General features: G+C 74.6%; 48 protein-coding genes, 1 pseudogene and 1 riboswitch (1 of these 50 running past the window's edge). Of the genes and pseudogenes, 33 read left to right on the forward strand and 16 right to left on the reverse strand.

The genetic code is table 11. The annotated features are described in order from the left end of the window. The 3 genes from IF37_RS42240 to IF37_RS0118065 all read right to left on the reverse strand — a co-directional run. Positions 1-145: FAD-dependent oxidoreductase (locus IF37_RS42240; protein WP_158727354.1), on the reverse strand; the 145-nt coding region annotated here is incomplete at its 3' end. Beyond that, positions 138-440, reverse strand: a complete 303-nt coding sequence (locus IF37_RS0118060) for a (2Fe-2S)-binding protein (RefSeq protein ID WP_030743384.1) — start codon at positions 438-440, stop codon at positions 138-140. The genes IF37_RS42240 and IF37_RS0118060, both read right to left, overlap by 8 nt. Continuing rightward, positions 428-1,597 (reverse strand): FAD-binding oxidoreductase, encoded by a 1,170-nt coding sequence (locus tag IF37_RS0118065; protein ID WP_030743387.1) that lies wholly within the window; start codon positions 1,595-1,597, stop codon positions 428-430. Before IF37_RS0118065 ends, IF37_RS0118060 begins: the two co-directional genes overlap by 13 nt. Before the next feature lie 129 nt (positions 1,598-1,726). Between IF37_RS0118065 and IF37_RS46390 the strand changes: the two genes are divergently transcribed. The 12 genes from IF37_RS46390 to IF37_RS0118120 all read left to right on the forward strand — a co-directional run bounded on the left by IF37_RS46390 (position 1,727) and on the right by IF37_RS0118120 (position 12,392). After that, positions 1,727-1,849: a putative leader peptide gene (locus IF37_RS46390; RefSeq protein ID WP_301540337.1), complete on the forward strand. Its 123-nt coding sequence runs from the start codon at positions 1,727-1,729 to the stop codon at positions 1,847-1,849. A gap of 126 nt (positions 1,850-1,975) precedes the next feature. Then, the gene (locus tag IF37_RS0118075) at positions 1,976-2,863 is read left to right on the forward strand and encodes a glutathione S-transferase C-terminal domain-containing protein (protein ID WP_030743390.1); all 888 of its coding nucleotides are present in this window, start codon (positions 1,976-1,978) and stop codon (positions 2,861-2,863) included. Positions 2,864-2,941: 78 nt separating this feature from the next. Beyond that, a riboswitch (SAM riboswitch) is annotated at positions 2,942-3,052 on the forward strand. Positions 3,053-3,084: 32 nt separating this feature from the next. Then, positions 3,085-3,234, forward strand: a complete 150-nt coding sequence (locus IF37_RS44490; protein WP_158727355.1) for a hypothetical protein — start codon at positions 3,085-3,087, stop codon at positions 3,232-3,234. A 171-nt stretch (positions 3,235-3,405) separates the two neighbouring features. After that, positions 3,406-4,389: an amino acid ABC transporter permease gene (locus tag IF37_RS0118085; RefSeq protein ID WP_030743392.1), complete on the forward strand. Its 984-nt coding sequence runs from the start codon at positions 3,406-3,408 to the stop codon at positions 4,387-4,389. Continuing rightward, a complete protein-coding gene (locus IF37_RS0118090) occupies positions 4,386-5,177 on the forward strand; it encodes an amino acid ABC transporter ATP-binding protein (RefSeq protein WP_030743395.1) in 792 nt (263 codons plus the stop codon). The genes IF37_RS0118085 and IF37_RS0118090 overlap by 4 nt, the downstream gene beginning before the upstream one ends. 121 nt (positions 5,178-5,298) lie before the next feature. Further along, positions 5,299-6,318 (forward strand): ABC transporter substrate-binding protein, encoded by a 1,020-nt coding sequence (locus tag IF37_RS0118095; RefSeq protein WP_030743398.1) that lies wholly within the window; start codon positions 5,299-5,301, stop codon positions 6,316-6,318. A gap of 53 nt (positions 6,319-6,371) precedes the next feature. After that, positions 6,372-7,202, forward strand: a complete 831-nt coding sequence (locus tag IF37_RS0118100) for a GNAT family N-acetyltransferase (protein ID WP_030743400.1) — start codon at positions 6,372-6,374, stop codon at positions 7,200-7,202. Between the two features lie 14 nt (positions 7,203-7,216). Beyond that, positions 7,217-7,330, forward strand: coding sequence for a putative leader peptide (locus IF37_RS46640; RefSeq protein WP_367647087.1), 114 nt, complete (start codon positions 7,217-7,219; stop codon positions 7,328-7,330). A gap of 129 nt (positions 7,331-7,459) precedes the next feature. Next, complete coding sequence (locus tag IF37_RS0118105) at positions 7,460-8,662, forward strand: LLM class flavin-dependent oxidoreductase (protein ID WP_030743403.1); 1,203 nt, start codon at positions 7,460-7,462, stop codon at positions 8,660-8,662. A 25-nt stretch (positions 8,663-8,687) separates the two neighbouring features. Next, complete coding sequence (locus tag IF37_RS0118110; protein WP_030743405.1) at positions 8,688-10,070, forward strand: NtaA/DmoA family FMN-dependent monooxygenase; 1,383 nt, start codon at positions 8,688-8,690, stop codon at positions 10,068-10,070. Then, entirely contained in the window at positions 10,067-11,158 is a 1,092-nt protein-coding gene (locus IF37_RS0118115; RefSeq protein WP_030743408.1) for an LLM class flavin-dependent oxidoreductase, read from the forward strand. The genes IF37_RS0118110 and IF37_RS0118115 overlap by 4 nt, the downstream gene beginning before the upstream one ends. Before the next feature lie 409 nt (positions 11,159-11,567). Then, positions 11,568-12,392 (forward strand): TauD/TfdA family dioxygenase, encoded by an 825-nt coding sequence (locus IF37_RS0118120; protein WP_030743410.1) that lies wholly within the window; start codon positions 11,568-11,570, stop codon positions 12,390-12,392. 178 nt (positions 12,393-12,570) lie between these two features. Here IF37_RS0118120 and IF37_RS0118125 read toward each other — a convergent pair whose 3' ends face one another. Next, entirely contained in the window at positions 12,571-13,656 is a 1,086-nt protein-coding gene (locus IF37_RS0118125; RefSeq protein WP_030743413.1) for a M12 family metallopeptidase, read from the reverse strand. Between the two features lie 95 nt (positions 13,657-13,751). Between IF37_RS0118125 and IF37_RS0118130 the strand changes: the two genes are divergently transcribed. After that, positions 13,752-15,494 carry a LuxR C-terminal-related transcriptional regulator gene (locus tag IF37_RS0118130; RefSeq protein WP_030743415.1) on the forward strand — a complete coding sequence of 581 codons (1,743 nt, stop codon included), beginning with the start codon at positions 13,752-13,754 and terminating at the stop codon, positions 15,492-15,494. Positions 15,495-15,589: 95 nt separating this feature from the next. Here IF37_RS0118130 and IF37_RS0118135 read toward each other — a convergent pair whose 3' ends face one another. Further along, positions 15,590-18,202: a CHAT domain-containing protein gene (locus IF37_RS0118135; protein WP_173456894.1), complete on the reverse strand. Its 2,613-nt coding sequence runs from the start codon at positions 18,200-18,202 to the stop codon at positions 15,590-15,592. 76 nt (positions 18,203-18,278) lie between these two features. On the opposite strand from IF37_RS0118135, the gene IF37_RS0118140 reads away from it, so the two are divergent. The 3 genes from IF37_RS0118140 to IF37_RS0118150 are packed head-to-tail and all read left to right on the forward strand — an operon-like array spanning position 18,279 to position 20,826. Beyond that, positions 18,279-19,712 (forward strand): S8/S53 family peptidase, encoded by a 1,434-nt coding sequence (locus IF37_RS0118140; RefSeq protein WP_030743420.1) that lies wholly within the window; start codon positions 18,279-18,281, stop codon positions 19,710-19,712. After that, positions 19,709-20,347 carry an RNA polymerase sigma factor gene (locus IF37_RS0118145; RefSeq protein ID WP_173456896.1) on the forward strand — a complete coding sequence of 213 codons (639 nt, stop codon included), beginning with the start codon at positions 19,709-19,711 and terminating at the stop codon, positions 20,345-20,347. Before IF37_RS0118140 ends, IF37_RS0118145 begins: the two co-directional genes overlap by 4 nt. 17 nt (positions 20,348-20,364) lie before the next feature. Further along, positions 20,365-20,826 (forward strand): hypothetical protein, encoded by a 462-nt coding sequence (locus IF37_RS0118150; RefSeq protein ID WP_030743424.1) that lies wholly within the window; start codon positions 20,365-20,367, stop codon positions 20,824-20,826. Between the two features lie 40 nt (positions 20,827-20,866). Here IF37_RS0118150 and IF37_RS0118155 read toward each other — a convergent pair whose 3' ends face one another. The 9 genes from IF37_RS0118155 to IF37_RS0118195 form a co-directional block, all read right to left on the reverse strand. Continuing rightward, a complete protein-coding gene (locus IF37_RS0118155; RefSeq protein WP_030743427.1) occupies positions 20,867-21,658 on the reverse strand; it encodes an N-formylglutamate amidohydrolase in 792 nt (263 codons plus the stop codon). Positions 21,659-21,764: 106 nt separating this feature from the next. Next, the gene (locus IF37_RS0118160; RefSeq protein WP_079165789.1) at positions 21,765-22,880 is read right to left on the reverse strand and encodes a homoserine O-acetyltransferase; all 1,116 of its coding nucleotides are present in this window, start codon (positions 22,878-22,880) and stop codon (positions 21,765-21,767) included. Next, a complete protein-coding gene (locus tag IF37_RS0118165; protein ID WP_030743431.1) occupies positions 22,881-24,200 on the reverse strand; it encodes a bifunctional o-acetylhomoserine/o-acetylserine sulfhydrylase in 1,320 nt (439 codons plus the stop codon). 198 nt (positions 24,201-24,398) lie between these two features. Beyond that, positions 24,399-26,618 carry an NADP-dependent isocitrate dehydrogenase gene (locus IF37_RS0118170; protein ID WP_030743434.1) on the reverse strand — a complete coding sequence of 740 codons (2,220 nt, stop codon included), beginning with the start codon at positions 26,616-26,618 and terminating at the stop codon, positions 24,399-24,401. 37 nt (positions 26,619-26,655) lie between these two features. After that, positions 26,656-27,144, reverse strand: a complete 489-nt coding sequence (locus IF37_RS0118175; protein ID WP_079165790.1) for a DUF4186 domain-containing protein — start codon at positions 27,142-27,144, stop codon at positions 26,656-26,658. A 43-nt stretch (positions 27,145-27,187) separates the two neighbouring features. Next, a complete protein-coding gene (locus IF37_RS0118180) occupies positions 27,188-28,030 on the reverse strand; it encodes a restriction endonuclease (RefSeq protein WP_030743439.1) in 843 nt (280 codons plus the stop codon). A gap of 121 nt (positions 28,031-28,151) precedes the next feature. Next, positions 28,152-29,228 carry a mechanosensitive ion channel family protein gene (locus IF37_RS0118185; RefSeq protein WP_030743445.1) on the reverse strand — a complete coding sequence of 359 codons (1,077 nt, stop codon included), beginning with the start codon at positions 29,226-29,228 and terminating at the stop codon, positions 28,152-28,154. A gap of 188 nt (positions 29,229-29,416) precedes the next feature. After that, positions 29,417-30,949 (reverse strand): amino acid permease, encoded by a 1,533-nt coding sequence (locus IF37_RS0118190; RefSeq protein WP_052845235.1) that lies wholly within the window; start codon positions 30,947-30,949, stop codon positions 29,417-29,419. A 263-nt stretch (positions 30,950-31,212) separates the two neighbouring features. Then, a complete protein-coding gene (locus tag IF37_RS0118195) occupies positions 31,213-32,199 on the reverse strand; it encodes a hypothetical protein (protein WP_030743451.1) in 987 nt (328 codons plus the stop codon). A gap of 251 nt (positions 32,200-32,450) precedes the next feature. Between IF37_RS0118195 and IF37_RS0118200 the strand changes: the two genes are divergently transcribed. The 3 genes from IF37_RS0118200 to IF37_RS0118210 are packed head-to-tail and all read left to right on the forward strand — an operon-like array spanning position 32,451 to position 36,516. After that, positions 32,451-33,881: an FGGY family carbohydrate kinase gene (locus tag IF37_RS0118200; RefSeq protein ID WP_030743454.1), complete on the forward strand. Its 1,431-nt coding sequence runs from the start codon at positions 32,451-32,453 to the stop codon at positions 33,879-33,881. Continuing rightward, the gene (locus IF37_RS0118205) at positions 33,878-35,287 is read left to right on the forward strand and encodes an FAD-dependent oxidoreductase (RefSeq protein WP_030743456.1); all 1,410 of its coding nucleotides are present in this window, start codon (positions 33,878-33,880) and stop codon (positions 35,285-35,287) included. The genes IF37_RS0118200 and IF37_RS0118205 overlap by 4 nt, the downstream gene beginning before the upstream one ends. Then, positions 35,284-36,516 carry an FAD/NAD(P)-binding oxidoreductase gene (locus IF37_RS0118210; RefSeq protein ID WP_030743459.1) on the forward strand — a complete coding sequence of 411 codons (1,233 nt, stop codon included), beginning with the start codon at positions 35,284-35,286 and terminating at the stop codon, positions 36,514-36,516. The genes IF37_RS0118205 and IF37_RS0118210 overlap by 4 nt, the downstream gene beginning before the upstream one ends. Before the next feature lie 7 nt (positions 36,517-36,523). Here IF37_RS0118210 and IF37_RS0118215 read toward each other — a convergent pair whose 3' ends face one another. Then, a complete protein-coding gene (locus IF37_RS0118215; protein WP_030743461.1) occupies positions 36,524-37,288 on the reverse strand; it encodes a crotonase/enoyl-CoA hydratase family protein in 765 nt (254 codons plus the stop codon). Between the two features lie 46 nt (positions 37,289-37,334). Then, positions 37,335-37,433 (reverse strand): annotated as a pseudogene (locus IF37_RS43645) (TIGR00374 family protein); the annotation flags it as partial. Between the two features lie 97 nt (positions 37,434-37,530). On the opposite strand from IF37_RS43645, the gene IF37_RS0118225 reads away from it, so the two are divergent. The 14 genes from IF37_RS0118225 to IF37_RS0118290 all read left to right on the forward strand — a co-directional run. After that, a complete protein-coding gene (locus IF37_RS0118225; RefSeq protein WP_037856713.1) occupies positions 37,531-39,429 on the forward strand; it encodes an ABC transporter ATP-binding protein in 1,899 nt (632 codons plus the stop codon). Between the two features lie 321 nt (positions 39,430-39,750). Then, positions 39,751-41,949: an RICIN domain-containing protein gene (locus IF37_RS0118230; protein WP_030743463.1), complete on the forward strand. Its 2,199-nt coding sequence runs from the start codon at positions 39,751-39,753 to the stop codon at positions 41,947-41,949. Positions 41,950-42,044: 95 nt separating this feature from the next. After that, the gene (locus IF37_RS0118235) at positions 42,045-42,584 is read left to right on the forward strand and encodes a 2Fe-2S iron-sulfur cluster-binding protein (RefSeq protein WP_030743465.1); all 540 of its coding nucleotides are present in this window, start codon (positions 42,045-42,047) and stop codon (positions 42,582-42,584) included. Next, positions 42,581-43,576, forward strand: coding sequence for a xanthine dehydrogenase family protein subunit M (locus IF37_RS0118240; RefSeq protein WP_030743467.1), 996 nt, complete (start codon positions 42,581-42,583; stop codon positions 43,574-43,576). The genes IF37_RS0118235 and IF37_RS0118240 overlap by 4 nt, the downstream gene beginning before the upstream one ends. A 26-nt stretch (positions 43,577-43,602) precedes the next feature. Further along, positions 43,603-45,675 carry a xanthine dehydrogenase family protein molybdopterin-binding subunit gene (locus IF37_RS0118245; protein ID WP_030743470.1) on the forward strand — a complete coding sequence of 691 codons (2,073 nt, stop codon included), beginning with the start codon at positions 43,603-43,605 and terminating at the stop codon, positions 45,673-45,675. A gap of 2 nt (positions 45,676-45,677) precedes the next feature. After that, complete coding sequence (locus IF37_RS0118250; RefSeq protein ID WP_173456898.1) at positions 45,678-48,044, forward strand: glycoside hydrolase family 65 protein; 2,367 nt, start codon at positions 45,678-45,680, stop codon at positions 48,042-48,044. A gap of 90 nt (positions 48,045-48,134) precedes the next feature. Then, the gene (locus IF37_RS0118255; RefSeq protein WP_030743474.1) at positions 48,135-48,368 is read left to right on the forward strand and encodes a hypothetical protein; all 234 of its coding nucleotides are present in this window, start codon (positions 48,135-48,137) and stop codon (positions 48,366-48,368) included. Positions 48,369-48,534: 166 nt separating this feature from the next. Then, a complete protein-coding gene (locus IF37_RS0118260; RefSeq protein WP_052845236.1) occupies positions 48,535-49,515 on the forward strand; it encodes an N-acetyltransferase in 981 nt (326 codons plus the stop codon). After that, a complete protein-coding gene (locus tag IF37_RS0118265; protein WP_253915799.1) occupies positions 49,512-50,867 on the forward strand; it encodes an extracellular solute-binding protein in 1,356 nt (451 codons plus the stop codon). Before IF37_RS0118260 ends, IF37_RS0118265 begins: the two co-directional genes overlap by 4 nt. Beyond that, entirely contained in the window at positions 50,861-51,820 is a 960-nt protein-coding gene (locus tag IF37_RS0118270) for a carbohydrate ABC transporter permease (protein ID WP_030743480.1), read from the forward strand. The genes IF37_RS0118265 and IF37_RS0118270 overlap by 7 nt, the downstream gene beginning before the upstream one ends. Beyond that, entirely contained in the window at positions 51,817-52,689 is an 873-nt protein-coding gene (locus IF37_RS0118275) for a carbohydrate ABC transporter permease (protein ID WP_030743483.1), read from the forward strand. Before IF37_RS0118270 ends, IF37_RS0118275 begins: the two co-directional genes overlap by 4 nt. 184 nt (positions 52,690-52,873) lie before the next feature. Further along, positions 52,874-53,683, forward strand: coding sequence for a LytTR family DNA-binding domain-containing protein (locus IF37_RS0118280; protein ID WP_030743485.1), 810 nt, complete (start codon positions 52,874-52,876; stop codon positions 53,681-53,683). 47 nt (positions 53,684-53,730) lie between these two features. Continuing rightward, positions 53,731-54,282, forward strand: coding sequence for an SRPBCC domain-containing protein (locus IF37_RS0118285; RefSeq protein ID WP_052845237.1), 552 nt, complete (start codon positions 53,731-53,733; stop codon positions 54,280-54,282). A gap of 518 nt (positions 54,283-54,800) precedes the next feature. Then, positions 54,801-57,671, forward strand: the 5' portion of a protein-coding gene (locus tag IF37_RS0118290; protein WP_030743489.1) for a discoidin domain-containing protein. Its footprint extends 1,218 nt past the window's final position; only the first 2,871 of its 4,089 coding nucleotides appear in the window; the start codon lies at positions 54,801-54,803; its stop codon lies off the right edge, out of view.

The raw sequence follows: 57,671 nt of genomic DNA on the forward strand, positions 1-57,671 counted from the left end.
CCCCGGGCTGCCGGTGGAACTGGCCGCCGGCCCGGGGGGCGTCGTCGACCAGGACCACCCGGACGCCCCGCGCGGCGGCCGCCAGCGCCGCGGCGAGCCCGGCGGGGCCCGCCCCGACGACGGCGAGACACGGTCGCTCACTCATCGTCCAGGCCCGTCCCCCGCTGGGTGCGGATCACATCGCCCGGCCGTACCGGGACTAGACAGGCCCGTTGGTTCGGACGGCCGTTGACGGTCACCAGGCAGTCGAAGCACACGCCGATCCCGCAGAACACCCCGCGCGGCCGGCCGGTCCGCCGGGTGCCGCGCCAGGCCGTCACGCCCGCCGCCCACAGTGCCGCCGCCACCGTCCGGCCCGGCAGCGCCTCCAGCGGCCGGCCGTCGAAGGTGACGGTGAAGGCGGGGCCCGGCCGGGCCCGGTCCGGTCTCATCGGACGCATGCGCTCCCGCCTCCCTCGGTGTCGAACCGCTCCGGCCGGAACGGCGTGGTGTCCAGTCCGGGAGCCTCCCCGGTGAGCGCCCGCGCGATCAGCAGGCCGGTGCCGGGGGCGAGCCCGATGCCCGCGCCCTCGTGCCCGCAGGCGTGGAACAGCCCGGGCGCCCGCGGATCGGGGCCGATCGCCGGCAGGTGGTCGGGCAGGTACGGCCGGAAGCCGGCGTACGCGCGCAGCGCCCGGACCCGCTCCAGGAACGGGAACAGCCCGATCGCCCCGGTGGCCAGCGCCCGCACCGCGCGCAGCGACAGCGACCGGTCGAACCCCACCCGTTCCCGGGTGGCGCCGATCAGCACCGGCCCGGCGGCCGTGCCCTCCACGACCGGCGAGGAGCGCAGCCCGGCCGTGTCGCTGGCCACGTCGGCCACGTAGTCGGCCGCGTAGACCTTGTGCCGGACCAGCCGCGGCAGCGGCTCGGTGACCAGCACGAAGCCGCGGCGCGGCAGCACCGGCAGCCGGACCCCGGCGAGCGCGGCCAGGTCACCGCCCCAGGTGCCGGCCGCGTTCACCACCGCGGGCGCGTGCAGGTCGCCCCGGTCGGTGCGGACGCCGTACACCGTGCCGTCGGCCGCGCGCAGCACGCCGGTCACGGTGTGGCTGGTGCGCAGCCGGGCGCCGGAGGCGCGGAGCAGCCGGGCGGCGGCGAGCGCGGGCATGACCTGGGCGTCCTGCGGATAGTGCACCCCGCCCGCCATGCCGGGTGCCAAGTGCGGCTCCATCGCGGCGAGTTCGCCGCCGTCGACCGGTACGGCCGTGACGCCCGCGGCCCGTTGGCGCGCGGCGAGGTCCCGCAGCGCGGCCAGGGTGCCGGGCGCCTGGGCGACGACGAGGCCGCCCTTGGGCTCGTACTCGATCGCGCTGCCCGCCTCCTCGGCCAGCCCGGCCCACAACCGGGCCGAGAACAGGGCGAGTTCCAGCTCCGGGCCCGGTTCCTTGTCGGAGACGAGCAGGTTGCCCTCGCCCGCCCCGGTGGTGCCGCCGGCCACCGCGCCCCGGTCCACCACCGTTACCCCGAGTCCGGCCCGGGCGGCGTACAGCGCGCAGGCCGCGCCCACCATCCCGGCGCCGACGACCACGACGTCGCAGGTCAGTAGCTTCGCCACGGCAGTACTATGTCACATGTTCCCGTTGCTGAGGAGACCCCGAATCCCAGGCGTGGACGCCCCCTTGACGTCGTACGGAGCCCGATCGACACTCCAGGGAGAGGAATCCTAGTGAACGGGTAGGGAATCATGACGCGCCTCGAGACGGAGCCCGGCCGTACGGACCGGACCCCGCCCCGCGCGCCCCTGCTCACCTCCCGCCGCCACATCGACCTCCAGCGCGTCTGCAGCGCCATCGGCGGCCATCGCTAGCACCGGGCCCCGCCGCCCGTCCGTCCGCCGCACCGCGCGCCCCCGCGCCCCTCGCCCGCCGGTCCCTGCCCGTCCGCCGGCGCCCGCGCCGAGACCCGTAGCCACGCCCACGACCCGGGGAGACCCATGTCCATCACTCCGCTCGCCGCCGTCCCGTCCGTCCACCGCACCGCTCCCGTCTTCCGCGGCCGGATCGGACGGGACGCGCGCAGCGGCCACTACGCCGTGCCGCACCGCTACCGGCTCCACCTCTCCACCGCCTGCCCCGACGGACTGCGCCTCGCCGTCGGCCACAGCCTGCTCGGCCTGGACACCAGGTGTCCCGTCACCCTGCTGCCGGCCGTCCCGGACTGTCCCGGCGGCGGCCATGCGGCGCTGCGCCCGCTGTACGAGGCGAGCGCCCACCACTACACCGGCCCCGCGCTCGCGCCCGTCCTCAGCGACGACTGGTCCGGACGCATCGTCAGCACCCACACCCCCGACATCCTGCGCGACCTGGACCGCTTCCGGCCGGACGGCGGCGACCGCCTGTACCCCGCCGGCCTGGAGTCCGTGATCGAGGCGGTCGAGCGGATGTGCGCCGAGGGCATCGAGGAGGCCGCCCAGCGCGCCGGCCGGGCCGGCGTCACGCAGCGGGAGCGGGCCGCCGCGCTCGACGTCCTGCTGGACACCCTGGGCCGGCTGGAGCGGCGGCTGGACGGCGAGGAGTACCTGGTCGGCGAACGGCTCACCGCCGCCGACATCGAGCTGTGGGTCTCCCTGGTGCAGCTCGACACCGTGCACCGCTGCCATCTCGACGCCTCCGCCGTGCACCGCGTCGCCGGCCACCGCGCACTCTGGGCCTACGCCCGCCGGCTGGCCGCCCACCCCGCCTTCGGCCGCCATCTCGACCTCGACGGCATCGCCCGCCGCCACCACGGCCGCTGCCAGGGCCTCGAAGCCGCCGGAGCGGCGGTCCAGATCCTGGACTGGGCGAGCCACGCCGCGGACGCCCCGGGAGCTTGCCGCAGGTGAGAGCGGTCCGCCCCCGTCCACTGTGCGGACGGGCGTTGACATTCGAACGGGCAACTGCCTTACTTACGCCTCAAGAACGGTCATGAGCGTCAGCACCAAGCCCTGGCTGGCTGACCGGCAACCCTCGCACCGCGGTGGGGTGCCCCAGGTGACGACCGGACCGGACGACGTTTTCGGTAAGCGCGCGGCCCCCCGGGGCCCGGACAGTGACAGGTGACGCCATGTACGCAGCCTCCCGGACGGCCGTGAGCCGCCCCCAGGGCTGCGTACCGTCGTACGCCGGTCTCCTCGTCGCCGACCGCGCCGTCGACCTGCTCCGCGTGAACAGCGCACTGTGTACCGCACCGGGCCCTGCCCGCCGCCGGGGCTGACCTCTCCTCCCAGCCCCCGCGTTCCGCCGCACACCCCCTCGCCCGGTGTGCCGTTGTCCGCCCAGTCCCCGGTCTCCGCGCCAGCCCGTGCGCCGCCCCGTGCCCCCGTGCCGCCGCGGCCCACCGCGCTTCGACGCGGCCCCGGGGTGTCCGACTCCGCCGGAGCCCCTCATGAGTGAACCCCCAGGCGCCGCCGTCTCCCTCGCCGAGGCGCCGATACCCACCGAGACACCGCCGAAAGAGCTGTCCGCGCAGCGCGTCCAGCCGCTGCGCCGGCCCGGCCGGTGGATCGTCACCGCCGTCGTCCTCGTGCTCGTCGCGCAGATCCTGCACGGACTGGTCACGAACCCCTTCTACCAGTGGGACCGCTTCCGCTACTGGTTCCTGCGCCCCACCGTCCTCGACGGCCTGCTCGTCACCCTCGAAGTCACCGCGCTCAGCGCCCTGCTGGGGCTCCTCGGCGGCATCCTGCTCGCGCTCGGCCGGCTCTCCGGGAGCCCGGTGCTGCGCGCGGTCAGCTGGACGTACACCTGGCTGTTCCGCTCCGTCCCGCTGATCGTCGTACTGATCTTCCTCTACAACTTCAGCGCCCTCTACAAGACGTTGAGCCTCGGTGTGCCCTTCGGACCGGCCTTCGTCACCTTCGACGAGTCGAAGCTGGCCACCGACATGGCGATCGCCGTCATCGGCCTCAGCCTCAACGAAGCGGCGTACGCGGCCGAGGTGGTCCGCGGCGGCATCCTCTCCGTCGACCAGGGACAGCACGAGGCCGCCGCCGCGCTCGGCCTGCCCAAGGGTTACCAGTTCCGCAGGATCGTCCTCCCGCAGGCGTTCCGGTCCATCACCCCGAACTACGTCAACCAGCTGATCGGCCTGATCAAGAGCACCTCCCTGGTGTTCTACGTGTCGCTGCTCGACCTGTTCGGCTCGGTGCAGTCGATGGGCAGCACCTACCCCGGTGACATCGTCCCGCTGCTGGTGGTCGCCACCGTCTGGTACCTGATCCTGACCAGCGCCGTCTCCGTCGTCCAGTTCTACGTCGAGCGGTACTTCGCCCGGGGTGCCACGCGCACCCTGCCGCCGACCCCGTTGCGAAGAGCCCTGACCGGCCTCGCCGACCTCAGGGCCCGGCTGCGCAGGGAGGCCGCCGTATGACCACCGCACCGCCCCTGGAGCCGACCACCCCCGTCGCGCTCGAAGTGCACGACGTCCACAAGTGGTACGGCGCCCACCGCGTGCTCGACGGCATCGACCTGACCGTCCGCCCCGGCGAGGTCACGGTGGTCCTCGGACCCTCCGGCTCCGGCAAGTCGACGCTGCTCAGGGTGATCAACCACCTGGAGAAGCCGGAGATCGGACACGTCAGCGTGGGCGGCGAGCTGATCGGCGTGAAGCGGCACGGCAACCGGCTCAAGGAGCTGAGCGAGCGCGCCATCCTCGCCCAGCGCGGCCGGATCGGCTTCGTCTTCCAGAACTTCAACCTCTTCCCGCACCTGACCGTCCTGGACAACGTCGCCGCCGCCCCCGTCGCCACCGGCAGGCTGACCAGGCCCGCGGCCCGGGAACTCGCCCGCGAACTCCTCGGACGCGTCGGCCTCGGAGACCGGACCGACGCCTACCCGCGGCAGTTGTCCGGCGGCCAGCAGCAGCGCGTCGCCATCGCCCGTGCCCTCGCCCTGCGGCCCGGGATCATCCTCTTCGACGAGCCGACCTCGGCGCTCGACCCCGAACTCGTCGGCGAGGTGCTCGCCGTCATCAAGGACCTGGCGACCAGCGGCACCACCCTGCTCATCGTCACCCACGAGATCGGCTTCGCCCGCGAGGTCGCCGACCGGATCGTCTTCATCGACGGTGGCCGGATCGTCGAACAGGGCCCGCCCGCACAGGTGTTGGACAACCCCCGGCACGAACGGACCCGGGACTTCCTCAAGCGGGTCCTCTGACCCGCCCGCCGCTCCGTCGCGCGGGGTCCCCCGGCCGCACGCGCTTCCCCGACACCACCGCTCCTTCGTCACCACCGACTTCACCACAGCTTCCCGCCACCACCGAACGACAAGGACAGCCATGCCCAGCCAGTTCTCCCGACGCAGACTGATACGCGGCCTCACCGCGGCGACCGCGACCCTCTCCCTCGCCGGCGGGCTCGCCGCGTGCGGGGGAGACAGCGACGCCGCCACCACCACCGGTTCGGCCGGCACGGTGACCGTGGGGCAGGTGTCCAACGGAGCGGCCCAGGAGACCGCGCTGAAGGTCTCCGAGGTGAAGTCGATCAGCGCCGAACTGCCCGCCGCCATCCGCAAGAGCGGCAAGCTCGTCATCGGCGTCGGGGCCCTGCCCTCGGGCTCCGCGCCGCTCAACTTCGTCGGCAGCGACCAGAAGACCCTCACCGGCTCCGAACCCGACCTCGGCCGCCTGGTGGCCGCGGTGCTCGGCCTCAAGCCCGAACTGCGGAACTCCACCTGGGAGAACCTCTTCGTCGGCATCGACAGCGGCAAGGTCGACGTGGCCTTCTCCAACGTCACCGACACCGAGGAGCGCAAGAAGAAGTACGAGTTCGCCTCCTACCGCCAGGACAACCTGGCCTTCGAGGTGCTGAAGAAGAGCACCTGGAACTTCGACGGCGACTACCGCAACCTCGCCGGCAAGACGGTCACCGTGGGCGCCGGCACCAACCAGGAGAAGATCCTCCTGGAGTGGAAGGCGAAGCTGGCCAAGGAGGGCAAGCAGCTCACGATCAAGTACTTCCCGGACCAGAACGCCATCAACCTGGCGCTGCGCAGCGGGAAGGTCGACGCCTTCCTCGGGCCCAACCCCGCCGTCGCCTACCGCGCCCGGCAGACCGCGAAGACGCCCGACCCGACCCGCAACGCGGGCACCTTCTCCGGCGCCGGGGAGACGGTGCAGGGCCTGATCGCCGCCACCGCCAAGAAGGACAGCGGACTGGCCAAGCCGCTCGCCGACGCCCTCAACCACCTCATCGAGAACGGGCAGTACGCCAAGTGGCTCGCCGCCTACAACCTGTCCAACGAGGCCGTGGCGAAGTCGGAGGTCAACCCGCCCGGACTGCCGCTGGACAACTCCTGACCGCCTCCCCGCCCCCGCCCGCCCGGCCGAGCCGAGAGAGGACTCCGTCCGTCATGGCACACCCCACCGCCGCCCAGGCGGGCGGAGTTCCGCTCCTCCTGCCCAGGGCCCCGTTCCCGCCCGGCGCGCCCGCACTCGACAACGCCGTCTGGGCCGCCCTCACCGGCCCGCACGCACACCTCGCCGAACGCGTGGGCCGCGCGGCCCGCTACCGGGCGGAGACCTACGACTTCGCCGCCGTGGCGGACCCGGCGGACCCCGCGGCCTGGGCCGACCTGCACACGCTGCTCGGGCCCGCGGCCCACGCGCGGGTCAAGCCCGTCGAGCGGGTGCCCGAGGGCTGGACGGTCCTCGGCGGCGGCGAGGGCGTCCAGCTCGTCGACACCGCGCTGCGCGCCGAGCCGGCGCCGGAGGCGGTACGCCTGGGGCCCGACGACGTCCCGGAGATCCTCGGCCTGGTCGCCCGCACCCGGCCCGGCCCGTTCCTGAGGCGGACCGTGGAGATGGGCACCTACCTGGGCATCCGGCACCGGGGCAGGCTCGTCGCCATGGCGGGCGAGCGGCTGCGGCTGCCCGGCTGGACCGAGATCAGCGCCGTCTGCACCGACCCCGCCCACCGCGGCCGGGGACTGGCGACCCGGCTGGTGCGCGCGGTCGCCGCGGGCATCCGGGAGCGCGGGGACACACCGTTCCTGCACGTCGCCGCCGACAACGCGCCCGCGATCCGGCTGTACGAGGCGATCGGGTTCACATCGCGCCGCCGCTCCCCGTTCGTCCGACTCCGCAGCCCGGGAACATCCGGCGCCGGCCGGGCGTTGGACGTCATGACGAGATCCACCCGGCGGGCGCCGACCCGGCCCGCCGCGCCCAACGGAGCGAGGTGACGGCCGTGACCCGAGTGCCGCCGCCGTCACGCCCGCCGCGCGCCCCGCATCCCTACCGCTCCGTCCGGCTGCACTCCCGGCCGCACATAGACCTCCAGCGCGTGTCCGCCGCGCTCTGTCGCCACTGACGCACGCCCGGCCTCCGGCCCGGCTCCTCCCCTCCCGCGCGCTCGCCCGGTCCCGCGCCGCCCACCCCGGCCGGCCCCTGCCCGCGAGCCGGCGCCGCCTCTCGTACGGACGTCAAGGAAGGCACCGACGTGTCCGCAACCTCCCCCGCCCACCTGCATCTCGCCGTCGCCCTGGAGGGCACCGGCTGGCACCCCGCGTCCTGGCGCGAGCCGGTCGCCCGCCCCCGGGACCTGCTCACCGCCGGCTACTGGGCCGACCTGATCACCGAGGCCGAACGCGGTCTGCTCGACTTCGTCACCATCGAGGACGGCCTCGGCCCGCAGTCCTCCCGGCTCCTCACCCCCGACGACCGCACCGACCAGGTCCGCGGCCGGCTCGACGCGGTCCTCATCGCCTCCCGCGTCGCCCCGCTCACCCGGCACATAGGACTGGTCCCGACCGTGGTGACCACGCACACCGAGCCGTTCCACATCTCCAAGGCGATCGCCACCCTCGACTACGTCAGCGCCGGACGGGCCGGACTGCGCGTCCGGGTCAGCGCCCGCCCCGACGAGGCCGCGCACTTCGGCCGGCGCACCATCCGCCGGATCGACTCCTTCGACGCCCCCTCCGCGGGGGCGTTGCTCACCGAACTCTTCGACGAGGCCGCCGACTACGTCGAGGTCGTGCGCCGGCTCTGGGACAGCTGGGAGGACGACGCGGAGATACGGGACGCGGCGACCGGCCGCTTCATCGACCGGGACAAGCTGCACTACATCGACTTCGAGGGCCGTCACTTCAGCGTCAAGGGCCCCTCCATCACCCCGCGACCCCCGCAGGGCCAGCCCCTGGTCACCGCCCTCGCGCACCAGACCATCCCGTACCGGCTCGTGGCCCGCCAGGCCGACGTGGGCTACATCACCCCGCACGACGCGGCCGAGGCCCGCGCCACCGTCGCCGAGATCCGCGCCGAGCAGGAGGCGGCGGGCCGCGCCGGCGAGCCCCTGCACGTCTTCGGCGACCTCGTCGTCCTCCTCGACGACAGCCGGGCCGAGGCCGAGGCCCGCCGGGACCGCCTCGACACCCTCGCGGGCGAGCCGTACACCGGCGACGCCCGGATCTTCACCGGTACGGCGGCCGGACTGGCGGACCTGCTGGAGGAACTGGCCGAGGGCGGACTGACCGGCTTCCGGCTGCGCCCGGCGGTCGCCGGTCACGACCTGCCCCGGATCACCCGGGACCTGGTCCCCGAACTCCAGCGCCGCCGCCGCTTCCGGGACGCCTATGAAGCCGGCACCCTGCGCGGCCTCCTCGGCCTCACCCGCCCCGCCAACCGCTACGCAGCCGTCTGAACGCCGGAGAGGACGACCCCACGCCATGAGCAAGCCCCTGAAGCAGATCCACCTGGCCGCCCACTTCCCCGGCGTCAACAACACCACCGTGTGGAGCGACCCGGCCGCCGGCAGCCACATCGAGTTCGACTCCTTCGTCCGCTTCGCGCAGACCGCCGAACGCGCCAAGTTCGACTTCCTGTTCCTCGCCGAGGGACTGCGGCTGCGCGAACAGGGCGGCAAGATCTACGACCTGGACGTGGTGGGCCGCCCCGACACCTTCACCGTGCTCGCCGCCCTGGCCGCCGTCACCGACCGGCTCGGCCTGACCGGCACCATCAACTCCACGTTCAACGAGCCGTACGAGGTGGCCCGCCAGTTCGCCAGCCTCGACCACCTCTCCGGCGGCCGGTCCGCGTGGAACGTCGTCACCTCCTGGGACGCCTTCACCGGTGAGAACTTCCGGCGCGGCGGCTTCCTGCCGCAGGAGGAGCGCTACTCCCGCGCCAAGGAGTTCCTCGCCACCGCGCACGAGCTGTTCGACTCCTGGCGCGGCGACGAGATCATCGCCGACCAGGCCACCGGCACCTTCCTGGGCGACGCCAAGGCCGGCGCCTTCGTGCACCAGGGACAGCACTTCGACATCCACGGCCGGTTCAACGTCCCGCGCTCCCCGCAGGGCCGCCCCGTCATCTTCCAGGCCGGGGACTCCGACGAGGGCCGCGAGTTCGCCGCCTCCGAGGCGGACGCCATCTTCAGCAGGTACTCCACGCTGAAGGAGGGCCGGGCCTTCTACACGGACGTCAAGTCCCGCCTCGCCAAGTACGGCCGCCGCCCCGACCAGCTGCTCATCCTGCCCTCCGCGACCTTCGTGCTCGGCGACACCGACGAGGAGGCCGCCGAACTCGCCCACGAGATCCGCCGCCAGCAGGTCAGCGGCGCCACCGCCCTCAAGCACCTGGAGTTCGTCTGGAACCGGGACCTGTCCGGGTACGACCCGGAGGGCCCGTTGCCCGAGGCCGACCCGGTCGTCGCCGAGGAGCACATCTCCCGGGGCCGCGCCCAGGTGCGGATGTATCGCGACCCGGTCGCCATCGCCCGCGAGTGGCGGCAGCTCGCCGAGGCCAACAAGTGGTCCATCCGCGACCTCGTCATCAACACCGGCAACCGGCAGTCCTTCATCGGCACCCCGGCCACCGTCGCCCGGACCATCAACGACTTCGTGCAGGCCGACGCCTCCGACGGCTTCATCCTCGTCCCGCACATCACCCCCGGGGGACTGGACACGTTCGCCGACACGGTCGTCCCGCTCCTCCAGGAACAGGGCGTCTTCCGCACCGAGTACGAGGGCACGACCCTGCGCGACCACCTGGGCCTCGCCCACCCCGACGCCGGCACCGACGCCCCCGCCGAGCGGGCCGCGTCGTGAAGTTCCTCGCCATCACCCTGATCGTGCACCGGCCCGACCCCGCCACCGGCGTGCCGGGGCCGACGCACGACCGGTTCCGCGAGGTGCTGGACAACGCGGTGCTGGCCGAGGAACTGGGCTTCGACGGATTCGGCGTGGGGGAGCGGCACGAGCGGCCGTTCCTCTCCTCCGCGCCCACGGTCGTGCTCAGCCACATCGCCGCGCTCACCCGCCGCATCCGGCTCTTCACCGCCGTCACCACGCTGAGTCTGCTCGACCCGGTCCGCGCCTACGAGGACTACGCGACCCTCGACCACCTCTCCGAGGGCCGGCTCGACCTGATCATCGGCAAGGGCAACGGCACCGCGCAGCGCGAGCTGTTCGACGTCACCCCCGAGGACCAGTGGGACCGCAACGCCGAGAGCTACGAGGTGTTCCGGCGGATCTGGCGGCAGGACCGGGTCACCGCGGACACCCGCTTCCGGCCGCCGCTGACGGACGCCGAGGTCTGGCCGCGGCCCTACCAGCGGCCGGTGCGCGTCTGGCACGGCAGCGCCACCAGCAAGGAGTCCGTGGAACTCGCCGCGCGCTACGGCGACCCGCTGTTCTCGGCGAACGTCACCCATCCGATCGAGCCGTACGCCGAGCTGATCCGCCACTACCGCGAACGCTGGGAGCACCACGGCCACGACCCGGCGGACATCGCGGTGGGCGCGGGCTCGGCCGGGCTGTACGTGGCCCGCACCTCCCAGGAGGCGCTGGCCGCGTACCGCCCGGTGTTCGAGAGCAACCTCGCCTTCCAGCGCACGGCCGGGCTGCCCGTGGTCTTCGAGACCCTGGAGGACTTCGTGGCGCGCAGCTCGGCGCTGATCGGCAGCCCCGAGCAGGTCCTCGACAAGGTGCACCGCTACCACGAGCGGTTCGGCCACACCGTGCTGCACGTGAGCGCGGACGCGGGCGGGCTGCCCGCCGCCCGGCACCGCGACTCGCTGGAGCTGTTCCAGTCCGAGGTCGCCCCGGTACTGCGCCGGGACATCCCGGATCCGCCGTTCCCCTGGGCACCCGTCCGGCCCCGGACGGCACCCGAGGCCGTGCCCGCCGATCGCTGAGGAGCCCCCGTGTCCTCCGGCACACCGCTCGGCGTCCTCGACCTCGTGCCCATCGCCCCCGGTTCCGGCGCGTCCGAGGCGCCGCCCGACCCGGGAGACCCCCGAGGGCGATGAGCATGCCGTCGGCGTGCCCGCGTCCGGCCCGGGCGCCGGGCACGCCGTGGAATGTTCACGCGAGTGCAATGGTGGGGCCTGGCCCGCGGCGGTGCCCGCTGCCTACCGTGGTGGCGTGACCATCCCGGCGTTGTCCCGCAGACCGCACCCGGACCCGGCGCGCACCGGCGCGCCGTCCTGTCGACACGCCTGACTTCTCCCCACTGTCCCGGGCCCGCGCGGAGTTCCGAGCAGCCGCTCCTTCGCGCGTGCCCCGGCACGTCCCGTCCGTACGGCGTCTTCCAAGGAGAACGGCATGACCACCGTCACCCACCCCGACACACACCTCGTCATCCACCGGGCCGGCCCGCGCATCGGCGCGGAGGTGAGCGGCGTCGACCTGACCCGCCCCGTCGACGAGGCCACCGCCGACGCGCTCCGCCGGGCCTTCCGCGACCACAAGGTCCTGGTCTTCCGGGACCAGCACCTCGATCCCGGACAACACGTCGAGGCGGTACGCCTGTTCGCCGAACCCTTCGACCACCCCACCGCCCGCCGCCACCCGGACCACGAGCTGGTCTACCCCTACAACGTGCGGCACACCGGCAAGGCCAGCACCTGGCACATCGGCGGCCTGTGGCGCTCCCCGGTCTTCGCCATCGAGTCGCTGACCTACGACGAGGTGCCCGAACTCGGCGGGCACACCCTGTGGGCCGATCTCCAGGCCGCCTACGACGACCTGTCCGAACCCTTCAAGAGGCTGCTGGCCGACGTCCGCGCCGTCTACGACGGCAACCCCGAGAACTACGCGCAGGGCAGCAGGAAGACCGCGCTCGGCGAGACGACGGTCGAGCACCCCGTCGTCCGCGAGCACCCCCTCACCGGGCGCAAGGGCCTCTTCCTCAGCTCCTCGGCCCTCGGGCTCACCGGGGTCACCCCGCAGGAGGGCCGGATACTGCTGGAGCACCTCCTGCGGCACGCCTCCTCGCCCGACTACACCATCCGCTTCGGCTGGCGGCCCGGTGACTTCGTCCTCTGGGACAACGAGGCGACCTGGCACTACGCCGTCGACGACTACGGCGACGGCGCCCGCGTCTACCGCAAGGTCATCGGTGTGGAGCCGCTGCGCACCACTGCCTGAGCCCGGCCCGCCGGCCCGGCCGCCGTGCGCTGCCGGACCGGGCGGCCGACGGCGCCGCACCCGGGCACCGTTCGCGCACCCGAACACCGGCGTGGGCGCGGGCGTCACCTCCCCCGTTGGTGACGCCCGCGCCGCTTCCCCCGGTGCCGGACTGTGGCTCGGCGCCGTCCGTGTGCCGTCACCAGCACATGACGGCCGTCTCCCCCGCACCCCACGTGGAGTACAGACGGACCCGGACGGCGTAGCGGCGGCCCTTGACGAGCCGCACGCGGACGACGGCGTTGTCCGGCGTGCCGCCGTCGTCCCGCCCCGCGAGGAAACGCGCCTCCCCGTCGCGCTCCTCGAAGACCACCAGCACCGTGTCCGCCTCACCGAAGGTGCCCACGGCGTACTCGCGGGTCTGGGGCGGCTCCACCGTGAAGTCGGCCTGCTCGCCCGCCCCGAGACCGAGCGGCGCCGACCGGAACGGCACCAGCGCGGCCGGCCCCGAGGGATCGGCGGGCGGGTACCAGCGGAGCACGAACTCCTTGTCGGCCGGGGACGGGGCGCCGGGCGGACGCAGCCCCCCGCGGTACTGCTCCGGCTCCAGCACCAGACCCGGCCCGAACGGCAGCGTCATGACCGACTGCGGATCCCACACCGAGGCCCCCGCCTCGCAGGCGTCCAGCCGGTCCAGCACGTTCGTGTACGTCGTCTCCCGGCTCCAGAAGTTCGGCGGCCCGGCCAGTTCGGCGTAGACCGCCTCGTCGTCCCAGTGCAGCCCGGCGAACGGGCTCTGGTGCTCGTGCACCATGCCGAGCGCGTGCCCGATCTGGTGCAGGACGGTCCCGCGCTCCCCCGGCGCGGTCACGTCCCAGCCGAGGTTCATGGTGCGCTCGCCCCGGCCGGCCGACAGCGCGTCCCGGCCCACCGCCGACCAGGACCCGGCGCCGGGCTGGAACCCGATCCGCAGCTCCGCCTCGTGCCGGTCGCCGACCTCGGCGAAGGTGACGCCGATGCCGAGGTCCTGCCACTCGCGGAAGCAGTCGCGGACCACGTCCCGCTGCTCCTCGCCGCCCGCCCACGGCGCCCGGCGCAGCTCCCCGGTCCCGGGGACCGGGATGACGGAGGCGTCGGTGCGGGCGTCCAGGAAGCAGTAGTGCAGCACGGTGCCGTTGAGCCACATCCGCCGCCCGGCGAGCAGCGCGCCCAGCCGCCCGGCGGTCAGCCCCGCCGCGAACGGCGGGGCCGGCTGCCGTGGAAGCGAGCAGAGGCGTCGGGTCATGTCGCAAGAGTGCCGCCCCGCACCGGCCGGACGCCTGAGTCGGGGGCTACTCAAGTCACCCTGTATCAAACCCGGGTACCCGCGCTCAGGATGAGGTGAGGACTTACGAGCAGGACGCGGGCAGCGGGACGTACGGCGGCGCCGGGACCCTGGAGCTGCCCTGGCCGTTCACCGGCCGGACGGACGAACTGGAGCTGGTGCGCGGGGCGTCGGCGGCGGGCCGGCCCGGCATCGTGGTGACCGGTCCGGCGGGCCAGGGCAAGACCCGGCTGATCACGGAGGCGGTCCGGGGCACCGACCACCAGCGGGTCACCGGCACGCCCGAGGCCCGCGACCTGCCCCTCGCGGCGTTCGCGCACCTGCTCCCCGACACCGTCTCGCTGCACCGCGCGCTCCGGGCGCTGTCCGGGGTGCGGGTCCTGGTCGTGGACGACGCCCAGTTGCTGGACGAGACCTCCGCGGCCCTGGTCCACCAGCTGGCCGTGCAGGGCCGTACCCGCCTGGTGGTGGCCGCGGCGGACGGGGTGCCCGCACCCGGCGCGGTGTCCCGGCTGTGGACCGGGGAGCTGCTGCCCCGGCTCGCCCTCGGCCCGCTGCCCCGCGAGGACACCGCCCGGCTGCTCGCCGGCGCCGCCCTGGAACCGCTCACCGTACGCCGGCTGCACCAGGCGTGCCGGGGCGATCTGCGGCTGCTGCGCGACCTGGTCACCGCGCTCGCCGGGTCCGGCCGGCTGACCCCGGTGCCCGGCACCCGGGAGCGGGCCTGGCGCGGCGCCCTGCCGGTCACCCCGGCCGTCCGGGACCGGCTCGCCCCCGCCCTGGAGCGGTCCGGCCCCGCCGAACGCGAGATCCTGGACCGCCTCGCCTTCGCCGAGCCGCTGCCGCTGGACCCGGACGGGCTGGAGCCGGAGGCCCTCGAACGCCTGGAGTCGGACGGCCTGGTGCACGTCGACGACCAGGGCGCGGTCAGCCTCGCCCACCCCCTGCACGGCACCGCGCTGCGCGCCACCGCCGGCCGGCTCAGGGCCCGCCGGCTGGCCCCCGCCGCGGACGCGCACGCCCCCGCGCTCGCCGCCGAACAGCGCACCCTGGCGGAGCGCGTCGAGCGGCTCGACGTGACGCCGGTGCCGACGCCGGTGGGGGAGTGGCTGGTCGCGGAGGGCGCCCCGCTGCCGCCCGGGTACGCCGGGCTCCGCGCCCGGTTCGCGCGCCTGCGCGGCGAGCTGCGGGAGGCCGCGGCCTGGGCCCGGGAGGGGCTGCGGGCGGCCCCGTCCGACGCCGGGTGCCGGAGGGAACTCGCGCTGGCCGACGGCGAGCCGGGCACCGGCGCCGAGCCCGACGGCGTCCACGCCGCCTACGACGCCGTACGCCGGGGCGACCCCGGGCGGGCGGCCGGCCGGCTGCCCGCCGGGAGCGTGTTCGCCCGGCACGCGGAGGCGCTGGCCCGCGGCGACGGGGCCGCGCTGGACCGGGCCGCTCAGGCCCTGGCGGAGCGGGGGTTCCTGCTGTACGCGGCGGAGGCGCACGCACAGGCCGTACGGGCGCACCGTGATCCGCGGGCCGCGCGCCGCTCCCGTACCCGCGCCCTGGCGCTCGCCCGCCGCTGCGAGGGAGCGCGCACCCCGGCCCTGACCGGACTCGTCCTCGGTGAACTCACCGCCCGCCAGCGGCAGATCGTCTCGCTCGCGGCGGCCGGGCTGAGCAACCGCGAGATCGCCGACCGGCTGACGCTGTCCGTGCGGACGGTGGGCAATCACCTGTACGGCGCCTACACCCGGCTCGGTACCGGCGACCGGGGGGCGCTGCCCTGGCTGGTGGAGGTGCCCGAGACGGCGTAGGGCCTGTCGCCGGACTCCCGCCGTCCGCCGGGCGGGCGGGAGTCCGACGACAGGCCCCGGCGGCAGCCGCCGCCGGGTACGGCGGGCGGCGGCCGCTACGCCGCGCCGAACGCGGCGAACGCCCAGCCCGTCGCCTGGTGGACCGCGTCGCCGGGCAGGGCCGCGCGGGCGTCGCGGAGGGCCTCGGCCAGACACAGCCCCGCGTCGAGGCCCTTGTGCAGGGCGAGCATCAGCGGCACCACGGCCGCGTCGTTGACCGGGGCGCTGCTGGCCACCACCCCGGCCGTGCCCAGCGGCAGCAACGCCGTGACCAGACCGAGGAGTTCGTCCGCGCCGACCGAGGCGAGCCGCGCGGTGTCGCAGCTGGACAGGATGATCCGGTACGGGCTGCGGGCCAGGCGCTCGAAGTCGTGGACGATCAGCGGGCCGTCGGCCATCCGCAGCGCGGAGAACAGGGGGCTGTCGGCCCGGAACGTGCCGTGCGCGGCGAGGTGCGCGAGGTCCGCCCCGTCGAGTTCCGCCAGCACCCGGGGCACCTGCGCGTCGTCCCCCTCCAGGACCGTCGCCGTGGCGTACCGGCCGGCCAGCTCGGGCACCTCCGCGCCGCCGGTCGCGAGACCGGGACCGCGCACCAGCACCGGGCGGCCGTCCGGCGGCGGCGCGGTCTCCCGGGCGCGCAGCCAGCTGCCCGCCGACGGCGACACGCTGAGCACCCGCTCGCGCAGCGCGGGCAGCAGCGCCCATGGCACCCGGTGCAGCGCGCCCGGCGGCACGATCACCACCGGGCCCGAACCGAGGTGCGGCACCGCCCCGGCCAGCAGCAGCTCCTGGAGCCGCCGGCCGGCCGCCTCCACCACCGGCAGCCGCGCCTCGGCCCCCGGGTGCGCGAGCCGCCGCAGCCCGGCCTGCACGTGCTCGGCCTCGGCGACCGCCTCCGCCAGCAGACCGCCCGTGAACCGCCGCACCTTCCCCCGCCCGCACAGCAGGACGTGCACCCGCCCGTCGACCACGGCCAGTTCGACCAGCCGGGCGGCGCCGAGCCGGTCCAGCAGCCGGCCCGCGTCGAAGCGGTCCCCGGCGTCGGCGGCGGCGCCGCCCGTGTGCCGGGTGCGGGAGCGGATCTCCCGCTCCAGCCGTCGCTGTTCGCGCTCCAGCGCCGGCACCGGCCGGCCCTCCATCCGGGCCGCCTCCGCCCGGGCCGCGATCTCCCGGTAGGCGGTCAGCCCGCTCAGCAGCGCCGGATCCTCGGGCGGCCGGGTCGGCGGCGCGGACAGCACGGTCGCCCGCCACCGCTCGCTCCACACCAGCAGCCGTCGCGGACCGCCCTCGGCGAGGCTCACCTCCTGCGCCAGCGCGGCCAGTTCGGCGCCCTGCGCGGTCGCGTGGGCGCGCAGCTCCGAGGCGCCCAGCGTCATCCGGTGGTCGTCCAGCACGGCCAGGCCGCGCCGGCACGCCTCCAGCACCCCCCGCCGCGAACCGGCCGCCCGGGCCCGCAGCGCCTGCGCCGCCCAGCCGGTCACCCGGGCCGGCGGCGGCCCGCCGTGCCGGCTGCGCGCGGCCACCGCCAGGTGCCGTTCCGCGTCCGCAGTCCAGCCCAGCGCCAGCGCGATCCGGCCGGCCAGCAGCGCGGCCTCCGGCGCGGCGGGCGAGCCGAAGGAGGCCAGCTTCTCGGCGACCGCCGCCGCGTCCGCCACCAGCCGCCCCGACCCGCGCCCGGCCGCCACCCGCGCCTCGATCAGCACCAGCCGGGCGTGCGTCTCCCACCAGGTCCGCCGCTGCGCCGCGAACAGCCGTACGGCGACGGCGGCGCGGGCCACGGCGGTGTGCGCGTCCCCCGCCGAGCGGGCCGCCCGCGCGGCGGCCAGCAGCAGCTCGGCCTTGCGCGTGGACTGCCCGCCGATCCGGTCCAGCACCGAGATCGCCGCGTCCGCCTCGGCCAGCGCCTCCGGGGCGAGCCCCGCCGCCATCAGCACCTCGCAGCGCCGGATCGACAGGTTGTAGGCGGGCGTGCCCAGCTTGGCGTACCGCTCCTCGGCCTCGTCCAGCAGCCGCAGCGCCGCCGGGACGTCGCCGGACCGGAACGCGGCCAGGCCCCGGCTCTCCACCGCGTCCGCCTTGTCGTGCTCCTGGCCGGTGGTGTCCCACAGCCGCTCCGCCGCCGTGAAGTCCGCGACCGCCCGGTCCACCGCGCCCAGCGCCAGGTGCACGGTGGCCCGCAGCGTCAGCGCCCGCGCCGTCCAGATGCCGTCGGCGGCCTGCCGCAGCACGGGCAGCGCCCGCCGTACGTCCTCCAGCGCCTCCCGGTGCCGCCCCAGCACCCACCACACGTACGCCCGCCGGTACAGCACCCGGGCCCGGGTGTGCCCGCTGCCCCGGGCGACGCCCCGCTCGAAGGAGGCGAGCCCCTGCCGTGTGCGCCCCGCGTGCACCAGTGCGACCCCCAGCGTCGCCAGCACATCGGCCTCCCGGTCGGCCGACTCGGCGCGCGCGGCCAGGTCCCGGGCCCGCCGCAGGTGCCGCAGCGCGATCCTGAGGTCGCCGAAGTCCCGCTGCCAGATGCCGAGCACCTGGTGGGCGACGCTGGCGTGCAGCGGTGACGGGCCGTCGCCCAGGAGGTGTTCCGCGCGGGCCCGCGCCTCGCCGGGGTCGGCGAACACCATGGGCAGCAGCTCGATAACCGACTCGCTTCCCGCTGTCACGTCTCGCATGGTAGTGGCCTGCTGTATCAGACGGCGGTCCGGCGACTCTCACTGTCGTAGACCGTCTTGAGGGGGAGGACGCCACATGGCGCCGCAGCGATTCCACGAGCAGTTCCACCACATCCAGCGCTCCTTGCCGGACGTGCCCCTGACCATGGGGCCGGACGACACGGCGGGACTGCTCTACGAGAAGGGCGTCGTCCTCGTCCGGGACGGCGAGGAGGCCGGGTTCGTCGAGGACGCGGTGCGCACCCACTTCACCGAGACCGCGGGCCTCGTCCCCGACCACGTGCGCCGCGTGGGCCCGCGGGCCGGCCGCACCGGCGTCACCCGGATCCGGGTCGGCGACCCCGCCGGGGGCGAGGACACCGTGCCGCACGCCCTGCGCGCCGTGCGGGAGGCGGAGGCACGGCAGGGCCGCCGGCTGGCCGGCCGCAACCACGTGGTGCACATCGCGGGCGACGTCAACGCCTGTCCCGGCGACGAGCCGGTGCCCGTCCCGCGCTCCGCGTCCGCCAACCCCGGTCCGGCCGAGGGAAGTTACGACCCGGCCACCGCGGTCGGCGTCCTGGTGGTCGACACCGGTCTGATGCACGACCACCGCTCCTACCCGCTGCTCGCCCACACCACCGGCGACGCCCAGCTCACCGAGACCGACGGCGACGGCGTGCTCCGCCAGTACGTCGGCCACGGCACCTTCATCGCCGGCATCCTCGCGGCGCTCGCGCCCAACACCGACATCACCGTCCGGGGCACGCTCAACGACGCCGGCGCCGTCCTGGAGTCCGAGTTCGGCGCCCTGCTCTTCGAAGCGGTCGACCGGGACGGCTGGCCGGACATCATCAGCCTCTCCGCGGGCACCCCCAGCGCGGACCGGGACGGGCTGATCGGACTGGACGCGTTCATGGCGGAGCTGCGCGAACGGCGCACCCTGCTGGTGGCCGCCGCCGGCAACAACGGCAGCGACACCCCGTTCTGGCCCGCCGCCTACGCCGGGCTGCCCGAGTACGCCGACTGCGTGCTGTCGGTCGGCGCCCTGCGCGCGGACGGCGAGGGCGGTGCCTGCTTCACCAACCACGGCCCCTGGGTCCGCGTCCACGCCCCCGGCGAGCGCCTCACCAGCGCCCTCTCCGGCTTCGCCGTGCCGGTGCCGTACGTCTACCAGCACTCCACCTACGACGGCTGCCGGTTCGGCCCCGCCGACTACGCCTGCACCTGCCAGTACCCGCGCCACACCGGTCTGCTGAGCGAGGGCCGGGAGAGCACCGGCGGCAAGCCGGACCAGGTGATGTTCGAGGGCCTGGCCCAGTGGAGCGGCACCTCGTTCGCCACCCCGGTGGCCGCGGGGCTGGTCGCCGCGCGGATGACGGCCTACCGGGAGCGCGACCCGCGCGCGGCCGGCGCCGGGCTGCTGGCGGCCACCACGGACCGGGCCGAGGTGCGCGGGGCGCGCGTCCCGGCGCTGCGCCCGCCCACCTGGCGCCCCGTCCCCGTCGTGCTCCCGGCGCTGCCCGCATGAGTTCCGGAACGCTTCCCTCCGCGGCGTACGATGACGTGCCGTACACAAGGGGTGGAGCCGTGGACCGAACAGAGGTCGGCGCGTTGGTCCAGTCCGCCGTCGACGGGGACGCCGCGGCCTGGAAGGCGCTGGTGGAAGGGATGAGTCCCCTGGTGTGGTCGGTCGTGCGCGCGCACCGGCTGCCGGAGGCCGACGGGCACGAGGTCTTCCAGACCGTGTGGTTCCGCTTCGCCCAGCACCTGGGCCGCATCCGGGAACCCGACAAGGCCGCCTCCTGGCTGGCCAGCACGGCCCGGCACGAATGCCTGAAGGTGCTCAAGGGCCTGGCGCGGCTCACCCTGACCGACGATCCGCGGGTGCTGGACCGGGCCAGCGAGGAGCGGACGCCCGAGGAGACCCTGATCGATTCGGAGGAGGCGGCGGACCGCGCCGAGCGGGTCCGCCGCCTGTGGCAGGAGCTGGACCAACTGGGGGCGCGCTGCCGGCAGTTGCTGCGCGTGCTGATGGCCTCGCCGCCGCCCAGCTACGGGGAGATCTCGGCCGCCCTCGGCATCGCGGTCGGCAGCATCGGCCCGCTGCGCCAGCGCTGTCTGCGCCGGCTGCGGGCCCGGATGGACGCACGAGGTGACGTGTGAACGACGACGACAACCGGATGCCCGGCCAACCGTGCCCGGACGGGGACGAGTTCACGGACGCGCTGCTGGAGGAGGAGCTGCGCCAGGCGGCCGCCGTCCTGGACCCGGTCCCGGCCGAGCTGCTCCAGACCGCCCTGGACGCCTTCGCCCTGCACGACCTGGACGCCCGGATCGCCGAGCTGACCTTCGACTCGCTCCTGGACGCGCTGCCGGTCCGCGGGGTCCTGGACGCGCCGCGCATGCTGACCTTCCGCGCGGGCGAGGTGACCGTGGACGTGGAGGTCACCGGGGAGGGGCTGATCGGCCAGCTGCTGCCGCCGCGGTCGGCACGGATCGAGGTGCTCGGCGGCCCGGCGGCCCGCCCGGTCAGCACGGACACCCTCGGCCGCTTCAGCAGCGACACCCCGCCGTCCGGCCCGTTCGCCCTGCGCCTGCGCACCGGCGCGGAGGTGATCGTGACGGAGTGGCTGCGGGCCTGAGCCGCCCGCCGGGGCGCCTCGCGGGCGGCCGGCCGGCGCGCTACACCGCGTCGGCCAGCGCGGCCAGCGCGCCGGCGAGCCGCTCCAGACCCGGCCCGGCGGGCCCGCCCGGCTCCGTCATGTAGGTGTCCCGGCGGATCTCCACCATCAGGGCGCCGACCCGGGCGTCCGTGCCGTGGAACTCCAGCGGCACGTACGTCCCGGCGAACGGGCTGTCCAGCCCCGTCTCCCCGCACCCGGCGAACGCCTCGCGGGCGGCACGGGTCAGCTCGGGCGGGGTGTGGAAGGCGTCCGTGCCCAGGCACACCGGCGGGCGCGGCCCGCTGCCGTGCAGCTCGTAGGGGAGCGGCGCGGCCGGGTAGGAGTGCACGTCGATGACGACGGCACGCCCGGTCGCGGCCAGCCGCCCGGCCACCGCCTCCGCCATGGCGGAGGCGTACGGCCGGAAGTAGCGGGCGAGCAGCGGCTCCGGGTCGGTGTCCGCGGGCCGCAGCTCGCCCCGGTGCGTGGTGCGCGTGTAGACGGCGCCCATGCCCACCGCGAGCATCTCCTCCCGGTCGTCCGGGAACCGCTCCGGGTCCACCACCAGCCGCGACAGCCGGTTCACGAACCGCCAGGGCGTGCGGCCGGCCAGCGCGGCGGCCCGAGCGGCGATCTCGGCGGTGTGCGCGTCCGTGATGTGGTCCAGCTCCCGCTCCAGCTCCGCGTCGTCCAGCACGATGCCCTCCCGCACGTCCGCCGGGACGGTCCGCGCGGAGTGCGGCACGTGCAGCAGCACCGGCGAATCGGCGGCACCGGCGAGGAGTTCGAAGGAGGCGGTGGGATCGGTCACGGGCTGCTCCGCGGGGCGTCGTCGTCGGCATGGGACACGCCCAAGGTGCCACACGGCACCGGGGGAGGAACGGGCGGGTCGTGCCGGGCGGCGCGGCACCGCCGGGTCAGCCGAGCAACTCCCGGACCAGCGAGCCCACTTGTTCCGTCTCGATCAGGAACCCGTCGTGGCCGTACGGCGACTCCACCACCCGCAGCCGGTCGGCACCCGGGATGAGCGCGGCCAGTTCCGCCTGCTGGGCGAGGGGGTAGAGACGGTCGGAGTCGACGCCGGCCACCAGGGCGGGCGCGCGCACCCGGGCCAGCGCGCGGCGGACGCCGCCCCGGTCGCGGCCGACGTCGTGCGCGTTCATCGCCTCGGTCAGCACGACGTAGCTGCCCGCGTCGAACCGGCGCACCAGCTTGGCGGCGTGATGGTCAAGATAGGACTCCACCTGGTACCGGCCGCCGCGCCACGGGTCCTCGGCGCCCTGCGGCGACCGGCCGAACCGGGCCCGCAGCTCGGGTTCGCTGCGGTAGGTGATGTGCGCCAGCCGGCGGGCCAGCCCCAGCCCGGCGAGCGGTTCCCGGCCGGTGCCGTGGTAGTCGCCGCCCCGCCAGTGCGGATCGCCGCGGACGGCGTGCAGCTGGACGTTGGCCCAGGCGATCTGCTCCGCGCTCGCCGCCGCCGTCGTCGCGAGCAGCAGCAGCGCGCCGGTCCGCGCCGGGTGCGCCACCGCCCACTCCACCGCCCGCATCCCGCCCATCGAGCCCCCGACGACCAGCGCCCACCGGTCGATCCCGAGCGCGTCCGCGAGCCCGGCCTCCGCCGCGACCTGGTCGCGCGGGGTGAGGAACGGGAAGGCGCCGCCCCAGGGCCGCCCGCCGTCCGCCCGGGGCGAGGACGGTCCGGTGCTGCCCTGGCAGCCGCCGAGGACGTTGGGCGCGACGACGAACCAGCGGTCCGTGTCCAGCGCCCGGCCCGGACCGATCAGCCCGTCCCACCAGCCGGGGGCCCGGTGGCCGGGTCCGGCGGGCCCGGCCGCGTGGCTGTCCCCGGTGAGCGCGTGCAGCACCAGCACGGCGTTCGAGGCGTCCGGGGACAGCCGCCCCCAGGTCTCGAACGCCAGGCGCACCCCGGGCAGTTCACCGCCCGCCTCCAGGGGCAGCGGCTTCTCGGCGACGTACCACCGCCGTCGGCCCGGCGGGTCCCCCTCCCGCCAGGCACCGGTGGCCGCGCTCACCTACGCGCCCTTCGCCGCGCGGAAGCCGGCCTCCAGGTCCGCCTTGAGGTCGGCCAGGTTCTCGATGCCGACCGACAGCCGCACCAGACCCGGCGTGGTGCCGGTCGCCGCGGCCTGCTCCTCGGTGAGCTGGCTGTGCGTGGTGGACGCCGGATGGATGATCAGGCTGCGTACGTCACCGATGTTGGCGAGGTGGCTGAACAGCTCGACGGCGTCCACGAACCGCTTGCCCGCCTCCACCCCGCCGCGCAGCTCGAAGGAGACGATGGCGCCGGCGCCGCGCGGCAGGTACCGCCGGCCCGCCTCGTACCAGGGGCTGGAGGCGAGGCCCGGGTAGTGGACGGCGGCGACCTCGTCCCGCCGCTCCAGCCACTTCGCGAGGGCCTGCGCGTTCGCGGAGTGCCGCTCGATCCGGAGGCTCAGCGTCTCCACGCCCTGGAGCAGCAGGAACGCCGAGTGCGGGGCGAGCGCCGGGCCGAGGTCGCGCAGCAGCTGCACCCGCAGCTTCACCGCGAACGCGCCGGGGCCCAGCGCCGGCCAGTACCGCAGGCCGTGGTAGCTGGGGTCGGGCTCGGTGAAGTCGGGGAAGCGGTCGGCGTGCGCGCCGAAGTCGAAGGTGCCGCCGTCCACCACGACACCGGCGATCGCGGTGCCGTGCCCGCCGAGGAACTTGGTCGCCGAGTGCACCACGATGTCGGCGCCGTGCTCCAGGGGCCGCAGCAGGTACGGCGTCGGCACGGTGTTGTCCACGATCAGCGGCACCCCGGCCGCGTGCGCCACGTCGGCGACCGCCCGCACGTCCAGGACGTCGCCCCGCGGATTGCCGAGGGACTCGGCGAACAGCGCCTTGGTGTTCGGCCGGATCGCCGCCCGCCAGGCCGCCGGGTCGTCCGGGGCGTCCACGAAGGAGACCTCGATGCCCAGTCGGCGCAGCGTGTGCCGCAGGAGGTTGTACGTGCCGCCGTACAGGGAGCTGCTGGAGACGATGTGGTCCCCGGCCCCGGCCAGCGTCAGGATCGCCAGCGTCTCGGCCGCCTGTCCGGAGGAGACCGCGACCGCCCCGACACCGCCCTCCAGCGCGGCGATCCGCTGCTCGAACACGTCCGTCGTGGGGTTGTGGATGCGGGTGTAGATGTTGCCGGGTTCGGCGAGCGAGAACAGATCGGCCGCGTGCCGGGTGTCCTGGAAGACGAAAGACGTCGTCTGGTAGACCGGGGTGGCCCGGGCGCCGGTCGTGGGGTCGGGGGCGGCCCCGGCGTGGATCTGCTTCGTCTCGAACGACCAGGCGGAGCCGTCGGCGGTGTCGGGCTGCGTGCTCATGGTGCTCCTCGTGCGGGGGAGGGCGCTGACGTGCGACGAGGTAAGCACGCGGCGGACACCGCCGAACAGGGCGCGGGCAAAGGTGACATGAGGACGTCACATACGACATGTCGCCGCAATGATCGGATACGGCTCCGCCCCGGCCGGGCGGCGCCGGCCGGGGCGGGACCACCGGGAGCCGTCAGGCCCCGGGGGGCGTCAGTTCAGGGACGCCAGCACCTCGTTCCAGGTGGCCGACGGACGCATGACGGCGTCCGCCTTGGCCGTGTCGACCTGGTAGTAGCCGCCGATGTCGGCCGGCTTGCCCTGGACGGCGATCAGCTCGTCCACGATCCGCTCCTCGTTCGCGGCGAGCGCCTCGGCGAGCGGCGCGAACGCCTTCGCGAGGTCGGCGTCGTCGCTCTGCCGCGCCAGCTCCTGGGCCCAGTACAGGGACAGGTAGAAGTGGCTGCCGCGGTTGTCGATGCCGCCGACGCGACGGGTCGGGGACTTGTCCTCGTTGAGGAAGGTCGCCGTGGCGCGGTCGAGGGTGTCGGCGAGGACCTTGGCGCGGGTGTTGCCGGTGGCCGCCGCGTACTGCTCGAAGGACGGGACGAGCGCGAAGAACTCACCGAGCGAGTCCCACCGCAGGTAGTCCTCCTTGACCAGCTGCTGGACGTGCTTCGGCGCGGAGCCGCCGGCGCCCGTCTCGAACAGGCCGCCGCCCGCCATCAGCGGGACGACCGACAGCATCTTGGCGCTGGTGCCCAGCTCCAGGATCGGGAAGAGGTCGGTGAGGTAGTCGCGCAGGACGTTGCCCGTCACCGAGATGGTGTTCTCGCCGCGGCGGATGCGCTCCACCGACAGCTCGGTGGCCTCGACCGGGGACAGGACCCTGATGTCCAGGCCCTCGGTGTCGTGCTCCGGCAGGTACTGCTTCACCTTGGCGATCAGGTTGGCGTCGTGGGCGCGGCCCTCGTCCAGCCAGAAGACGGCCGGGTCGCCGGTGGCGCGGGCGCGGGTGACGGCCAGCTTGACCCAGTCGCGGATCGGGGCGTCCTTGGTCTGGCAGGCGCGGAAGATGTCGCCCTGCGCGACCGGCTGCTCGATCAGGACGTTGCCGGCCTGGTCGGTGACGCGCACGGTGCCCGCGGCGGCGATCTCGAAAGTCTTGTCGTGGGAGCCGTACTCCTCGGCCTTCTGCGCCATCAGGCCGACGTTCGGGACCGAGCCCATGGTGGACGGGTCGTAGGCGCCGTTGGCCCGGCAGTCGTCGATGACGGCCTGGTAGACACCGGCGTAGGAGGAGTCCGGGATGACGGCGAGGGCGTCGTGCTCCTGGCCGTCGGCACCCCACATGTGGCCCGAGGTGCGGATCATGGCGGGCATGGAGGCGTCGATGATGACGTCCGAGGGCACGTGCAGGTTGGTGATGCCCTTGTCGGAGTCGACCATGGCGAGGGCCGGGCCGTCGGCGATCTCGGCGTCGAAGGAGGCCTTGATCTCGGCGCCCTCGGGCAGGCTCTCCAGCCCCTTGAGGATGCCGCCGAGGCCGTCGTTCGGGGTGAGGCCGGCGGCCTTCAGCGTCTCGCCGTACTTCGCGAAGGTCTTCGGGAAGAAGGCGCGCACCACGTGACCGAAGATGATCGGGTCGGAGACCTTCATCATCGTCGCCTTGAGGTGCACGGAGAACAGGACGCCCTCCTCCTTGGCGCGGGCGATCTGCGCGGCGAGGAACGTGTTCAGCTCGGCGACGTGCAGGACGGACGCGTCGACGACCTCGCCCTCCAGGACCGGCACGGAGTCCTTCAGGACGGTGGTGGTGCCGTCCTCGCCGACCAGCTCGATCCTCAGCGTGCCCGCCTCGGAGATCACCACGGACTTCTCGGTGGAGCGGAAGTCGTTCTCCCCCATGGTGGCCACGTTGGTCTTGGACTCGGAGGTCCAGGCGCCCATGCGGTGCGGGTGGGTCTTGGCGTAGTTCTTCACCGACGCCGGGGCGCGGCGGTCGGAGTTGCCCTCGCGCAGCACCGGGTTCACGGCGGAGCCCTTGACCTTGTCGTAGCGGGCGCGGATCTCGCGCTCCTCGTCGGTCTTCGGGTCGTCCGGGTAGGCCGGCAGCGCGTAGCCCTTGCCCTGGAGCTCGGCGATCGCGGCCTTCAGCTGCGGGATGGACGCCGAGATGTTCGGCAGCTTGATGATGTTGGCCGCGGGGGTCTTGGCCAGCTCGCCCAGCTCGGTCAGCGCGTCCGGAATGCGCTGGTCCTCGTTCAGGTACTCCGGGAAGACGGCGATGATGCGCCCGGCCAGCGAGATGTCGCGGGTCTCCACGGGCACACCGGCCTGCGCGGCGTACGCCCGGATCACCGGCAGGAACGAATGCGTCGCCAGGGCCGGGGCCTCGTCTGTGTAGGTGTAGATGATGCTCGAGTCAGTCACCGGGTGCTCCGCTCCACGTCTGCAACATTGCTCGACATCAAGATATCTCGTGACCGGGGTCGGTTCGACAGGGGTCCGGGGCGGAAAACGCGCCGCCCGTCATCTCGCGCGCGATCCAGCGGCAGATGACCTCCACCACGTACAGGTGTTCGACGCGGGTGAGTGCCCGCCCCTTGGGGATGCCGTGCCAGCGTTCCAGGCAGCTCCGGCAGCAGGTGGCGGTCGCGTGCTGGGCGACGAACACCGGGTGACCGCGGTACGGCGTCTGCCGGCCGTCCTTGTACGGCTCGGCCGGCGCCAGCCGCTTGGCGATCAGGTCGTACGCGTGCCACCGGAGCGTCGCCGGGCCCTTCAGCCCGGCGGTCGCCCGGTCCCGGCCGCGCAGGTGGAAGCGGGCCCGGAACGGCTGCCGGGCGAGGGCGTCGAGCCGCCGGTCGAGGGCGCGCGGGTCCGCGGCGCCGGGGCCGGCGGGCCGGGCGTCGTCGGACGGCTGCCCCGGCGGACCGGGGACGGGGGAGGAGGTCATGCCGTTTTCGAGCGTAATCCCCGGACGGGCCGTCCGGCGCCGGTCAGCGCCCGGTGTCCGCGAGCTGCCAGGGGCTGGGGCCCGTGCCCCGGTGCCAGGCCGCCAGATCGTCGCCGTTCACGCAGACGATGCCGCACTGGAGCGCGTACTCCAGGGCGGGTGCCGTGAAGTCGCTGGTGGTGACGACCGCGGCCACGTCGGCCTCGTGGATGGTGAAGCAGGTCCCCCCGAAGCGCTGCATGTCCTGCGAGCCGACCTTGTTGGCGTCGCCGTACTGCTTGCACTGGACGACCAGCCGCCGCCCGTCCGGGGTGAGCGCGACGACGTCCGCCCCCAGGTCGCCTGCGCCCCCCACCACCTCCACCTCGCGGCAGTCGCCGCGCGCGCACAGCTCGGCCACGGCCCGCTCGAAACCGTCGGGGTCCAGCTCGGCGTAGTCGGCCGGGGCGGGACGGGCGGCGGGCTCCGGCACCGGGTCCATGAACGGCTCGCCCGGCGCGGCGGGTTCCGGTACCGGGTCCGTGAACGGCTCGCCCGGCGCGGCGGCCCCCGGGGCGGGGACGGCCGCCCTGGGCGCTTCCCCGGCACGCAGGCTGTCGGACGCCGTCTCCGCGGCCTCCTCCAGCGCCCGGGCGGCCCGGCGCGCGTATCGCCCGGCGGAGAAGCGGCGCCACCGGGAGCGGCACACCAGCGCGGCGGACACCGCGAGGACCGCCAGCACCCCGGCCCAGAGCGGGCGGCGTTCGACCAGACCGGCGGCGGTGCGGGCGAGGAACGCCAGGACGCACAGCAGGATCGCGAGCAGGAGGAAGAACATCGCGGTGCTGCCCAGGTCGAAGCGCCGGCGGCGCTCCGCCCGTCGGACCTGGCGCACAGGTATGGTCATGCCGGCTTCCTCCCTGACGGTGACGGCGAAGGTCTCCTGGCTACGGATGCCCAAGATCGCCGCCCGCTCCCAGGAGCCGCCCGGCCGAGCCGCCCGCCGCCCGCCCGGCACGCCCGCCGTGCTAGTCGGCGACGCCCTCCCCGCCGCCGCGCTGCTGCGGGATCACCACCGAGCCCTGCTGGAGGGCCACCGTGCGGGCGGGGGGCGGGATGCGGATGCCCTCCGCGCGGTAACGGCGGTGCAGGCGCTTGATGAACTCGTGCTTGATGCGGAACTGGTCGCTGAACTCGCCCACGCCGAGGATCACCGTGAAGCCGATGCGGGAATCGCCGAAGGTGTGGAAGCGGATGGCGGGCTCGTGGTCCGGGTCGGCGCCCGCGACGTCCGCCATGACCTCCGCCACCACCTCCGCGGTCACCCGCTCCACCTGCTCCAGGTCGGAGTCGTAGCCCACGCCCACCTGCACCAGCACGGTCAGCGTCTGCTCGGGCTGGGTGAAGTTGGTCATGTTGCTCTTGGCGAGCTGGCCGTTGGGGATGACCACCAGGTTGTTGGAGAGCTGGCGGACCGTCGTCTGGCGCCAGTTGATGTCCACGACGTAGCCCTCCTCGCCGCTGCTCAGCCGGATGTAGTCGCCCGGCTGGACGGTCTTGGAGGCGAGGATGTGGATGCCCGCGAAGAGGTTGGCGAGCGTGTCCTGGAGCGCCAGGGCGACGGCCAGACCGCCCACGCCCAGGGCGGTGAGCAGCGGCGCTATGGAGACGCCGAGGGTCTGGAGGACGATCAGGAAGCCGATCGCGAGCACCAGGACGCGGGTGATGTTGACGAAGATGGTCGCCGAACCCGCCACCCCCGAACGGGAGTGGGTGACCGAACGGACCAGGCCGGCGATCACCCGGGCCGCGGAGAACGTCACCACGGCGATCAGCCAGACCTGAAGCACCTGGTTGATGTGGTGCTGGACGGTTCTCGTCAGCGGCAGCACGGCCGTGGCCACCGCCGCGCCGCCCGCGATCGCCGCCCAGGGCACGACCGAGCGGAGCGCGTCCACGATGACGTCGTCGCCGCTCCAGCGGGTGCGCTTGGCGTGCTTGGCGAGCCAGCGCAGCAGGGTCCGTGACATGAAGGCCAGCACCAGGCCCGCCGCCAGGGCGATGCCGGCGAGGACGAGGTCGTCCAGGGTCAGCCCGCGGTTCACCGGTCACCTCCGGGGCGCGCGGCGGCTGCGGGCGGCCGGTTGTGGAGTTGCGTCACGTTGTCACCTGCTCGATGTCCGGGATGTGCGAACGCGCCGGCCCCGGAACTCCGGTGACCGGCGCGTTCGTTCATCCTGCCGCATGGGGAACACCGGTCCGCACCCGGACCGGCCCGCCCCGGACGGCGGGCTCAGACGATGCCCTCGGCGAGATCCGCCTGGTCACGGTCGCTGCCGTAGGCGCCGGTGGAGGGCGTGCCGTACGACCGGCGGGCGACGTACCACCAGACGCTGGCGAGGAGCAGCACCACGGCGAGCGCCACCACCGCGTAGTTCATCGACTCGACCGTGACCGGCGACACTTGGGGCAGGCAGAACAGGACGGTCACGCACGCCACCCACACCACCGCGATCCAGCCGACCGGCCGGCTCCAGCGGCCCAGGTGCCACGGGCCCGCCTGGAAGCGGTCGCCCGCGCGCAGCCGCAGGAACACGGGGATGGCGTAGGCCGGGGTGATGCCGATGACGTTGATGGCGGTCACCGCCTGGTACGCCGTCGCCGAGTACAGCGAGGGCAGGGCGAGGACGCAGGCGACGGCGACGGACAGCCAGACGGCGGCGACCGGGGTCTGGGTGCGGGCGCTCACCTTGCGCCACAGGTGCGAGCCGGGCAGCGCCCCGTCCCGGCTGAACGCGAACACCATCCGGCTGGCCGCGGCGACCTCGGCGTTGCCGCAGAACAGCTGGGCGGCGATGACCACTAGGAGCAGCGCCGCGGCGCCGTCGGTGCCGAGGCCGTCGAGCATGATCTGGGCGGGCGGCACCCCGGTGGCCGTGGCGCGCGTGCCGTCGTAGTCCTGGATGGCGAAGGTGAGGCCGGCCAGCAGGACGAAACCCGCGAGCCAGGACACCCAGATGGCGCGGACGATGCCGCGGGAGGCGGCCACCGAGGCGTGCGCGGTCTCCTCCGACAGGTGGGCGGAGGCGTCGTAGCCGGAGAAGGTGTACTGGGCGAGCAGCAGGCCGATCGCCGCCACGTAGACCGGGTTCTCCCAGCCGGTCCCGTTGACGAACTCCGTGAACACGAAGGACGGCGACTGGTGGTGGTCCGGGACGATCACCAGGGCGCCGACGATGAGCGCGACGCCCGCCAGGTGCCACCACACGCTGACCGAGTTGAGCAGGCTGACCAGGCGGACCCCGAACAGGTTCAGCACCGCGTGCAGCAGCAGGATGGCGCAGAAGATCAGCATGGTCCGGCCGGGCGTCGGCTCGATGCCCCACTGAAGGTTGGCGAACGCTCCGGCGAACAGGGCGGCGCCGTAGTCGATGCCGGCGATCGCGCCGAGCAGGCCGAGCAGGTTCAGCCAGCCCGTGTACCAGCCCCAGCGCCGGCCGCCGAGCCGGTCGGCCATGTAGTACAGGGCGCCCGAGGTCGGATAGGCGCTGGTGACCTCGGCGAGCGCGAGACCGACGCACAGCACGAACAGGCCGACGCCCGCCCAGCCCCACAGCATCACGGCGGGACCGCCGGTGTTCAGGCCGAAGCCGTACAGGGTCATGCAGCCGGACAGGATCGAGATCACCGAGAAGCTGATCGCGAAGTTGCCGAAGCCGCCCATGCGGCGGGCCAGCACCGGCCGGTAGCCGAGTTCGCGCAGGCGCTGCTCCTCGTCCTGCTGCGGCAGCCCGGGCAGGGGCGAGGGATCGGGGGTGGGGGACACGCGGAGACCTCCGGGGATCAGCAGTCGTCGATCGGGGACCTTCGGGTGGAGCCGGGGGACGTACGGGCGGTGCGGAGGAACCTTCGGGGGTGGTGCGGTGGAACCGTCAGCGGTGGTGGGGTGGAAGCTTCGGCGGTGGTGCGGTGGCGCGGTGCGCCGTTCGGGAGCGGTGCGGCGGGGCGTCCGAGGCGGGAGGGGTCCTTCCGGGTGTCCGGCTGTCCGGGCGCCCGGCCGTCCCGGCGTGCGGGCGGTGTCCGGTGCGTTCAGCGGCCCGGGCCGTCCGCCGAGGCCCGGCAGCGGTCCCTGGCCTGCGTGAACACCTCCACGGCACGCTCCCGGTCCGGGGTGCGGTACCTCCACGGCGGCGGGGTGAAGTACGGGCCGATCGCGTCGAACACCCGGGCGGCCTCCGCGAACCGGAGGGAGCCCCACAGGGCGTGGGCCAGGTGGTTGAGGTCCGGCAGCGCGCGCTCGGCGGGCCGGGCCGGCTCGAACCAGGAGTGCAGCGCGTGCCGCGCCTCGCGGGCCGCCTCCTCCGCCACCCAGTGCAGGTCCAGCGCCGCGTCGTGCCCGCTGTCCCGGCGGTAGCGCTCGACGCGGACGTACAGCGGCAGCAGGTGCAGCGCGGAGCCGGGCGGGGCCTGGCCCACGGCCCACTGCGCGTACCCGGCGGCCTCCGCCAGCCGGCCCGAACCGCCGCGCACGTACAGGAACTGGAGCATCCGGTGGTGGGCCTCGCGGTTGTACGGGTCACGCCGGCCGGCCTCCGCCAGCAGCCCCCAGGGACCCGGCGGCAGCATCGGCTCCGGCGGGTCGGCCCGGTGCTCCTCCCAGCGCTGCTCCGGATCGAGCTGGGCCAGCGCCAGCAGACAGACCCAGGGCACCGGGTCGCGCGGGGCGAGGGCGGACGCCGACTGGGCGGCGTCCCACGCCTCGATCCACAGTTCGTGGGTACGGCGGTGCCCCTCGCGCCGGGCCCGCAGCGCGCGCTCCACGCCGACCCGGGCACGCATCACCGCCGCGTGGACGCTGCCCGGCTCCTCGCTGAGCCAGGCCCGCACCACGTCGGTGCCGGCCGCCGCCGTGGCCAGGACCTGGGTGCGCTGGGTCCACTGCCACCACCGCGTGGTCTCCGCCAGCAGGGTGCGCATGGCCATCCAGCGTCCGGTGCGCAGGTCCTGGAGCGCGGTGCGCAGCGCGTGGTCGGGGCCGGCGGGGTCGTAGGAGGGACGGGCTCCGTCTCTGGCCATCAGCCGCCGGCCCCTCGCCACGGGGGCACGGGCGAGGCGGCGGGGTGACGTTGCAACAGCCCTCCCCTGGGCGTGGTGGAGCGGTACTCGGGTGGTCGGCGGTCACTATAGAGGCGGAGGGTGCGACCTTCCATTGTTGCCAAGTCAACTACCAGACAAGGCGAGTTGGCGGTGCGGGCGGACCTTGACTCACGGCCGGTGCGACGGCAGGCTGGCGCGGTGATCTCCCACGCCACCGCGCGGAGCGCGCGATGACGGGACCGGTGCTCGCCGTCGACCAGGGCACGTCCGGTACCAAGGCCCTCGTGGTCTGCCCGGAACGCGGGGTCCTCGGCAGCGGATTCGCCGAGGTACGGCCCCGGTACCTGCCCGGCGGCCTGGTCGAGGCGGACCCGGCGGACCTGTACGGCTCGGTGGTCGAGGCGGGCCGGCGCGCGCTCGCCGAGGCCGGCGAGGACGTCGTCGCGCTCGGCCTCGCCAACCAGGGGGAGACCGTCCTCGCCTGGGACCCCGCCACCAGCCGCCCGCTCACCGACGCCCTGGTCTGGCAGGACCGGCGGGCCGAGACCGTGTGCGCCGGACTCGGCGAGCACGCCGAGGAGCTGCGGCAGCTGACCGGGCTGCCCCTCGACCCGTACTTCGCCGCGCCCAAGATGGCCTGGATCCGCCGCCACCGCACCCGCGAAGGCGTCGTCACCACCTCCGACGCCTGGCTCGTCCACCGGCTCACCGGCGCCTTCGCCACTGACGCCGCCACCGCCGGCCGCACCCAGCTGCTGGACCTGGACAGTACCGCCTGGTCGCCGCGCGCCCTGGACCTCTACGGCCTGGCCGGCGAACCCCTGCCCGAGGTCACCGACAACGCCCGGCCGGTGGGCACGACCACCGCCTTCGGTCCCGAGATCCCGCTCACCGGACTGATCGTCGACCAGCAGGCCGCCCTCCTCGCCCAGCGCGTCACCGCGCCCGGCACCGCCAAGTGCACCTACGGCACGGGCGCGTTCCTGCTCGCGCACACCGGCGACCGGCCCCGGCGCGGCGACTCCGGCCTGGTCGCGTGCGTGGCGTGGCGGCTCGCCGGAGACACCGGCTACTGCCTGGACGGGCAGGTCTACACGGCCGCCTCCGCCGTGCGCTGGCTCACCGGCCTCGGCGTCATCTCCTCCGCGGCCGACCTCGACCCGGTGGGCGGGTCCGTCCCCGACAGCGGCGGGGTCACCTTCGTCCCGGCGCTCGCCGGCCTCGCCGCCCCGTGGTGGCGCGGCGACCTGCGGGGCTCCCTCACCGGGCTCGGCCTCGACACCGGACCCGGGCACCTGGTGCGCGCCCTGTGCGAGGGCATCGCCGCCCAGGTCGCCGAACTCGCCGAGGCCGCCGCCGGCGACCTCGGCGCGCCCCTGGACACGCTGCGCGTCGACGGCGGCCTCACCCGCTCCGCGCTGCTCATGCAGACCCAGGCCGACCTGCTGCAACGCCCGGTCGAGGTGTCCGCACTGCCCGACGCCACCGCGCTCGGGGCCGCCGCCCTCGCCGCCCACGGCGCGCACCCCGGGACGGGCGTCGAGGCAGCCCTGCCCGACTGGGCGCCCGCCGCCGTGTACGAGCCCCGCGTCCCGGCCGACGAGGCCGCCGAACGCCGGGCCGCCTTCCGCACCGCCGTCGCCGCCCTCCTCGGCTCATGACCGTCACCGTGTCCGGTCCGCTGCCGTCGGCGCCGTACGACGTGGCGATCGTCGGCGCCGGCGTGGTCGGCTGCGCCATCGCCCGGGAACTCGCCCGCCACCCCCGCCTGCGCATCGCCCTCGTCGAGGCCCAGGACGACGTCGGCCAGGGCACCTCCAAGGCCAACACCGCGATCCTGCACACCGGTTTCGACGCCACCCCCGGCACCCTGGAGGCCCGGCTGGTCCGCGAGGGGTACCGGCGGCTCGGCGCCTACGCCGCCGAGACCGGCATCCCCGTCGAGCGGGTCGGCGCCCTGCTGGTCGCCTGGGACGAGGAGCAGCTCGCCGCGCTGCCCCGGCTGGCCGAGAAGGCCCGGCGCAACGCCTGCCACGACACCGCCCTGCTGGGCCCCGGGGAGCTGTACGCCCGCGAGCCGCACCTCGGCCCCGGCGCGCTCGGCGCCCTGCACGTCCCCGGCGAGAGCATCGTCTGCCCCTGGACGACGACCCTGGCCTACGCCACCCAGGCGGTCCGCTCCGGAGCCGACCTGCACCTGAACACCACGGTGCGCGGGCTGAGCCGGACGGACGGACACCGGCTGACCACCAGCCGGGGCACCCTGCGCGCCCGCCGCCTGGTCAACGCGGCCGGACTGCACGCCGACACCCTGGACCGCGCGCTCGGCCACGAGGAGTTCACCGTCACCCCGCGCCGCGGCCAGCTCATCGTCCACGACAAGTTCGCCCGCGCCCTCGTCCGGCACATCCTGCTGCCCGTGCCCACCGCCCTCGGCAAGGGCGTCCTGGTCGCCCCCACCGTCTACGGCAACGTCCTGCTCGGCCCCACCGCCGAGGACCTGCGCGACCGGCGCGCCACCGGCTCCACCGCCGAGGGACTGGCCGCGCTGCGGGAGCAGGGCCGGCGCATCCTGCCCGCCCTGCTCGACGAGGAGGTCACCGCGGTCTACGCCGGGCTGCGCGCGGCCACCGGGCACGAGGACTACCGCATCACCGCGCACCCCGGGCAGGCGTACGTCACCGTCGGCGGCATCCGCTCCACCGGCCTGACCGCGTCCCTGGCCATCGCCGTCCACGTCACCGGGCTGCTGGTGGAGACCGGCCTCGACCCCGGCCCGGTGCGGGAACCGGAACCGGTGACGATGCCCAACCTCGGCGAGGCGTTCCCCCGCCCCTACCAGCGGGCCGACCTCATCGCCGCCGACCCCGCGTACGGCGCCCTCGTCTGCCACTGCGAGCGCGTCTCCCGCGGGGAGATCCGCGACGCCCTCGCCAGTACGATCCCGCCCCGCTCCCTGGACGGCCTGCGCCGCCGTACCCGCGCCCGGGCCGGCCGCTGCCAGGGCTTCTCCTGCGGGGCGGCGGTACGCGAGCTGTTCGAGCGCGGCGCGGGGGACACACCGTGACGCGGCCGAGGCAGGTCGACGTCCTCGTGGTCGGGGCCGGTCCCGCCGGGCTGGCCGCCGCCGCGCGGCTGGCCGCCGCCGGTGCCGGGCGGGTGGAGGTGCTGGAGCGCGAGACGCGGCCAGGCGGAGTGCCCCGGCACTGCGCCCACGGCGGCTTCGGCACCCTCACGCGCCCGCTCACCGGCCCCGGTTACGCCCGCCTGCTCACCGGGGCCGCCGAGCGGTCCGGCGCCACACTGCGCACCGGGGTGACGGCCCTGGACTGGGCCCCGAAGGGGCCGGTGCTCACCACCGTCGGCCCCGGCGGACCGGAGACGATCGCGGCGCGGGCGGTCGTGCTCGCCACCGGCGCCCGGGAACGCCCGCGCCCCGCCCGGCTGGTGCCCGGCACCCGCCCCGCCGGGGTCTACACCACCGGTGAACTCCAGCAGGCCGTCCACCTGTTCGGGCAGCACATCGGCACCCGTGTGGTCGTGGCCGGCGCAGCGGACGTCTCCTACGCGGCGGCCGGCACCGTCCGCGCGGCCGGCGCCCGGGTCGTCGCCCTGGTCACGGAGCACCCCCGCGCCCAGACCGGCCGTGCCCGCGCGCAGGCGGCCCGGCTGCGCCACGGCGTCCCGCTGCTGACCGGGACCACGGTCACCGAACTCCTCGGCCAGGGACGGCTGTCCGGTGTCCGCGTCCGCCACCGGGACGGCCGTACGGCCGTACTGCCCTGCGACGCCGTGGTGTTCACCGGCGACTTCGTCCCCGACCACGAACTGGCCCGGCGCGGCGGCGTCGTCCTGGACGCCGGCACCCGCGGCCCCTCCACCGATGGCCTCGGACACACCTCGCGCCCCGGTGTCTTCGCCGCCGGCAACCTCCTGCACGCCGTGGAACCGGCCGGCACCGCGGCCCGCGAGGGCGCCCGCGCGGCCGGCGCGGTCCTGGACTTCCTGGCGGGCGCGCCCTGGCCGGAGCCGGGGGTGCCCGTCGTCGTGTCGGCGCCGCTGCGCTGGATCGCGCCGAACCGCGTCACGCCGGCCGCCCCGCCCGCCGGACACGTCCTGCGCACCGGCATCCCGCTGCCCCGGCCCGTCCTCCACGTCCACCAGGACGGGCGCCTGCTGCACCGCGAGCGGCTCGGCCCCGGCACCGCCCTGCCGGACCGCACCCTGTCCCTCGGCGCCCGCTGGCACGACCGCGTCGACCCGGAGGGCGGCCCGGTTCGGATCAGTACCGCCTGAGCGCGGTTCACTCCTCGCCGAAGGAGCCGTGGCGTCCGGCGCCCGCGGTGAACCGGGCGGCGCCTTCGGTGCCTTCGGCCAGTGCCGTCGTGCCGTGGCGGAGTTCGCCGCGCAGTGCCGTTTCCGTGTCCAGTCCCTCCTGGTCCAGGACCGAGGCCCGGTCGGCGCGCAGGCAGGTTTGGGGGAACCGGGCGATCAGCGCGGCGAGCGCCTCCGCCTCGGCGCGGGCGGCACCGGACGGCACGACCCGGTCGGCGAGCCCCATCGCGTGCGCCTCGCGGGCCGGCACCGGGCGACCGGTCAGGATCATGTCCAGCGCGCGGCCGGTGCCGATCAGCCGGGGCAGCCGGACCGTGCCGCCGTCGACCAGCGGCACGCCCCAGCGGCGGCAGAACACCCCGAACACCGCGTCCTCCTCGGCGACCCGCAGATCGCACCAGAGGGCGAGTTCCAGACCGCCCGCGACCGCGTGCCCGGCCACCGCCGCGATCACCGGCTTGGACAGCCGCATCCGGGTCGGCCCCATCGGCCCGTCGCCGTCCTCCGCCACCCGGTTGCCGCGCTCCGTGCCGATCGCCTTCAGGTCCGCGCCCGCGCAGAAGGTGCCCCCCTCGCCCCACAGCACCGCCACCCGGGCACCGTCGTCCGCCTCGAACGCCCGGAAGGCGGCGGCGAGCGCGGCGGCCGTCGGCCCGTCCACCGCGTTGCGCGCCCGGGGCCGGGACAGCACGACCGTGGTGACGTACTCGTTGCGTTCCACGCGGACCGGCACGGCGGGCGCTCCTTCTCGGCGGGCGGCTCGAAGCGCCCACTGTGCCTCAGACGACCTTCAGGCGCACCAGTGCCCCGAGCGTCGGCGCGCCCGGCACCAGCGGTATCCGGACGGTGATGATCCGGTAGGCGAGCACCACGACGGACGGTGGTCATCGCGGCCTTCGGTCGGAGGGACGCCGGTACGGGTGAAATACCGCGGACATTGACCTCAACGAAGCTTGAGGTTCTACGTTTCTCTCCATGAGCATGGAGACCACCGCCTGGACGCAGCTGCACAGCGTGATGACCGCGCAGTCCGAGCGTCGCCCGTTCGCCCGCGCCACGCTGCGCCGCATCGCCGCCTTCGCCCGCCCGCACCGCGCCGGCATCGCCCGGTTCGTGCTGATCGGGGTGGTGACCGCGCTGCTCGCGGTCGCCACCCCGGTGCTCGCCGGACGCGTCGTCGACGCGATCGTGGCGGGGCGCGACTCCGCCACGGTGGTCCGGCTCTCCCTGGCCATCGCGGTCGTGGCGCTCGCGGAGGCGGGGCTCGGCATCCTCGGGCGGCGCCTGTCGGCGACGCTCGGGGAGGGACTCATCCTCGACCTCCGGACGGCTGTGTTCGATCATGTGCAGCGCATGCCGGTCGCGTTCTTCACCCGTACCCGTACGGGCGCGCTGGTCAGCCGTCTCAACAACGACGTGATCGGCGCCCAGCGGGCCTTCGCCAACACCCTCTCCGGTGTCGTCAGCAACCTCGTCACGCTGGTGCTCACGCTCGCCGTGATGCTCACCCTGTCCTGGCAGATCACCCTGCTCGCGCTGGTGCTGCTGCCGGTGTTCGTGCTGCCCGCCCGCCGCATGGGCGGCCGGATGGCCCGGATGCAGCGGGAGGCGGCGGCGCTGAACGCGGCCATGGGCACCCGGATGACCGAGCGGTTCTCCGCCCCCGGCGCCACCCTGGTCAAGCTGTTCGGGCGCCCGGAGGAGGAGTCGGCGGAGTTCGCGGCCCGCGCCGCCCGGGTCCGGGACATCGGCGTGCGCACGGCCACCGCCCAGTCCGTGTTCATCACCTCCCTCACCCTGGTCTCCGCCCTCGCCCTGGCCCTCGTCTACGGCCTGGGCGGCTGGTTCGCGCTGCGCGGCACCCTGGAGCCCGGCGCGGTGGTCTCGCTGGCCCTGCTGCTGACCCGCCTGTACGCCCCGCTGACCGCGCTCGCCGGGGCCCGGGTCGAGGTGATGAGCGCGCTCGTCAGCTTCGAGCGGGTCTTCGAGGTGCTGGACCTCAAACCGCTCATCGAGGAGAAGCCGGACGCCCGCGAGGTCCCCGAGGGCCCGGTCGCCGTCGAGTTCGACGCCGTCCGCTTCGCCTACCCCGCCGCCGACCAGGTCTCGCTCGCCTCCCTGGAGGAGGTCGCGGCGCTCGACACCCGAGGCGGCTCCGAGGTGCTGCACGGCGTCTCCTTCCGCGCCGAACCCGGCCAGACCGTCGCCCTGGTCGGCTCCTCCGGCGCCGGCAAGTCGACCATCGCGCAGCTGCTGCCGCGCCTGTACGACGTCGACGCGGGCGCGGTCCGCATCGGCGGGACCGACGTCCGGGACCTGACCGCCGCGTCCCTGCGGGCCACCCTCGGCATGGTCACCCAGGACGGCCACCTCTTCCACGACACGGTCCGCGCCAACCTGCTGCTCGCCCGTCCCGACGCCTCGGACGAGGAACTGTGGGACGCCCTCGGCCGGGCCCGGCTCACCGACGTCGTGCGCTCCCTGCCCGACGGTCTGGACACGGTCGTGGGCGAGCGCGGCTACCGGCTCTCCGGCGGTGAACGCCAGCGCATGACCATCGCCCGGCTGCTGCTGGCCCGCCAGCGGGTGGTGATCCTGGACGAGGCCACCGCCCACCTGGACAACACCTCCGAGGCGGCCGTCCAGGAGGCGCTCACCGAGGCGCTCCAGGGCCGCACCGCCGTCGTCATCGCCCACCGCCTGTCCACGGTCCGGGCCGCCGACCAGATCCTGGTCGTGGAGGCCGGCCGGATCGTGGAGCGCGGCACCCACGAGGAGCTGCTGGCGAAGGACGGCCGCTACGCCGAGCTGCACCGGACCCAGTTCGCCCGGCGGGCGGGGGAGGTCCCCGACCCGCTGGAGGCGAGCGCCTGAGGCCACCGCCCGCCGGGACCGCCGGGAGGGCTCGGGCGGTCCCGGCGCCCCCGGCGGGCGGCCGGGGGCACCCCACCCCGGGGACGCCCCACCCCGGCGGCGCCGTCCGAGTGCCGCCCCGATTCGCGTCGTCCCCCTTGACGCCAATGGTCCGTACCTCTAGCTTCACGCCTTAAACAAAGCCGCACGGATCGCTCTCCGCCCGCCGTTCCCGAGGCCGGGCGGCCGGCACCCCGCGCGACACCCCCAGGCGTCCCCACGCGATACACCCCCCACGCGACACCCCCACGCGACACCCCCACCCGAAAGGCCACCGCCTCCATGGCCAGACCCCTCCCGGCGGCGGGCTCGCTCGCCGCGCTGTCCCTCGCCGCCGCGCTGCTGTCGGCGGCCCCCGCCCCGGCCGCCCCGGCCGCCCCGGCCGCCCCGGTCGGGACCGCCGCCCTGCCCGCCGGTCTCTCGACTGTCATGAACGCGGCAAGCGGTAGATGTCTCGACGCCAAGGCGGCCGCCACCGCCAACGGCACCGTCGTGCAGCAGTACACGTGCAACACCTCCGGCGCGCAGCGGTGGAGCTTCACCGCCACCGGCGACGGATACGTCCGGATCGGCAACGCCAACGACACCGGCCAGGTCGTGGACGTCGCCGACGTCTCCACCGCCGACAACGCGCGGGTCCACCTGTGGAGCTACGGCGGCGGCGCCAACCAGCAGTGGCTGCCGGTCGACGAGGGCGGCGGCGCGTACCACTTCGTCAACCGCAACAGCGGCAAGTGCCTGGACGACCCGGGCGCCGCCACCGCCGACGGCACCCAGTTCGTCCAGTACACCTGCAACGGCTCCGCCGCCCAGCGCTTCCAGGTGGTCGCGGCGGACCAGTCCGCGGCCGCCCCCGACCTCGGTCCGAACGTCGTCGTCTTCGACCCGTCCATGTCCGCCGCGACGATCCAGACCAGGCTGAACGGCATCTTCCAGCAGCAGGAGCGGAACCAGTTCGGCTCCCAGCGCTACGCCGTGCTGTTCAAGCCCGGCGCCTACAGCGCGGACGTCAACGTCGGCTTCTACACCCAGGTGCTCGGCCTCGGACTGTCACCCGACGCGGTGACGGTCAACGGGGCGGTGCACGCGGAGGCCGACTGGTTCCAGGGCAACGCCACCCAGAACTTCTGGCGCGGCGCCGAGAACCTGTCGGTGAACCCCGCCGGCGGCGGCGACCGCTGGGCGGTCTCGCAGGCGGCCGCGTACCGCCGGATGCACCTGAGGGGCAACCTCGCCCTGGACGACGGCGGCTGGTCCTCCGGCGGCTACCTCGCCGACAGCAAGGTCGACGGCCGGGTCGACTCCGGCTCCCAGCAGCAGTGGCTGACCCGCAACTCGCAGCTCGGCGGCTGGACCGGCGCCAACTGGAACATGGTCTTCGTCGGCAGCCAGGGCGTCCCGGCCACCAGCTTCCCGAAGCCGCCGTACACCACCGTCGCGCAGAGCCCGGTCTCCCGGGAGAAGCCGTTCCTGTACGTCGACGGCTCCGGGAACTACCAGGTCTTCGTGCCGTCCGTGCGCACGAACTCCACGGCCACCAGCTGGGCGGGCGGCCCCTCGGGCGGCTCGCTCTCCCTGGACACCTTCTACGTCGCGAAGCCGGGCGCGACCGCGTCCCAGCTGAACGCCGCCCTGGCCGCCGGCAAGAACCTGCTGGTCACCCCGGGCGTGTACCACCTCGACCAGACCCTGCGGGTGACCCGCCCGGACACGGTGGTCCTCGGCCTCGGCCTCGCCACGCTCGTCCCGGACAACGGCGTCACCGCGATGACCGTCGCCGACGTCGACGGCGTCAAGATCGCCGGTCTGCTCTTCGACGCCGGGACCACCGGCTCCAGGACCCTGGTCGAGGTCGGGCCCGCCGGTTCCAGCGCCTCCCACGCGGCCGACCCGACCTCCCTGCACGACGTGTACTTCCGGGTCGGCGGCGCGGGCGTCGGCAAGGCCGCCACCGGCCTCGTCGTCAACAGCGGCGACGTCATCGGCGACCACATGTGGATCTGGCGCGCGGACCACGGCAGCGGCGTCGGCTGGACCAGCAACACCGCCGACACCGGACTGGTCGTCAACGGCGCCGACGTGACCATGTACGGGCTGTTCGTGGAGCACTTCCAGAAGTACCAGACCGTGTGGAACGGCGAACGGGGCCGCACCTACTTCTTCCAGAACGAGATGCCGTACGACCCGCCGAACCAGGCCGCCTGGATGAACGGCTCCACCCGGGGCTACGCCGCCTACAAGGTCGCCGACACGGTCACCGCCCACCAGGCGTACGGCCTCGGCAGCTACTGCTACTTCAACGCCGACCCGGGCGTCGTCGCCCAGCGCGCCATCGAGGCGCCGGACCGCCCGGGCGTCCGCTTCACCAGCATGGTGACCGTCTCCCTCGGCGGCACCGGCACCATCAGCCACGTGATCAACAACACCGGAGGACCCTCGAACTCCGGCAGCAACGTCGCCGACCTCACCAGCTACCCGTGATCGGCGGGATGGCCTACCGGAGGTGTGAGCCGGGCACGACCGGGATACGCGGTCTGAGCGGCACCACACCGTCCCTCCGGAAGGTCATCCCGGCCATGACCAGCGCACCCCAGCCCGGCCACGACTCCGAGGTCACCCTCCGGGTCAACGGCAAACCCCACACCCTGCGCGTCGACCACCGGCGCGTCCTGCTCGACCTGCTCCGTGAGGACCTGGACCTCACCGGGTCCAAGAAGGGCTGCGACCACGGCCAGTGCGGTGCCTGCACCGTGCTGGTCGACGGCCGCCGCCTGAACAGCTGCCTCCTGCTCGCGGTCGCCCTCGACGGCAGCGACGTCACCACCGTCGAGGGCCTCGGGGCGGACGGCGAGGCACCGCACCCGCTCCAGCGGGCCTTCCTGGACCGCGACGCCTTCCAGTGCGGCTACTGCACCCCGGGCCAGCTCTGCTCCGCCCTCGGCATGCTCGCCGAGGCGGCGGCCGGCCACCCGTCCCACGTCACCGACCCGGCGGCCCCCTCCGGCCGGCCCGTCCCGCTGGACCGCTGCGAGATCCGCGAGCGGATGAGCGGCAACCTGTGCCGCTGCGGGGCCTACCCGCGCATCGTCGAGGCGATCGAGGACGTGATCGAGTGAACGGCTTCGGCTATCTCAGGCCCGCCGGTGTCCAGGAGGCCGTCGAGGCGTACGCGGCCCACCCCGGCGCCCGCTACCTCGCCGGCGGCACCAACCTGGTCGACCTGCTGAAACTCGGCGTGGAGCGGCCGACCCTCCTCATCGACGTCGGCCGGCTGCCGCTGGACACCGTCGAGGAGCTGCCCGACGGCTCCCTGCGCGTCGGCGCCACCGTGCGCAACAGCGACCTGGCCGCCGACCCGCGGGTCCGCGAACGCTGGCCGGCCCTGTCCCAGGCCCTCCTCGCCGGCGCCTCCGCCCAGCTGCGCAACGCCGCCACCACCGGCGGCAACCTGCTCCAGCGCACCCGCTGCCCCTACTTCCAGGACCTGGACAAGCCCTGCAACAAGCGGGAGCCGGGCAGCGGCTGCGGCGCCCGGGACGGCGTCCACCGCGACCACGCGGTCCTCGGCCACTCCGCGCAGTGCATCGCCACCCACCCCTCCGACATGGCCGTCGCCCTCGCCGCCCTGGACGCCCAGGTCGAGCTGTACGGCACCGAGGGCCGCCGTCGCCTCGCGGCGGCCGACCTGCACCGGCTGCCCGGCGAGCACCCCGAGCGGGACACCTGGATCCGCCCCGGCGAACTGATCACCGGCGTGCTGCTGCCGGCCGCCACCGCCGGAGTGCCGTCCGCCTACCGCAAGGCCCGCGACCGGGCGTCGTACGCCTTCGCCCTCGCCTCCGTCGCCGTCGCGCTGCGGGTCGTGGACGGGGTGGTCGACCAGGTCGGCGTCGCCTTCGGCGGGCTCGCCCACCGGCCCTGGCGGGCCCGGCACACCGAACTGGCCCTGCTGGGCGCCCCCGCCACGCCCGCCGCCTTCGAGGGGGCCGTGGCGCTGGAGCTCGCACACGCCGAACCGCTGCGGGACAACGCCTACAAGGTGCCCCTGGCCCGCAACCTCGCCCTGGACGTCCTGGGCCGCCTCGCCCCGGCACCCGCACCGGCCTGAGCCGTCACCGTCACAGGAGGACCCCCATGACCGGCACCGCCCTGGGCGCCCCCGCCGAGCGCCGGGAAGGACACCAGAAGGTCACCGGCGCCGCCCGCTACGCCGCCGAGTACGCCCCGCCCGGCCGCGCCCACGCCTGGCCCGTGCCCGCCCCGGTCGCCCGCGGCCGGGTCACCGCCGTCGACACCTCGGACGCCCTCGCCCTGCCCGGCGTGCTCGCCGTCCTCACCCCCGGCGACGCGGCCGGGCTCGCCGAACCCGAGGACGGCACGCTCGCCGTGCTCCGCGGCCCGGACGTGCCGCACCGGGGCTGGTGCGTGGCCCTCGCCGTCGCCGAGACCCCGGAGACCGCCCGCGCCGCCGCCCGGGCCGTCCGGGTCACCTGCGCCACCGCGCCGCACGACGTCGGACCGGTCGAGGGCCACCCGGCCGGATACGAGCCCCAGGAGGCCGGCGGCCAGCCCGGACGCCTCGTGCACGGCGAGCCCGAGGCCGCCTTCGCCGCCGCCGGGATGCGCCTCGACGTCACCTACCGGGTGCCCCCGCTGCACAACCACCCCATGGAGCCGCACGCCACCACGGCCCACTGGGACGGCGACCGGCTCACCGTGTACACCTCCACCCAGGGCGGCACGGCCGTGCGGTCCGCCCTCGCCCGGATGTTCCGGCTCCCCGAGGAGCGGATCACCGTCGTCGGCGAACACGTCGGCGGCGGCTTCGGCTCCAAGGGCACCCCGCGCCCCGACGTCGTCCTCGCCGCGCTCGCCGCCCGGCACACCGGACGGCCCGTCACCCTCGCCTACCCCCGCCGGCACCTGCCCACCGTCGTCGGCCACCGCGCCCCCACCGTGCAGCGGCTGCGGCTCGGCGCGCACCCGGACGGCCGGCTCACCGCCCTGCTGCACGAGGTGACCACGCACACCTCCCGGGTCAAGGAGTTCGTGGAGTACGCCGCCGTGGTCTCCCGGGTCCTGTACGCCACCGAGAACCTGCTCAGCACCCACCGCGTGGTGCCACTGGACGTGCCCACCCCGTCCTGGATGCGGGCGCCCGGCGAGGCACCCGGCATGTACGCCCTGGAGTCCGCCGTGGACGAACTCGCCGACGCGCTCGGCCTGGACCCGGTGGAACTGCGCGTCCGCAACGAACCGGGGCGCGAGCCGGGCAGCGGCAAACCGTTCAGCAGCCGCGGCCTGGTGGCGTGCCTGCGCGAGGGCGCCCGCCGCTTCGGCTGGGCCGGCCGCGACCCGCGCCCCGGCGTCCGCCGCGAGGGCCCGCTGCTGATCGGCACCGGCGTCGCCGCCGCCACCTACCCGGCCCAGGCCGCGCCGTGCGCCGCCACCGCCGAGGCCCTCCCCGACGGCACCTTCACCGTCCGGGTCAACGCCACCGACATCGGCACCGGCGCCCGTACCGTCCTCGCGCAGATCGCCGCCGACGCCCTCGGCGTGCCGCTGGACCGGGTGCGCGCCGAGGTCGGCAACAGCGATCTGCCGCCCGCCCCGGTGGCCGGCGGCTCCTCCGGCACCGCCTCCTGGGGCTGGGCCGTGCACCGGGCCTGCGCCCGGCTCGCCGAGCACCCCGAGGCGGGGCCGGTGGTCCGCGCGGACACGACCGGCGAGGCCGACGCCGACAGCCCCTACGCGCGGCACGCGTTCGGCGCCCACTTCGCCGAGGTCGCCGTCGACACCGTCACCGGCGAGATCCGCGTCCGCCGGCTCCTCGGCGTGTACGCCGCCGGCCGCATCCTCAACGCCCGTACCGCACGCTCCCAGTTCACCGGCGCCATGGTCATGGGCCTCGGCATGGCCCTCACCGAACACAGCACCCTGGAGCCGGCATTCGGCGACTTCACCGAGGCCGACCTCGCCTCCTACCACGTGCCCGTGCAGGCCGACGTACCCGACATCGAGGCCGACTGGATCGACGAGGACGACCCCCACCTCAACCCCATGGGCAGCAAGGGCATCGGCGAGATCGGCATCGTCGGCACCGCCGCGGCCCTCGGCAACGCCGTCCACCACGCCACCGGCATCCGCTTCCGCGAACTCCCCCTCACCCCCGACCGGATCCTCGCCGGCCTGCTGTCCGAGGGGTGACGGTGACCGGGCCCACCTGGGAGTACGACGGCTACCGGCCCGCCGAGGAACGCCTGCGGGAGTCCCTGTGCACCCTCGGCAACGGCTACTTCGCCACCCGCGGGGCGCTGCCCGAGTGCACCGCGGACGACGTGCACTACCCCGGCACCTACGCGGCCGGCTGCTACAACCGGCTCGCCTCCGAGGTCGCCGGGCGCCGGGTCGAGAACGAGGACATCGTCAACCTGCCCAACTGGCTGCCCCTGCGCTTCCGGCCCGCCGACGGCGACTGGCTCACCCCGGACACCGCCACCGTCACCGAGCACCACCAGATCCTCCACCTCGACCCCGGTCTGCTGGAACGCCGTACCCGCTACGCGCTCGGCGACGGCACCCTCCTCGTCCGGCAACTGCGCCTGGTCCACCTCGACGACCCCCACCTCGCCGCGCTGCGCACCGAGTTCACCGCCGCCGGAGCACCGGTCGAGCTGGACGTGGAAGCCGCCCTCGACGGCGGCGTCACCAACTCCGGCGTGGCCCGCTACCGGGAACTGGACGGCCGGCACCTCACCCACGTCCACGTCGGCACCTCCGCGCCCGGCACGGTCTGGCTGCGCTGCCGTACCCGCACCTCCGACATCCGCTTCGGACTGGCCGGCCGGCTGACCGCGGAGGTACCGGTGCGACACGCCAACGAGGTGCACCGCGCCGTCCAGCGGCTGCGACTGCGGCTGCCGCCCGGCCGGACCGTCACCGTGGACAAGACCGTCGCCCTGCACACCTCCCGCGACCCGGCCATCAGCGACCCGCTGCGCGCGGCCGTCGACCGGGTCGCCGCCGCGCCCGCCTTCGACGAACTGGTGGACGCGCACCGCGCCGCCTGGCAGCAGCTGTGGCGGCGCACCGCGCTCGACGTGCCCGGCGAGGCGGGCAGCATCCTCCGGCTGCACCTCTTCCACGTCCTCCAGACCCTCTCGCCGCACACCGCCGACCTGGACGTCGGCGTCCCCGCCCGCGGACTGCACGGCGAGGCGTACCGCGGACACGTCTTCTGGGACGAACTCTTCGTCCTGCCCTACCTCAACCTGCACCTCCCCGAGGTCTCCCGGGCCCTGCTCCGCTACCGCCACCGCCGGCTGGACGCCGCCTGCCACGCGGCCCGCGAACTCGGCCGACGCGGCGCCCTCTACCCCTGGCAGAGCGGCAGCGACGGCCGCGAGGAGACCCAGCAACTGCACCTCAACCCGCGCTCCGGCCACTGGCTGCCGGACCACTCCCGGCTCCAGCACCACGTCGGCTCGGCCGTCGCGTACAACGTCTGGCAGTACTGCGAGGCGACCGGCGACACCGAGTTCCGGCACGGCGAGGGCGCCGAGATGCTCCTGGAGATCGCCCGCTACTGGGCCGACTCGGCCACCTGGGACGACCACCTCGGCCGGTACCGGATCCGGGGCGTGATGGGCCCGGACGAGTACCACGACGCCTACCCCGACGCGGCCCGGCCCGGCCTGGACGACAACGCCTACACCAACGTCACCGCCGCCTGGACGCTCACCCGCGCCCTGGAGCTGCTGGCCGGCCTGCCCGAGCCGCGCCGCCGCGAACTCGCCGAGCGCACCGGCCTCGCCGAGGACGAGCCCGCCCGCTGGGAGGAGGTCTCCCGCGGGCTGCACATCCCCTTCCACGACGGGGTGATCAGCCAGTTCGACGGCTACGGCGACCTCGCCGAACTGGACTGGGACGGCTACCGCAGGCGCTACGACGACATCCGGCGCCTGGACCGCATCCTGGAGGCGGAGGGCGACACCGTCAACCGCTACAAGGCGTCCAAGCAGGCCGACGTCCTGATGCTCGGCTACCTCTTCGCCCCCCTCGAACTGCGCTCCCTGTTCCAGCGGCTGGGCCACCCGCTGGACGAGCACGTCTGGTCCGCGACCGTCGACCACTACCTGCACCGCACCAGCCACGGCTCCACCCTGAGCGGCCTGGTGCACGGCTGGGTCCTGACCCGCGCCCGCCGCGCCGCCGCCTGGAGCTTCGTCCAGGAGGCCCTGCGCGGCGACATCGCCGACCTCCAGGGCGGCACCACCGGCGAGGGCATCCACCTCGGCGCGATGGCCGGCACCCTCGACCTCGTCCAGCGCGGACTGACCGGCCTGGAGACCCGCGACGGCGCCCTGCGCCTGGACCCGGTCCCGCTGCCCGAGCTGTCCTCCTACGGCTTCGACATCCGCTACCACGGCCACTGGGGCGTCCGGCTGCGGCTGCGCAGCGCCCTGCTGGAGATCGCCGTACCGGACTCCGACGGCTCGCCCATCGACATCCGGCTGCGGGACCGGGCGGTGCCCGTCGGCCCGGGGGAGACGGCCCGGCTGGTGCTGCCGGACTGAGCCACGGGCGCGTCCGGCTCGACATTCCCGGACATGCCAGTAGATTTCCAGCCACCGTTCCGAGAGGTCACCGGCAGACGGGGGCAGAGGATGAGCCAGCACGCCCGGGGCGCGGTGACGCCCGGGATCGCGCGCCCGCACGCGGCACCCGGGCTCGCCGGGCCCGGCCGGCCCGGACCGGTGACCAACCACACCGGCGTCCTGCCCGACCTCGGCCCGGCCGCGCCCGCGTCGCCGGCGGCCGGCGCGCGGCGGGGGCCCGACCGGCTGCGGCACGCCGTCGACGCGGGCGAGGACCCGCTGCCGCCGTGCGCGCCGCCCTAGGTCCTGTCGTCAAACTCCCGCCGTCCGCCCGAGGCAGGCGGGAGTTTGACGACAGGACCTAGCCGCCCGGCCGCCGGGCCGGCCACGAGGCACCGCTCTACGCCTGAGACCGCCGGCCCCGCCGCCGCGCCCGGCGAACCCGCGCCAAGGAAGGACGCACCCGCCGATGACCGACCTCACGACGACCTCCCGGACCGGTATCCGTGGCTTCCGCACGGGCGACGGACCACAAGTGGTGGAGGCGTGGCGCCGCGCCGCGCCGGCCGACTGCCTCACCCCCGACCGCTTCCGCTCGCTGGTGCTGCTCGACGCCAACTTCGATCCCGACGGACTGAGGGTCGCCGTCGACGGCGACCGGGTCGTCGGCGCCGCCTACGCGGTGCGCCGGCTGACCCCGATGGCCGGCACCGACCTGGAGCCGGAACAGGGCTGGATCCCGTTCTTCTTCGTCGACCCCGGCGCCCGCGGGCGCGGCCTCGGCCGCCGGCTGCTCACCGACGCCCTCGACTGGCTGCACGGCCACGGCCGCACCCGGGTGGACTTCGCCTCGTACACCCCCCACTACGTCCTGCCGGGCCTGGACGCCGAGGCGTACCCGCAGGCCGCCGCGCTCCTGGCCTCCCTGGGCTTCCGCACCCTGTACGAGGCCGCCGCGATGGACCGCGGCCTCGTCGGCTACCGCGTCCCGGACGAGGTCGCGCACCTCCGGGACACGCTCACGGCCCGGGGCCACCGCTTCACCACCCCGTCCGACGACGACCTGGTGGAGCTGGTCGCGCTCGCCGGCTGCCACTTCCACCCGGACTGGGCGCGCGCGATCCGGGAGTGCCTGGCCGCCGGCACCCCCCTCGACCGGATCGTCACCGCCCGCGACCCCTCCGGCCGGCTGGCCGGCTGGGCGATGCACGGCGCGTACGAGGCGGCCGTCGAGCGGTTCGGCCCGTTCGGCGTGCTGGAGGAGGCGCGCGGCACCGGGCTCGGCAAGGTGCTGCTCCACCTGGTCCTGGAGCGGATGCGGGCCCGCGGCGCGCACTGCGCGTGGTTCCTGTGGACCGGCGAGCGGTCCCCGGCCGGCCACCTGTACCGCGCGGCCGGGTTCCGCACCACCCGGGTCTTCCGCGTCCTGCGCCGGGAGACCGCCCGGTGACCCCGGCCCACCGCGACCGGACCGGCGCACCGTACGGCCGCCCGAGCCGCCGCCTCGTGCTCGCGCTGTCCTCCGCACTGCTCACCGCCGGCTGCGCCGCGCCCCACCGGGGCACCGGACGCCCCGGGGACCCGATCGTCCTCACCCTGCTCTCCCACTACGCCAGCGGCACGCTCCGCGAGGCCCTCCAGGCACCGGTCGACGAGTGGAACGCCACGCACGACCGGGTCAAGGTGCGCACGGAGGCCGTCGACTTCGCGGACCTGCTGACCACGTACATGGTCCGGCAGGCCGCGGGCCGGGGCGCCGACATCCTCCACCCGTACTGCCTGTGGAGCGGCCAGCTCGTCCGGGCCGGCGTCCTGCGGCCCGCGCCGCCCGGACACGCCGAGGACATCCGGCGCGGCTACGGCCCGGCCGCGGTCGCCGCCGCCTCGGTGGGCGGCACCGTCTACGGCTATCCCACCGAGGCCCAGACGTACGCCCTCTACTACAACGAGCGGCTGCTGCGCGCGGCCGGCGTCGACGGACCGCCGCACACCTGGCCGGAGCTGGAGGAGGCGGCACGGCGCACCACCCGGCGGGACCGGTACGGCAACACGCTGGTCCAGGGGTTCGGCCTGTCCGCCTACGACGACTCCACCACCGTCGGCCAGACACTCGCCCTGCTCAACGCCGCCGGCGGACGGTTCGTCACCGTGGACGGCACGGGAACCGGCACCGGCACCGCCATCGACTCGGCGGCCGGACGGGCCGTGTTCGCGCTGGAACACCGCCTGGTCGCGGGCGGCGCGAGCGACCCCGGCGTCAACGTCTACCAGGCGTTCCCCTCCGGGCGGGTCGCCATGGTGATCGGCGCGGGCTGGTGGACCGGCAGCCTCAAGCCCCTGATGGGCCGCGACTACCGCGACGTCCGCGTGGCCCCCGTGCCCGTCCCCCGGGCGGGCGACCGCCGCGCCACCCTCTCCACCGGCTTCATGCTGGGCGTCAACACGGCCAGCCGGCACCCGGGCGCGGCCTGGGACTTCCTGCGCTGGCTCAACACCCGCAAGACGGGCCCGAAGGGCCGGACGGCGACCCGGATGAGCACCCTCCAGGTGTCGGCCGGCTCCCTGACCGCCCGCGCCGACGACATGCGCGCCCTCCTCGGCGCGGGCAGCGACCCGAACCTGCGCCCGTTCCTGGACGCGCTGGCGTACGCGGTGCCGGAACCGAACGTCCCGGGCGCACAGCGGGCCAAGGAGCTGCTGCGCAAGAACATCGAGGCGCTGTGGACCGGCCAGCAGTCGGTCGACGAGGCGCTGCGCACCACCCGCCGGCAGGTCGACCAGGAGGTGGCGCGGTCATGGTGAGCACCCTGGCGCCGGAGACGGCCGAGCGGACGGACGGCCCGCGGCCCACCGCGCCCGCCGCCCGGGCCCGAAGCCGCGCCCGGCACCGGCAGACGGTCGTCGCCTACCTCTTCCTCGCCCCGGCGCTGCTGTTCTTCGCCGTCTTCCTCCTGCTGCCGCTCGGCTTCGCGCTGCTGCTGTCGACGTCCCGCTGGACCGGCTTCGACCTCGGTGACATCCAGCCGGTCGGCCTGGACAACTTCACCGCGCTCTTCGCCACCGGATCGACGTTCCTGGTGCCGGTGCTCACCAACACCCTGCTGTTCGCCGTGGGCACCGTGGTCCTCGCGCTCGCCGGCGCCCTGCTCGTCGCCACCTGCGTCGAGCGGCTGCGCTTCCCGGGGCTGTGGCGCACCCTGTACTTCCTGCCGATCGTCACCACCGTCGTCGCCGTCGGCAACGTATGGAAGTACATGTACGAGCCGGGCGGACTGGTCAACGGCGTCCTCAACGCCCTCGGACTCGGCTCGGTGGCGTTCCTCCAGGACCCGGACACCGCGCTGCCCTCGGTCGTGGTGGTCCAGGCGTGGGCCTCGCTCGGCTCGGCGATCCTCGTCCTGACCGCCGGGCTGAAGGCCCTCCCCGAGTCGTACTACGAGGCCGCCGAGCTGGACGGCGCCGGGCCCGGCACCGTCTTCCTCCGGATCACCCTCCCGCTGCTGCGGCCGGCCCTGCTGTTCGTGTGCGTCACCCAGTTCCTCACCGGCCTCCAGTCGTTCGCGCTGATCACCGTGATGACCCGGGGCGGGCCCGGCGACGCGACGAACGTGGCCGGACTGGAGATGTACCGGCGGGCCTTCGGCCACGGCGACTGGGGGACGGCGAGCGCCGCCGCCTTCGTGCTGTTCACGGACGTCCTCCTGGTCACCCTGGCACAGCTGTGGGTCTTCCGGCGCAAGGGGGAGGACGCGTGAGGCGCCGCGGCCGTCCGCCCTGGCCGTCGTACCTGGTGGTGGCGGTCGGCGCCGTGCTCACGGTGGTGCCGTTCCTCGACATGGTGATGACGTCCTTCAAGGGCCCCGGCGAGTTCGGCACGCTGCCGTACCGGTTCCTGCCCGAGGCGTTCGACCCGGCCAACTACCGGGCGGCGATCCACCAGCTCGACCTGCCGGTGCTCTTCCGCAACAGCGTCGTCGCCACCACCCTGATCACCGGCTCCGTGCTGCTCACCTCGTCACTGGCCGGCTACGCCCTCGCCAAACTCCGCTTCCCCGGCCGCGACCTCGTCTTCCGCCTGGTGCTGTCGACGATGATGTTCCCGCCGTTCCTCTTCCTGATCCCGCACTTCCTGATCCTGGTGCACTGGCCGCTGGCCGGCGGCAACGACCTGACCGGGCGCGGCGGCGCGGGCCTGACCGCCAGCGTCGTGGCGCTCGCCCTGCCGTTCCTCGTCAGCGGCTTCGGGATCTTCCTGACCCGCCAGTTCCTGGTCTCCCTCCCGGACGAGGTGCTGGAGGCCGCGCGCATCGACGGGGCCGGCGAGTTCGCCGTGTGGTGGCGGATCGTGCTGCCGCAGACCAAGCCGGTGCTGCTCACCCTCGGGCTGCTGACCTTCGTCGACGCCTGGAACGAGTACATCTGGGCGCTGCTCGTCTCGACCGCCGACCCGGACGTGATGACCCTGCCGGTCGGCATCCAGCTCCTCCAGGACCACGTCGACCCGGCCCGCACGACGCCCGTGGTCATGGCCGGTCTCGTCCTGAGCGTGCTGCCCGTGCTGGTCCTCTTCCTGCTGATGCAGAAGCACTACGTCCGCGGCGTCATGCTCAGCGGCCTCAAGTAGCCGGGCACCGCGCACGACACGAGCGGGTCACGGGCGGGACACACCACGGCCCGCGATCTCGACGGCGGCGTCCGCCGGGACCACCATGGGGGAGCGGCTAGGTCATGTCGGCAAACTCCCGCCGTCCGCCGCGAGGCAGGCGGGCGTTCGACGACAGGTCCTAGCACGGAAGGAGCCGCCGGACATGGGGGTGACCGACGTGCCCTTGCGCGTCCTGGCCGTGGACGACGAGCAGCCCGCGCTGGACGAGCTGCTGTACCTGCTGGGGGAGGACCCGCGGGTCGGCACGGCCGTGCCCGCGCTGGAGGCCACCGAGGCGCTGCACCGGCTGCGCCGGGCCGACGCGCGGGACCCGGACGGCACGGAGGGGTTCGACGTCGTCTTCCTGGACATCGACATGCCGGGCCTCAGCGGGCTCGAACTGGCCCGGCTGCTCGGCGGGTTCCCGGCCCCACCGCTGATCGTCTTCGTCACCGCGTACGAGGACTTCGCCGTGCGCGCCTTCGACCTCAAGGCGGTGGACTACCTGCTCAAGCCGCTCCGCAAGGAGCGGTTCGCCGAGGCCGTACGGCGGGTCGCCGAGCTGGTCCGGGCCGGGCAGGGGCCCCGCCCGGCCGCGCCCCGGGAGCCCGCGCCCGCGCTGTCCGCCGTCGGCGACCAGGTCCCCGTCGAGCTGGGCGGGGTGACCCGGTTCGTGCCGCTGGCCGACATCACCCATGTCGAGGCACAGGGCGACTACGCGCGGCTGCACACCGGCCGGGGCAGCCATCTGGTGCGGACACCGCTGTCCGCGCTGGAGGAGCAGTGGCGCGCGCACGGCTTCGTACGCATCCACCGCAGCCGGCTCGTCGCCCTCGGCCGGATCGAGGAACTCCGCGTGGAGGGCGGCAACCTGACCGTGCGGATCGGTGACACGACGCTGGCCGTGAGCCGCCGCAACGCCCGCGAACTACGGGACCTGCTGACCGGTCGCGCGGCGGGCCGCACCCGCTGAACCTCCGTGTCCGTCAGGCGAGTCGGTGCCGTGTTAGGTTGCGCGGCATGGACGCTGGTCACCTCTCACGGACCGGGACGGAGGGCCCCGCCGGTCCGCCGCTCCCCGCGCGGCACGGCTCCTTCTCGGTCGACCTCGACTTCACGGTGCCCCGGGCCGAGGTCTTCCGCGGGTTCGCCGACCCGTCCCTGCGCGGCCGCTGGTTCCGGCTCCCCGGCGCGTCCGCCACCGCCGAGCACGCGCTGGACTTCCGGACCGGCGGCGGCGAGCGCGCCCGCAACGTCTTCGTCTCCGGCGACACCGAGGAGCGCCTCGCCTACCGCTCCCGGTTCCTGGACATCGTCCCGGACTCCCGGATCGTGTACGTCTACGAGGCCGAGGTGGACGGCACCCGCCGCTGGATCTCCCTCGTCACCGTCGAACTGGCCGACGAGCCCGCCGGTTCCCGTCTGACCTGGACCGAGCAGTACACCTGGCTGGTGCCCACGGGAGACGGCGCCGACGACGCCGCCCACCTGCGCGGCGGCACCCGCCTCCTGCTCAACGGCCTGACCACGGTGGTGAACCCGAACCGCCACCGAGACCCGGCACGGCCCTAGCCAGTACGACGGCTCGCCCGGCACCTCGCCGGCCGGACGACCCCGCGCGGCGGACACCGGCCGGAGGGTAGGGAAGTATGCCCACGCCGGACTTCTCGTGTTCTCCCGGACCGGTCCGCCACCGGTCGCAGGTGCAATTTCCCCGCGGAGGAACGCACGGCGAGCGTCGGCTCTGCCTCGCCACCGCCGGCCGCCGGGCCGCACGCCACGCACGGGGCCCGGCGGGAACATCGGACGCAGGAGCCCGTTCCGCGGCCCGCGCCCGCACGGCACCCGCGCGGCGGGACCCGTTCCGTCCGACATGCCCACGGGTCGTCGACCGCGCGCTTTACGTGTTCGCTACCGCCACGATCCACGAGGACACGCGAAAGGGCGACGGAAACGACCGGAAACCGATTCTCTTACCAGGGGTTGACATGAGCCACTACGCGATCGAGCCTTTGGCAACGTTGTCATGCATACCGCGGCAGGCCCGACGAGGTCCGGACCGCACTGCTTTTTGATGGGACGTCAAGCTCATGACAGATCAGTCGGGTCCGTCGCGCCATCCGTCGCGACGGGCCATCGTCACCACGGGTACCACCCTGCTGGCCGGATTCGGCCTCGGCTCCGCGCTTCCCGCGGCGACCGCCGTCGCAGCGCCCGACGGCACGCCGGCGGGCTCCGCCGCCACCCCCGGTGAGCTGGCGCTCCACCGGCCTGTCGCGGTCTCTTCGACGGCCTACGCCGCCACCCCCGGCTCCTTCGTGGTCGACCGTCTCTCCTCCCCCGGCGTCCGGGGCAGCGGCTGGCGTGCCGAGGACGGCGATCCGCAGTGGATATCCGTGGACCTCCAGGCGCCCTGTGACGTCACGCGGGTCCGCCTCACCTTCGAGGCCGACGCCTCCGACCCGGTGTACACGCCGCCCACCACCGGCAACGTGCACAGCGGCACCACCGGTGACGAGATCCAGTCGAGCTTCTCGCTGGTCTTCGTGGTCGAGACGTCCGTGGACGGCGCGTCCTGGACCACGGTGTACAGCACCACGGCCGGAACCGGTGGCGTCGTGGACATCCAGCTCCCCCGCCCGGAGTCCGCGCGCTGGGTGCGCATGACCTCGCGCAAGCGCTCCAGCGCCCTGCCCCTCGGCCTCAACGGCTTCGAGGTGTACGGCACCGCTGCGGGCCACCGTCCCGGGGCCACCGGTTGGACCGACTGGGGCACCCGGCACGACGAGGCACCGGCGCTCACGGTCGCCGACGACGGGACCGTGCCCGTGGAGTCGGGCTGGCGGCTGACCATGGACGACTGGGCCGGCGCGGACGGCGCCGGACTGTCGACGGCGTCCGTGGACACCAGCGGCTGGCTGCCCGCGACCGTTCCCGGCACGGTGCTGGCCTCGCTCGTGGAGCAGGGCAAGCTGCCCGATCCGGTGGCGGGTCTGAACAATCTGCACATACCGGAGGCGCTGTCGCGCCACTCCTGGTGGTACAAGCGGGACTTCGCGCTGCCGCGAGGTCTGCGCACCGGCGCCGGCCGGCACGTCTGGCTGGAGTTCGACGGCGTCAACCACAAGGCCGATGTGTGGCTCAACGGCAAGCGGGTCGGTGATCTGACGTACGCGTTCGCCCGTGCCGCCTTCGACGTCACCCGGCAGCTCACCGGCAGCGGCGAGAACGCCCTCGCGGTGCAGATCACTCCGATGCCGGTCCCCGGCAGCCCCGGTGACAAGGGTCCGTCGGGCGAGTCCTGGGTGGACGCCGGCGCGGACAGGATGAACCGCAACTCCCCGACGTACCTGGCGTCGTCGGGCTGGGACTGGATGCCGGCCGTACGCGACCGCGCCGCGGGCATCTGGAACCACGTGCGGCTGAGGTCGACCGGTCACGTCGTCATCGGGGACCCCCGCGTGACCACAGTGCTGCCCGCGCTCCCGGACGTGTCGGTGGCCGAGTTGACCATCGTGGTGCCGGTGCGCAACGCGGACACCGCCGACCACGAGGCGACGGTCACGGCCGCCTTCGACGGGGTGCGGGTGTCGAGGACCGTCACCGTGAAGGCGGGCGAGAGCCTGGACGTCGTCTTCGCACCGGACGCCTTCGGCCAGTTGAGGCTGCGCGACGCCCGACTGTGGTGGCCGAACGGCCTGGGCGAGGCCCACCTGTACGACCTGACCCTCACCGCCTCGGCGGGCGGCCAGGAGAGCGACCGGCGCACCACCCGGTTCGGCATCCGTCAGTTCGGCTACGAGTACGACGTTCCGCTCGCGTTCGGCGCGTCCGGCGACGCCTGCACGCAGACCGTGAGCTTCGACCGGCAGCAGGCCCGGTTCGTCCGCATCCGCTGCCTGACGCGGGCGACCTCCTGGGGCAGCTCCCTGTGGGCCCTGTCCGTCGGGGACAGCACCCGGCCGGGCACCGACCTCGCGCTGCACGCCCGCGCCGAGGCGTCGAGCACCGATCAGGACGGCAACGGCGCGGCCAACGCCACCGACGGTGACGCCGGCACCCGCTGGTCGTCCGCCTACGAGGACGACCAGTGGATCAGCGTCGACCTCGGCGCCGTCCAGTCCTTCGACCGGGTCGACCTCACCTGGGAGCAGGCGTACGCGAAGACCTTCGTGGTCCAGGTCTCCTCGAACGGCTCGGACTGGACCGACGTGAAGTCGGTGGACAACGGAGCGGTGCCGTTGCCGTTCAACAACGGCAACGCCAGCCTCCGGATCGAGGACATCGACCGGCGGACCGCGCGCTTCGTCCGGCTCGGTTGCGGTCTGCGCCACACCAGTTGGGGCAATTCGCTGTGGTCGTTCTCCGTCGTCGACCGCAGTGACCCCGGCATCGACCTCGCGCTGCACCGGCAGGCCACCGCCTCCACGGAGGAGTCCGACCACCCGGCGTCGAACGCCACCGACGGTAACCCGGACACCCGCTGGTCGTCCGCCTACGAGGACCACCAGTGGATCCAGGTGGACCTCGGCTCCTCGCGGACGTTCGACCGCGTCGCCGTCGTCTGGGAGACCGCGTACCCGAAGACGTACACCATCCAGGTGTCCGACGACGGCGACCACTGGACCGACGTGAAGTCGGTTTCCAACATGCCGGACCCGCTGAAGATCAGCGTCAACGGCGTGCGCGTGCTGGCGCGCGGCGGCAACTGGGGCTGGGACGAACTGCTGCGCCGGATGCCGGCGGAGCGCATGGACGCGGCGGTGCGGATGCACCGGGACATGAACTTCACCATGATCCGGAACTGGGTCGGCAGCAGCGACCGGGAGGAATTCTTCGCCGCCTGCGACCGGCACGGCATCCTGGTGTGGAACGACTTCCCCAACGCGTGGGGCATGGACCCGCCGGACCACGACGCCTTCAACGCGATCGCCCGGGACACGGTACTGCGGTACCGCATC

This window comes from Streptomyces sp. NRRL S-31 (assembly GCF_000718775.1).
Lineage (GTDB): Bacteria > Actinomycetota > Actinomycetes > Streptomycetales > Streptomycetaceae > Streptomyces.

Bases quoted from the DNA above. Each gene is read 5' to 3' on its own strand.
- IF37_RS0118060 (WP_030743384.1), bottom strand. From the start codon at position 440: ATGCGTCCGATGAGACCGGACCGGGCCCGGCCGGGCCCCGCCTTCACC.
- IF37_RS46390 (WP_301540337.1), top strand. From the start codon at position 1,727: ATGACGCGCCTCGAGACGGAGCCCGGCCGTACGGACCGGACCCCGCCC.
- IF37_RS0118075 (WP_030743390.1), top strand. From the start codon at position 1,976: ATGTCCATCACTCCGCTCGCCGCCGTCCCGTCCGTCCACCGCACCGCT.
- IF37_RS44490 (WP_158727355.1), top strand. From the start codon at position 3,085: ATGTACGCAGCCTCCCGGACGGCCGTGAGCCGCCCCCAGGGCTGCGTA.
- IF37_RS0118085 (WP_030743392.1), top strand. From the start codon at position 3,406: ATGAGTGAACCCCCAGGCGCCGCCGTCTCCCTCGCCGAGGCGCCGATA.
- IF37_RS0118090 (WP_030743395.1), top strand. From the start codon at position 4,386: ATGACCACCGCACCGCCCCTGGAGCCGACCACCCCCGTCGCGCTCGAA.
- IF37_RS0118095 (WP_030743398.1), top strand. From the start codon at position 5,299: ATGCCCAGCCAGTTCTCCCGACGCAGACTGATACGCGGCCTCACCGCG.
- IF37_RS0118100 (WP_030743400.1), top strand. From the start codon at position 6,372: ATGGCACACCCCACCGCCGCCCAGGCGGGCGGAGTTCCGCTCCTCCTG.
- IF37_RS0118110 (WP_030743405.1), top strand. From the start codon at position 8,688: ATGAGCAAGCCCCTGAAGCAGATCCACCTGGCCGCCCACTTCCCCGGC.
- IF37_RS0118120 (WP_030743410.1), top strand. From the start codon at position 11,568: ATGACCACCGTCACCCACCCCGACACACACCTCGTCATCCACCGGGCC.
- IF37_RS0118125 (WP_030743413.1), bottom strand. From the start codon at position 13,656: ATGACCCGACGCCTCTGCTCGCTTCCACGGCAGCCGGCCCCGCCGTTC.
- IF37_RS0118135 (WP_173456894.1), bottom strand. From the start codon at position 18,202: ATGCGAGACGTGACAGCGGGAAGCGAGTCGGTTATCGAGCTGCTGCCC.
- IF37_RS0118140 (WP_030743420.1), top strand. From the start codon at position 18,279: ATGGCGCCGCAGCGATTCCACGAGCAGTTCCACCACATCCAGCGCTCC.
- IF37_RS0118145 (WP_173456896.1), top strand. From the start codon at position 19,709: ATGAGTTCCGGAACGCTTCCCTCCGCGGCGTACGATGACGTGCCGTAC.
- IF37_RS0118150 (WP_030743424.1), top strand. From the start codon at position 20,365: ATGCCCGGCCAACCGTGCCCGGACGGGGACGAGTTCACGGACGCGCTG.
- IF37_RS0118165 (WP_030743431.1), bottom strand. From the start codon at position 24,200: ATGAGCACGCAGCCCGACACCGCCGACGGCTCCGCCTGGTCGTTCGAG.
- IF37_RS0118175 (WP_079165790.1), bottom strand. From the start codon at position 27,144: ATGACCTCCTCCCCCGTCCCCGGTCCGCCGGGGCAGCCGTCCGACGAC.
- IF37_RS0118180 (WP_030743439.1), bottom strand. From the start codon at position 28,030: ATGACCATACCTGTGCGCCAGGTCCGACGGGCGGAGCGCCGCCGGCGC.
- IF37_RS0118195 (WP_030743451.1), bottom strand. From the start codon at position 32,199: ATGGCCAGAGACGGAGCCCGTCCCTCCTACGACCCCGCCGGCCCCGAC.
- IF37_RS0118200 (WP_030743454.1), top strand. From the start codon at position 32,451: ATGACGGGACCGGTGCTCGCCGTCGACCAGGGCACGTCCGGTACCAAG.
- IF37_RS0118205 (WP_030743456.1), top strand. From the start codon at position 33,878: ATGACCGTCACCGTGTCCGGTCCGCTGCCGTCGGCGCCGTACGACGTG.
- IF37_RS0118225 (WP_037856713.1), top strand. From the start codon at position 37,531: ATGAGCATGGAGACCACCGCCTGGACGCAGCTGCACAGCGTGATGACC.
- IF37_RS0118230 (WP_030743463.1), top strand. From the start codon at position 39,751: ATGGCCAGACCCCTCCCGGCGGCGGGCTCGCTCGCCGCGCTGTCCCTC.
- IF37_RS0118235 (WP_030743465.1), top strand. From the start codon at position 42,045: ATGACCAGCGCACCCCAGCCCGGCCACGACTCCGAGGTCACCCTCCGG.
- IF37_RS0118245 (WP_030743470.1), top strand. From the start codon at position 43,603: ATGACCGGCACCGCCCTGGGCGCCCCCGCCGAGCGCCGGGAAGGACAC.
- IF37_RS0118255 (WP_030743474.1), top strand. From the start codon at position 48,135: ATGAGCCAGCACGCCCGGGGCGCGGTGACGCCCGGGATCGCGCGCCCG.
- IF37_RS0118260 (WP_052845236.1), top strand. From the start codon at position 48,535: ATGACCGACCTCACGACGACCTCCCGGACCGGTATCCGTGGCTTCCGC.
- IF37_RS0118270 (WP_030743480.1), top strand. From the start codon at position 50,861: ATGGTGAGCACCCTGGCGCCGGAGACGGCCGAGCGGACGGACGGCCCG.
- IF37_RS0118280 (WP_030743485.1), top strand. From the start codon at position 52,874: ATGGGGGTGACCGACGTGCCCTTGCGCGTCCTGGCCGTGGACGACGAG.
- IF37_RS0118285 (WP_052845237.1), top strand. From the start codon at position 53,731: ATGGACGCTGGTCACCTCTCACGGACCGGGACGGAGGGCCCCGCCGGT.